This is a genomic window from Pseudoalteromonas sp. PSi26 (genome assembly GCF_054960575.1).
Genome location: NZ_JBHNYT010000006.1, coordinates 115,344 through 173,014 on the forward strand (window position 1 = coordinate 115,344; position 57,671 = coordinate 173,014).

A 57,671-nucleotide genomic window follows, 5' to 3' on the forward strand; every position below is an offset into this window, starting at 1 on the left:
GTCTAGTATTGGACATAGTAAACAACTGTTTATTTTAGACTATGCTTAAATGGCCATGCCAAACCTTATTAAGGAAAAATTATGAAACAAGTTAGTATATTATTTTTACTTACACTCTCGTTAATACTCACAGGTTGTGCGACTACCGGTAGTGCATCTCCTAGTGAAAAACGTTCTTTAGTACAAAGTATGAAAAGTAACACACTTAGTAAACTTTATACTAAAAAGCCAGATGTTAAAACGCAAATAGCAAATTCTGCTGGTTATGCTGTTTTTGATAACGCAAATGTTAACGTTATTCTTGCTAGTTTTGGTGGTGGTTATGGCGTAGTAAAAAATAACCTAACAGGTAAATCTACTTACATGAACATGGGTGAAGCTGGTTTAGGGTTAGGTTTAGGCGTTAAAGATTTTAATGTAGTCATGGTTTTTCATACCCAAGCAGCAGTAAATAGATTTATTGAACACGGTTGGGCTTTTGGCGGAAACGCAGATGCTGCAGCAAAATACGAAGATAAAGGTGGCGCATTGGTCGCCGAAGCCATTGCAGACCAAGTTACTGTATATTCTGTAACCGAAAATGGACTTGCTCTACAAGCTGTTCTAAAAGGGACTAAATTTTGGGTAGATTCTGAGCTAAATTAACCGTTAATAACTCTCCTAAAAGCGGGCTGATTTGTATAATCGCGCTCGCTTTATTATTAACAATGTAATTTAACATAACGTAATTTATGGGTTGTTATTACCGGTATCCTATTAAGCTCTCTGGGTCTTTTCTTGGTTTTAATACTATTTATATAATGATTAAATGAATAGCATTAAAACAAAGTTCCAATATTTAATAATTAAAAAATGTCACTCTAAATTTAAAATTTTTCTACATTTATTAGAAATTATACATTTCAAGTTATAAGATGAACTTACTAGCTCTTCTCGGAGTGCTTTTATATTTTTGACTTTCTTTTTGTCTAGCACAGACTCTATTGTGTCTGGTATAAACTCTGATATTTTTAGAGTTATATCGTTAATTTCTTCAACCTTTTTAAATTCTTCCTTCGTTAGATAAATCATAGCCAGTGTTTTTATTTTGGTATAATCATGTAATCCTTTTGCTGTATCTATTCTTTCAAGTGCGTAACTAGTATCAATTTTACCATCATATAAAAAAATAAGAGTGGTCACTTCTATAATCTGTTCATCAACATATTTACTTAAAGAAGAAATAATTTCTTCTTGTTTATCTAATACTTTGTTTAAAGCTTCTTTCTTATAGTTAGCTTCGTTATTATTTTTATTTATTTTAAAGTTTATAAACCCTGTAATCAATACAGCTAATATCGCAATCCCTCCTGTGATAGCGGAACTGAATAGAGGAAGAAATTCTTTACTAATTAGAGTTTCGATTTTAATTTCCTTTTAATTTATATATTATTTGTCTTTTTATCAAATGCTTCAGCCAACTTTTCAGTTTCACTAAAAACGGTATTCCAATATTTAATCCGTGTATCTGCATCGAGATCAGTAAAGTCGTTTCTGTCTGGGATTTTTCCGTAAGGTAAGCCGGCTACAAATTCTTTTGATGGGGTTATCATCACAACGTTGTCGTAATTTTGTGGTGCTACTTTGCGTTTTAAGTTTTTATCAAACCACCCTGCTTTTGGGTCGCTGTTAAAATGCGGATACAAAATTAAGCCAGGGTTATTAATTTTTAAATCAAAGTGGTAGTCAATTATTCCGCCATCGCGATACATGCCTTGTGGCGAGCCTGCAATATTTTTTATACCTTGCATAACAAGCGGTATAGAGCCCGATGCAAGTAAGGCATCTTTTAAATTTGTTTGGTTAAGTGCTATGTTTTGCGTTTTAAAATTATAACCGTCGGTTATTGATAAATTACTGTTTGGTGCAGCAAAAATAAATCGCTCGTACTGCGAGCCTAATAATTTTCGGTTAATTCTGTTAAGCATGTAACTTTTTGATAAACCTAAAAGCTGAATTAATTTATTTTCGCTAGCAATAAAGCCATTCGATTTAGCCACTATAAAGTGCGCTTTAAAAACGGGGTTATTTATTATTTCGGTAACGCCATTATCGCCAAACACATCTTCAAGTAATGCGCGGGCTTTAATTGTAATTTCGGCTGGTGTTGGTTTATTGCTTGAATAACGCGTTTGCGAATACGATTTTGCTAAACGCTCAATGGCGGCAACCGGATCGTTTTGTGCAAAACATGCAGAGCGAAATGCGCCAGCTGATGAGCCAATTAAATTAAGCGGTTGGGTTCGGTTTTTAAAAAATTCACCAAAAATATATTTGTCTAATCCAAATAAGGTAAACCATTTAGGCCCGCCACTTGCGCCTAAAAATGAAGTAAATAGTTCAGGCTTAAAACCTTGTTCGTTTATTATTTTTGCTGCGTTCTTCCCTGCGACAATGTCGATCATGTCTGTATTTTTACCTTTTATATATCTATTTTAAACTCTTTGACGCGCTACAAATTTGAATAGTTATGCAAAATTAAAAAGCGGTTTTATGCTACCTTAAAACCGCTATTTATAGTTAAAGTTGCTAAATCAATCCCAAATGCCGTCTTCGCATTTTCCCTGTACTTTTACGTCTTTTACTTTAAATTCGGGCTCTATGCCTTTGTCTCTTTGTGCGTGGTAATCGTGTGTTACCGACAAAATAGTTGGCGTTAACAGTATGATAGCGATTACGTTAACCACTGTCATTAATCCTAAGGCAATATCGGCTAAATCCCATACTTCTTTTAATGAGGCCGATGCGCCCCAAAGCATCATTGATAAATAAAGTAACGTGTAAATACCGCGCCCTACTTTGTTATCGAGCTTAAATAAATGTAAGTTACTTTCAGCGTAGGCATAGTTAGCTACCACCGAGGTAAATGCAAATAACGTGATAGCTGCTGCTACAAAGTACACACCACCTTGTGCTAAATGCGCGGTCATGGCGCTTTGCGTTAAACGTATACCTTCCATTTCTCCGCTTATGTCTATATCAGCTAATAAAATAACGACGGCGGTACAACTACAAAGTACAATGGTGTCGAAAAATACGCCAAGCATTTGTATGTAGCCTTGTGTTACTGGGTGATTAGGAATGGGGCTTGCGCTTGCAGCAGCATGCGGCACACTACCCGCACCTGCTTCGTTAGAATATAGACCGCGTTGAATACCATTTTTAATGGCTGCGCCCATTGCACCTGCGCCCGCTTCTTGCAATCCAAAAGCTGACAAAAACACATCTTTTAGCATGGCAGGTACTTCCGGTAAGTTCATAATTGTAATAATAATGGCAGCTGCTACAAACAATATTCCCATTAATGGCACTACACGCTCAGCAAAACGGGCAATGGCTTTAAAGCCGCCTAAAATAATAGACCCTGCAAGGACTGTAATAACAATACCGGAGTAAAACGTGGGTACTTCAAATGCGTAGTTTAGTGCATCGGTAATTGTATTTGTTTGCATTGCGCTAAAGGTAAAGCCATAACCTAAAAATAAACACGCGGCAAATACTATAGCAAACGCACGGTTGCCCAACCCTTGTTGAATGTAATACGCAGGGCCACCTCTAAATTCACCGTTACTATCGCGAATTTTGTATACTTGCCCTAATATACTTTCGGCAAATCCGGTTGCCATGCCAAGTATGGCAATAACCCACATCCAAAATATGGCACCACTGCCGCCAAGCGATATAGCGACTGCAACACCGGCTAAATTACCCGTTCCAACCCGTGCACAAAGCCCGGTACACAATGCCTGAAATGATGAAATGTCGTTTTTATTACATTTACTGCTGCCTTTTAACAGGCTAAACATATGTTTAAATTTAACTATTTGAATTGCTTTTAAACGCACAGAAAACCATACGCCGGTGAAAAGTAAAATATAGATGAGTACCTGACCTTCTCCCCACAAAAGGTTATTTACACTTTTTACTACCGTATCGAACATTGCGAATTCCTTATTATATTTTTATAGTTATGCGCTTTAACATAGGCATTTTAAAATGTACTGGCAACGCTTACTCTTTCATATGCAATAAAGGCAACCATGTTGCCTTTAAATTTCGCCTTATTTGCTTTGTAAATGCACCCCTGCAATCATACACCTTACAGAGCCACCAGCAGATTCAATGGTAGGTATAGGCAAAGCCACTAGTTTAGCCGTTTTTTGTATTGCAATTATTTGCTCGGCTGTAAGCGCATTGTAAGCGGTTTGTGACAGCGCTAAAATTCGGCCATTTTTACCTTTTAATTCAATGGCGTTACCGCAAAATTTATTTATTTGCTCAACTGACAGTTCGATTACTTTGTGATGGCTTTGTAAAAAATGCCCTACCAGCTCACTCCGTTGGTCTTCAGGCACCATATTTAAGCCAATCATTACAAACTTGCTGGCTACGCACATTAATACATTAGTGTGATACACCGCTATACCTTGCTCATCAGCTGCGTTAAACACAACTGGCTTATACGAGAGTAGATTACATACGGTATTAACTACCGACCTTGTTGTGCGTTTAGATTCTACCGCGTAGGCAAGTTTATATTGGTGATCGAGCACCAGTGATCCAGTGCCTTCTAAAAATGCATTTTCTTTCGCTAAATGTGCATAATCAGTCACTACCGACACTTTATAGTGATCCGTTAAAAAATCAATTATATCTTTACGATATTCTAATCTTCTGTTTTCAACAAACATTGGGTAAATAATTAATTGCCCATTTTCATGCGTAGAAAACCAGTTATTTGGAAAGACAGAATCGGGCGTATGTGTTTGCTCGTCTTCAAATAAATGAACGGTTACACCTTCATTTTGTAATAACTCAACCGCGTGGGTAACTTCTTTAAAGGCTTGCTCGCTTTCATTTTTTACTTCACATTCACTTTGAAATGCATTGTCGAGCATGGTTTGTGGATTAGACGTAAAGTGATGCGGACGCACCATCACAACTGCGCTCGGTGCTTGTTGTGTTAGTCTCATGCTGCGCTCTCTTTATCTATACGCGGTACTTCAAGAACTGAAAATAAGTTACGCGGATCACCCTGCTGAGTGATCAGGTCGAGTATTTCGTATTCTCCTGACTTAATAAGCTGCTCGCGAATATACACTAACGCGCTAAAGTCTTCGCTTGCAAAGCCTACACCGTCAAAAATAGTAAGCTCTTTTTCGCTTGTACGACCAAGGTGCTGTTTATTAATGACTTTATGAAACTCGGTTACAGCAAAACACCTGCTCATTTGTTGAATTTCGCCCTCTACTCTGGTTTGTGGTTCGTACTCTACAAATACATTAGCGCGTTCGAGTAAAGCAGAATCAAGCTCGGTTTTGCCTGGGCAGTCGCCACCAATCGCATTAATATGAACGCCTTGTGGGATCATATCGTTTGTTAAAATGGTTGCGTTGGTTTTATCGGCCGTGCATGTGGTAATTATGTGCGCGCCCTTTATTGCTTCCTCTGCACTTTCACAGATAGTCACTGTTAAGCCTTTATTGCTTAAGTTATTAAATGCTTTTTGAGAAGCTGCTTCGTCTATATCGTATAAACGAATGTGCGTAATACCTAATACCGCTTTAAATGCTAAAGCCTGAAACTCTGACTGAGCACCATTGCCAATCAGCGTTAAGGTCGTTGAGTTTTTTGGTGCTAAATAAGTAGCCACCAGCGCTGATGTTGCAGCAGTGCGTAGTGCAGTTAATAGGCACATTTCGCTAATCAATACCGGGTAGCCGCTATCAACATCTGACAAAATACCAAATGCCGCAACCGTTTGAAGTTCCTGAAATGTGTTTTTTGGATGGCCATTGACATATTTGCAGCTAAACATTTTTCCATCGCTTACCGGCATAAGCTCTATTACACCATCGGGAGAATGAGCTGCATAACGCGGCGATTTATCAAACTCATGCCACCGAGCAAAATCGTGTTTTAACGTGTTAGTTAGGCTAACTAATACGTTTTCTATTCCTAATGTGTTTATTAGCTTGGCCATAGCTTGAACACTTACAAATGGAACACCTTGTTTTGGCTCTGCTATAAAATGACTCATGACTACCTCTGTAATAATATGAACTAATTAAAATAAGTTTATCGACTACAGATGCCATTTAATATGCCAATCCTTTATACAAATAATGGTATTTTTTAGCAATTTGCTATGCATAAATGTAAAGTTTTAGTATTTTGTATGAAATCAATTAGAGGTAAGCGAATGATCCCATACATTTACGACTCCTTAGATAACGCCTTAATAGCCGAATTAAGAAAAGATGGCCGTGCTTCTATTTCAGCCCTAGCCGATGTTTTAAAGGTGTCACGCGGGACAGTACAAAACCGCTTGGACCGGTTAGTTTCATCGGGCGCTATATTAGGATTTACGGTGCGTGTACACGAACACATAGAAACCGAAGCCGTAAGAGCAATAATGATGGTGGAAGTGGTGGGTAAATCTACATCGCAGGTAATTAAAACTCTGCGGGGTATACCAGAGCTAACAAAGTTACATACAACCAACGGCGCTTGGGATTTAGTAGCAGAAATACAGGCGGCAAATTTAGGTGAGTTTGATGGCGTACTCAGGCAAGTACGCGAAATAGAAGGCATTTTAAATAGCGAAACCAGTATATTATTATCATCTACTTAGGTTTATTAACGCCATGTTTTACTGAGAGTATTTTAGGCAATACTCGGTTTATGTATTAGGTAATGGAGCATAGAATGAATAGGCTTTCTATTCGGTATTATTCGCAAGATATAAGGCGCCACCAGCATAGTTACCATCAACTCGTGTTACCCCTACACGGTGAAATACACATAACATTAAATAATGACTTTAAAACAACGGTCAGTACAGGCAATTGTATAGTTATAGAGAAAAACGTAGTACATGCCTTTACGGCCGATGAAGCTGCGCGTTTTATTGTGGCAGATTTAGACGCGCTTCCTGATAACCTTATTAACCTTTTATGCCCTAAAATCTCAATAGATAGCCGTTTATTAAGTTACTTGCAGTTTATAGAGCAGCAACTGCTCGTTGTTAGTGATGAAAAGCTTACTAATTCAACTTTTGATTTATTTTACTTATTACTTTGTGAGCAAAGCAGCCACAGTAATATTGATAAGCGAATTGATAATGTAATAACCACTGTTAAGCAAAATTTAGCCTACCCCTACACGTTAAAAGAGCTGGCTGATATAGCCTGTTTAAGCGTTACGCAATTTAAAACTGTTTTCAAAAAAAGCACCAACATGAGTGTGCTGCAATATATAACTATGTTACGGATGCTGCATGCGCGCGCCCTTTTAACCCATTCAGACTTACCGATTGCTTTAGTAGGCGAGCGCATTGGTTATAACGATGCCTCAGCTTTTAGCCGCCGGTTTAATTTATACTTTGGACAGCCACCTAAAGCATTTGCAAAGCAGTAATTTAGATAACCTACACACGAGATAATAAATAAAGCTCAAGCAGAGAGTAGGTTAAATAGCGTCAGAGCAAACAATAATACCGTCTTTTTAGCATATTTTTATAAACCTATATTGATACACTCAGTACATAGTATTTACGGAGTGTAATTAATGGCAACACACATAGGTTTTTTAGCAATATTTTCGTGGGGGCTTTTAGCTTTACTGGGTAATTTAACCAAAGCGCTCCCTGCTTTTCAGTTACTTTTTATGTGCTTTGCACTTTCTTTTATTATTTTATTAGTAAAACGTTTTGCTACAAAACAGCCATTATTGACCCCTCCAAAGCTTTCTAAAAAACAAATTGTAATAGGTGTTACGGGCTTATTTGGTTTTCACTTTTGTTATTTTATGGCTTTAAAATACGGTCCTTTAATTGAGGTAAGTTTAATAGTGTATCTTTGGCCATTATTGCTAGGTGTATTTGTGGCTACCCCTGGGTCTAAATTTAAAGCCATATTGGGCGGATTACTGGGATTTTTAGGCACGCTTAGTTTAATTACCGATGGCAGTGGATTATCTATCAATAGTGAGTATTACTTAGGGTATTTTTTTGCAGGTTGCTGCGCAGTATTGTGGTCGAGTTATTCTTATTTAATGTCGCAATTTAATAGCCATGTAGATGACATAGGCTGGCTTTCACTTATTGTGGCTGTGCTTGCCCTTTGTGCACATTTTTATTTTGAAACAACCGTTACTAGTTTGTCTGTTTCACAATGGCTAGGCGCTATTTTATTAGGATTAGGCCCAGTGGGAGGTGCATTTTATTTATGGGATCATGGTTTAAAATTTGGTAACCGCTCTCTATTAGCCTCGTTAAGTTTTTTAACGCCGGTGCTTTCTACTTTTATTTTAATACTCGCCTCGCAGGCTCCCTTTAGTTGGTCAGTATTTATTGCTTTAGCGCTTATTTTATTAGGCGCGGCAATTAGCAATAAAAAACCATCGATAAATCTAAAAAAAGCATCGCTTTAATTTTGCCAAGGCACTTTATTAACGCTTAAACTTAAGTTTAAGCGTTAATCACAGCTACATGGCGTAGCTGTGTGCGTAATCTACAATACGTGCATTTTGGCTTTTTAAGTATTCTCGGCCCGCTTTTACACCAAGCTTATGATCTTTACGAAGATCGTCGTTTGTACTGCCTAATAATTTGCTGTGCAGTGTTTCGTCTGCAAAAATTTGTATAATTTCTACATCACTTGGCGGGTTTGCCATAAAGTTTAGCTCGTCTAAGTAAGCTTGTTCGTGCTGAATTAGGTAGTCGAGCGTTTTTGGGCAGTAACCTGCTGCCGTAGCAAGCGATCTAAGCTTTTGAACCCACGCAGATTGCGCTTGAAAATCAGCATCTACCGTTCTAATAACCACAATTTTACGTGCCCCACGGTTATACGCTTCGCGGACTGGTAATGGTGCAGCTAGTCCACCGTCAAGAAAAAAGTCTTCTTGAGATTCGGTCATTGTATTTGTTTCGTTAGCGGCTTGTGCATTTAGCCAAGGTGTTAATTTAACACCTTGTTTGTACAAAAAGGGTAATGCGCTTGACGCTTTTAATAGCTCGCGCCATTGATGCTCTTCACCCGTTGGTGATAAGTAATACGCTTTTCTGTCACGTGCGTTTGTAGCAGTAATAAGTAACTCACGTTCACCTAATGATGTTTTAGCTGTTTTAAAGTCAATTGCTCTATTTACTTCTTTGGTTTTATCAAAGTACCAGTCTAAATCAACAATGTGTTTTCCCATTAAGCCACGACCTAGTTGAAAAAAACGTTTATTACGAGACAGCCCTCTAATCAGGCGTTTAGCGTAACCTTTTTGACGAGCTAAATAGCTTGTTAAGTTTTGTGAACCTGCCGACGTGCCAATAAATAAATCAAATGGGTCGTAGTTTTGTTCTAACCACGCATCAAGTACACCTGCGGTGAAAATCCCTCGCTGTCCGCCACCTTCAGCAATTAACGCAACCTTAGGCTGAGCTATTTTAGTTACTGAAGAAGCTGTTGCGCTGTTTAGAGAGTTCACGGGGTACCTGCCTTTAATTTAATAATGTTTGTTTCAATAAATACATTTTATAGAATTAAAGTGATGCCTTAAAATTGATTGTTTAAATCAGTTTGATTGATAAAATAGAACGAAAAACTATCCATTAGTACACTTAACTAATAATGATTAATGCGTTTTTCTGATTTTAAATGTTTAGGCATCACATCAATTAATTTAAATTGTAAATTACTGATTGATGCCACTACTTTAGCAAGCCTTAGGTGTACGCTTGCTTAACTAAAATAAAAATGAGTATTGACGAGTGTATTAAATAGCTAAGTAACCTATTTTACTTAGCAATAAAGAATTAAGCCGTTTGTTTATTAGCTTGGCGCTCTAACTTGTAGTTTTCCGAGTTTAAGCCTTTTTTCCAGTAACCTGATGCCACTATGTTGCCCCTTGGTATAGAAAGCCTGTTAGTTAATGCTGCTTTAAGCTCACGCACTAGCCCAGCCTCAAGTGCCATAAATACAATAGGGGGGTGTTCATAATGCTGTAGTGTGGTTAATGCATTAGCCATCTCAACCTCTGGCGGCGTTGTAGTTATTAACCAAGTGGCCTGACGCGTTGAATCTAAGCTGATTATATCCGCTTTAGACGGGGCATGAATAAACGCGTCAATTTTAGCGTTTACAGATCAGGGTGCCGTGCTTTTTGGAAAATTACTAGCCGCCAAAAAGCATGTAAACGATCAAATGTAAAAAACATTAAACCCAAATAAAATCAATGACTTTTTAAACACGGCTCAGCAAATGATCAAAAATATGCAATGATCTTTACTTCATTACTTGGCATAAGTTAACCAAAACACATATACTGTACACTTATACAGTATATGTGTTTTGGTTATTTATTTATGTTTGTTATTCCTATTTATATAGAAGCGGGTATTTGCGGGTTTGAATCTCCTGCAGCACAATACACTGAGCTTGGCGTTTCCCTTGATGAGCTATTAATAAAGCACCCTGATGCCACTTTTATTGGTATTGCGTCGGGTAGCTCTATGCAAGAAGTAGGGATTTTTGAGGGTGATTTACTCGTAGTAGACCGAGCAGAACACGCTAAAGATGGCGATGTAATTGTGGCTAATTTAAATGGCTTATTTGTGTGTAAGCTACTTGATAAAACAAACGCTCGATTACTATCGGCTTCGCCTTTATATCAACCTGTTAATATTACGCCTAGCGATGAGTTTCAGCTTGAAGGCGTAGTCAGTTTGTCTATTCGTATGCATCGCCAAAGCCCTGAGTTACTTTCATGTATGCCTTAGTCGATGCCGTGGCGTTTTATGCCAGCGCCGAAAAAGTATTTGATCCCGCCATTCGCTCAAAACCTGTGGTTGTGCTCACTAATAACGACGGCTGCGTATGTGCGGTATGCCCTATTGCACGACGTTTAAATATTCCTAAATTTGGCCCTTACTTTAAAGTTAAGCAGTTATTAGAACAAAACAATGTGGTTGTACGCTCTAGTAACTATGAACTATACGCTAATTTAAGCGACCGAATGATGAGTGTGATTGGCCGCTTTTGTGACACCCAGCATATTTACAGTATTGATGAATCGTTTTTGCACTTTAGCGGCTACGAAAACGTTGTAAAAGATTGGCATACTTACGGACATCTTATTAGACGAACCGTATGGCGAGAAACAAAACTCCCCGTTGGCGTGGGGTTTGGGCCAACGCCTACACTTGCAAAAGCGGCAAATCATGCAGCTAAAAAATTAACAGGCTTTGACGGTGTTGCTGTCATAAATGACGAAGCAAGCCGGCGAGCTATTTTACAGCGCATGGACTGCCAAGATGTATGGGGAATTGGCAAGCGCTTAGCTAAAAAGCTAAAAATAATGAACATAAACACCGCATGGCAACTTGCCCAACAAAACCCAAAAACTATGCGCCGCGCTTTTAGTGTGGTGGTAGAGCGCACAGTAAGCGAGCTTAATAGCTTAGTATGTTTAAACTGGGATGATGTACGCCAAGATAAACGCGAAATTTACTCAACTCGCAGCTTTGGAGAGCGTATTTATGAACCAACCGCTCTCAAAACCGCTTTAATTAACCATGTCACTATTGTGGGCAAAAAACTAAGATCGCAAAAGTCGCTTGCAAAGCAATTATATATTTTTGCATCGAGTTCATCCCATGAAGACGTATTTTATAAAAAGTCTTATATGTATCAGTTTAGCATGCCAACAAACGATACCTGCGTTATGGCCAATGCGGTGTCTGAGGTGTTTGAAAAAATTTACCAACCTGGCGTGCGGTTTTATAAGTGTGGTGTAGGTGCACTAGAACTCACCGCTGAGCAATTTCAGCAAAGTGACTTATTTGCACCACAACAAGATAACCCAAAGTTAATGGGCTGTTTAGATGCTATTAATACCCGATACGGCAAGGGTATGTTGGGCTTAGCAAGTAGTAAATTAAACGATCGCTGGCATATGAGCAGAGATTTTTTATCGCCTCAGTACACAACCCGCTGGCGGGATATACCAAAAATAAAATGCGATTAGCTAATAGTTGAAATATTACTGGATAGCTTTTATAAACTTGCACTCAACACTTGCTGAACTTAGTGTGTAAATAAGCATGTCATTAGGTAAAAAACGAATGCTTTGTCGAATTGTTTTTTCGTTTATAGGATCATCACAACGGCTCATTCGTAAGCCATTATCAAGCCCATCACTTTTATATTTTAACGAACTAGTAATAAAGCAAAAGTTTGGCTTTTTTATAGTTTGAGTTCCGTTATGTAATGAGCCAAACACAATTTGTTCACCCAGCTTAAACCCCTCGCTTGGGTTACTAGCATTAATTAAACTCAAGTTACTGTTTACGCATAACCCTGAATTAGCAGAAACCACCTTATACGTACCAAGTTTTGATTTTAAAAGGGGTATAAAGCGTGCCTTATTGCTTGGCTCAGCGGCTACGTGGACGCTGACAAAAACAAAAATGAATAAAGTCAATTTGATGTGTTTCATTAAGTAAACGTATCCTTATGCGTTAATTATTTTTTTAGTTCGTATACTAAATGGCTTAACTTTATTACATAGCTAAATATAACAGAGATTTACTATTAGAAGACAAGGCTATATAAAAAGAAAAACTAAATTAATGCATGTAGTTATTAATCACATTTTGAGATACGTTATCGAACAATAAAACGATTTAAAATAATGCGCTAAATTAAGCGCATTACTATAAGATTTACTGCCAATACTTTGCGAATAATTGCGGATAGGCTTGTTTTAAAAATTTTGCTTTGTCTTTAAAGCGTTTGCCTGCGGGTTGATCGCCTGATGGCACGAAGGGTAATTCATCCTCGTTGCGCTCTTCATATAATAAGCCGGCGATGAGGTCGTATTCGTCAATATATGGGTAAGGCTGTTCATTTAAGTGATAAACAGGTGTACATAATGCAATGGAGTCGGCATTAACGAGCGCGTTATCAAACACAGTTTTACCGCGTGAAATAAGCCAACATCTAAACTCACTAAAACCATATTCGTCATTGCAGCCTGCCATAACAAATGCAGCGCCAAATAAATCCCAGGTAAAACATTTACGCATATTTATGCCAAAAAACTTATCAAATGCAATAAGTTGCTGATCGTCTAAATTGCTTAGATTTGCTTTAAGGTGGTCGCTTACACTTTGCGGATCAAGGCCTAAGTCGGGTGTAGTTACTAATTCCCAAAAAGCCTGCTCTGATAACGCTGCCATTATAAAATCTCTTTTACTCGGCCTACTTGGCCATCTTCTAATCTCACTTTAATACCATGCGGATGGTTTGGTGATTTAGTTAATAAACGCTCTACCACGCCTTCCGTTAATGTACCGCTTCGTTGATCTTCTTTTAAAACAATATTAACTACAGTACCTGGTGATATTTGCGAACGAGAAGGAACAGCCATTATTTAAACCCTAAATATAATTTTTTTAATTATAACGCCCAACTGCAGGCAAACCAACAAAACCCATTTTAATTAGCAAAAAACACGATATGTGTCGGTTTTATCGGCAATTTAATACCCGCTAGTTGAGTAATAATTATAGATTTAAGGCGTTCAATTTCAGAGTCAGCGTTATTAAGCGCTATGGTGTCTTCAAAATAGCAGTTAACGTTTAAGGTGTTGGCTTCGTTATTTAAATCAACAGTGTGAGTAAGGTATGCAAAATCGGTCACTGAGTCTTTAATAGACTCACAGGCTTTAGTCAGCGCAGCGCGTATTTGTTTGTCTCGTTGTTTTTGTGTTTTAGTCATGAGGAGGATTATTTATTTTTTTCTGCTTGTTGTTTTTTAAATTCTTCGTAATTTGAGTCTTGCTCTTTAAGGCACTCATAATATTCTTTATCGGCTTTGTAATTACATTCGTTAAGGCGGGCTGATTGTAATTGTTCAAAGCGTGCGTCAGAACTACACCCGGCTAAAATAGGTAATCCGATTATAAAAACAGCCGCGGTTTTTAGTTTATTGATAACCATTAAATTTCCTTACACAATTGCGTTTAAAAAGACGTTAAATTATGCCGATTATATTGTATATTAGCGCCATAAAAATCTTTGTATTTATAGGACCACTTATTATGATGTCGCAGTTACAAGCATTGTTTCAGCGTATAGACAAAAGCAAGATATTTCAATCATTTGTTATAGCTGTCATTATTGTTTCTGCCCTAACTGTAGGCGCTCATACCTATAGTCTTCATCCTACGGTTGAGCTTGCTCTTAACTGGATGGATATTGGCATAACCGCATTCTTTTTAATTGAACTGATTATTCGCTTTGTTGCAAGCAAAGGCATAAAAGACTTCTTTTCAAAGGGCTGGAATATATTCGACACCATTATTGTATTGGGTAGTTTATACCCCGCTGCGGGCTCTACGATGCTAATAGCGCGTTTACTACGTATATTTAGAGTGCTCAGGTTAGTGTCGATGATTCCTGAACTTAGACTACTCGTTAACTCCTTGCTCAAAGCAATCCCACAAATGGGCTACATTGCACTGCTTATGTTTGTTATTTTTTACATCTACGCAGCGATGGGCAGCATGATGTTTGCCGACATTAATCCTGTGCTTTGGCAAGATGTGTCTATTTCAATGCTAACACTATTTAGAATAGCGACCTTTGAAGATTGGACCGACATAATGTACGAAACAATGGCGGTGTACGAGCTAAGCTGGATTTACTACCTGACCTTTATATTTTTAACCGCCTTTGTATTTTTAAACATGATGGTTGGCGCAATTTTAGAAGTAATGGGTGAAGAACACCGAAATGCACGAGAAGAGCAAGCTGATAACGACTCGCTTCCTGCAACACAAGGACAAGTTAACGAGTTACAAGCGCAAATAGCAGAGTTAAAAACATTGCTGAGTAAAAAGTAACAGTTTAAGCCTCACAAAATATGTTTGTGGGGCTTAAAACTCAATTAGCCTGTTACTCATCTGATGTACTTTCTACTGTTTCAAACGATATCACGTCGTCCACTTCCATTTTAAACGCTTCTAAAAACGCATTTTTTAATACCGACACCACTGCCTGAAACGTAGATATATCGGTGTTGTTTAATGTGCCATCGATCGGTATGCGCGCAGCAACTAGCTCAGATTCATCATTTTCAAATAATTCGCTGAGTATATCTATGCTGCCTTCAAAAATAGCAGTGAACAATCCGTCATCGTCTTTTTCTATATCTTCACGCCACGAAAAAACACTCAAGTCATAAACACCGGCCTTCGCATAGCCGTTTAAAACATTGTCTTTTGCAGCAAGCTCCATTGCACCATCTATGCCACCAGCTTCAATGTCAAACGGGGTATACACTTTAAAAACCGTTTCTAGGTGTTTAACCGAAAAACGTTGAACCTCTACATTAAAGTCAAAGTTTGCTTTTTCACTAAATGGGTCTAATTGACCTTTAAGAGACAATGCAGCTTCGCCCATTAAATCCCCTTCTACGTTTAACGAAGTCACTAACGTTTTTGTGAGGTTTTTAGCATTAGTTATGTTTTTAATATTTGCATTAATATTAGAGATATAGGTAGGTTTATCACCCTCGCTGGTGGCATTAACTAACGAAACTTTACCGTTATGAATACTTAAAGTGTCAATTGAAAAAGGGACTAGATTATTAGCAAGCCCTATCCAGGTTGTTTCGTTTTTAACTTGTTTATTTTGCTCCGTTTTATTAGGGGCTTTGTCGTAAACCACAATTTCAGGATGGGCAAATTGCATATTTGTCACTAAATTCCCTTTCAGTAGTGCTGACCATGAAAGTGAAAAATTGAGGGTTGCAACGCTAAGTAGCGGTTTAGGCGCTAAATTATCCTCTTTGGTATAAATTTTTATGCCGTCAATAGCATACGCACCACGGTATAAATATAAATCAACGTCACCTACGTGCCCTGTGATTCCCTGCGTGTGTTTAATTTGTTGATTAACATAATATTGAATAGCATGGGGCGCACCAATACGGAATATTAATAAAAGCACAATGATTAAAACAAAACCAGTAAACCATTTAGCTTGAGTAACCTTTGAAGTTAACGCCATAAAACCATCCTTATTTGTGTAATTATGAGCATGACAGTGTGTAAAAACTACACAAAAATAAGCACAACTGCGCTGTTAAGTACTTAAATTACTGGGTGCACGCAAAATACTATTTTAGCTTTTGCAATGGCTATGCCACACAGACGGTTCTTTAAAGGCCACAAAAAAGTGTGAAAGGAAGGAATAAAAACTAAAAAGGGTTAGCACTATGCTAACCCTATAAAATGGACAAATTAAAAAACTGAAATTACTCAGCGTCTACAATAATGCGAAGCATACGACGAAGTGGCTCTGCTGCACCCCATAAAAGCTGATCGCCCACTGTGAAAGCGCTAATATATTTAGGTCCCATAGTAAGCTTACGAATACGTCCTACAGGGATACTTAGCGTGCCAGTTACTTTAACCGGCGTTAAATCGGTGGATGTAATATCACGCTCATTTGGAATAACCTTAACCCATTCGTTGTGCGAAGCTAATATTTCTTCTATTTTTTCGACGCTTATGTCTTCGCGTAATTTAATAGTCATTGCTTGGCTATGACAACGCATTGCGCCAATGCGAACACATAAACCATCAATAGGTACAGGCTGGTGGGTAGAGCCTAAAATTTTATTAGCTTCAACTTGTGCTTTCCATTCTTCCTTTGATTGTCCGCTTGGCATAGGCACGTCAATCCATGGGATCAAGCTACCTGCTAATGGCACGCCAAATTGATCTTGTGGTAAATCGCTTGAAGCCATTTTTTCACTGACTATTTTATCAATTTCTAAAATAGCTGAACTTGGGTTATCGAGTTGCTGAGCAACACTTGAATGAATAGCACCCATTTGTGAAATCAGCTCTTTCATATTGCGTGCACCCGCACCCGAGGCTGCTTGGTAAGTCATAGGGCTTACCCATTCAATAAGATCTTTCTCAAACAAACCACCTAAAGCAAGGAGCATTAACGACACAGTACAGTTACCGCCAACAAAGGTTTTAACGCCTTGCTCTAAACCTTGAGTAATGACATCTTTATTTACAGGGTCAAGAACAATAATGCTGTCATCACTCATACGAAGTGCAGAAGCTGCATCAATCCAGTAACCATCCCACCCCGATTCACGAAGCTTTGGGTAAACCGCTTTGGTGTAATCGCCCCCTTGACACGTAACAATAATATCCATTTTTGAAAGTTCAGATACATCGCTTGCATCAAGTAGCGGTTTTGCATCACCCGCTAAATCAGGACCAAGTTGTCCGGCTTGTGAGGTAGTAAAAAAAGTGGTGTCTATATTGGCAAAATCATTTTGCTTTTCCATACGCTCTAATAACACAGAGCCAACCATGCCACGCCAACCGACTAAACCTACTTTTTTCATTGTTTTATCCACTGTTTTGTTCATAAAAGATGCCTTAATACATTAAAAATTAAATTCATTGCGTGAGATTCAATTTTCAAGTTAACAAACTAACACTGCTAGACGGCTAAAACTAGTTAATAAAACAGAACTTAAAAATTTTTCATGCGAAATTAAGGTATAAAAAAAGCCCTGTATTTAATACAGGGCTTATAGCGCGAATGTACAAGGCTTAACGCAAGCTAAAATTAAAATTCATAACTATAGCTTAAGCTAAACTCGGTGCCTGTTTCTTGGCCCCAAAGGGTTAACCCTTCTTGCTCTATTTGTTTTTCTTGGCCTAGAATATTCTTCACTTTAAAATTAACTTTAGAGTTAAAGTTAGGAAAGTAAGAATAAACTAAATCAAGTGAGTGAAATGACTTTTCTTCAGCATCTTCATTCCCACGCGTACCTGGTACGATAATTCGCGGCCCAAACACATTGTAAATAACCGATGTTGAATGAAAACCGTCATCTGAATCGTAACCCATTTGTAAGTTAGCAACCCATTCAGAGTGGCCTACTAAACGGCGTTGGTTGTTAGTAACAATGTTTGAAACGGTATCGGCTTCGAGTGCTTCTTTAAGTTGCGTTTCAAATAATGAATCGACATTATCTGAGTCATTTATACCTAAATTAACGCTCGAATCAGATAGCGTTACGTTACCCGACAAAAATGCAGACGACCAATCTTTATTGATAAAACCAAAGTCAGTTAAAAAATCTACCTCAATACCAGATAGCTTACCCGACTGTGCATTAGCCGTAAGTAATTGCGGAGACGCACCACCTACACCTGCAAGTTCAACCATTTCAATTGGGTTTTCTATGTCCTTATAAAACAATGCAACTGACAGGTTATTACCTGTTGGCATGTACCACTCAAACCTAAAATCAACATTCGTTAATTCAGAGCTTTGTAAGCTTGGTGAACCACGAACCAAAAATTCAGTCAGCGGGTCAACAAAAAACGAGGTACTTACATCACGTAAGTCTGGGCGAATGGTGGTTTCGCTCACGTTTAAGCGAAACTGCATTTCTTCATCCATGATGTACGTAACAGCAAGTGATGGAAAAAAAGTATCTTCGTTAATGACTACGTCTTGAATTTCTTCAAGCGTGTTTTCGAATAAGTTTGAATGTGCCTGATAACCAATTGATACTTGTTTGAAATCTTCCCAGCGAACACCGCCAGTAATACGCCATGTATTTTCAAAAAAGTAGTCAGCCATAAAGTAATAGGCATCTAACTTATGCGCTGCACTGTATTTATCACCGTCAGTTGTGCCATCATCAAAAATACCTGAACCCGTAGCACTTGTGTAAAACGCGTCGTTTGATGTGTTTGCATCAGCAAAAATATCGCTAATGTTATTACCAAACGTAAACTCATCGCTTATACCGCGGTGCGTTATGCCAAATTTAACATTGCTTGCATCACGTTTTTTCTCTGAAAAGTCACCGCCAATTTTAAGTTCGAGCTCGTAGCCGTCCCCGTAAAAAGGTAACCCCATGTTCCAACCAAATGTTTCTACGTCATCGTGAAGTACTTGGTATTCACGCGTAATATTAGTTGCTGCAACATCTTGAAGCTGCTCTGACTCAAATACACCGTCGTTATAGTTTTGTTGAAAAACAACATCTAAACCGCCTGGTGCGTTACGATTAGCTCTACTTAAGCCACCATACCAATCAAAAAATAAATTATTTAGCTCTGGAAAGTTATGCGTGCCTTTAAGCTGAGAAGAAAACATTTCACGTTCTTCGTAACTAATATCAACACGGCGAAGCTCGGTTACACCCTCTTCGGTTTCATTGGCATCGTAATAGTTACGATTACGAACCCGATCACTCATATCGTGTAATGCAATGTTAGTCAGCTCAAATCGATGGTTTGAGTTAAACTCATAGCCAAGGTTTAACGTTCCGCTCCAGCGAACATTTTGTTCAGTCGATGTACCATCGTAATATTGTGCAAAACATTTGTTCTCACAACCCAAACTACCTAGGCTTGAACCACTTTGTTCTTGAACAACTTCCCATTCGTTGTCATAAGAAACAGCCGCAAGCACACCAAAGGTACCTATTTCGCTTTCTAGTCTGTCGCCCACGGCAACAGAAAAGCTCATAGCGGGGTCAACATCTTCCTTGCTAATGCCTACATTCCAATCAAGCGATTGAATAAGGTTTTTACGCTCTTCAAGCGTAGAATTAATATTGCCTTCAAGGCCTGCAGCGCTGGTAAGTGCTGTAGTAAATACGTTAGATAGCGCACGTGTGCCATCATCACGGCCCATCCAATCATCATCACCGCCTTCGTAAAAGTAGCCAGAATCACTATTTGACGTGTTATACGATGAGCCTACTTGTACTTTAAATAAAAAGTCAGACGGAATAGACTTGGTACGAATGTTTACATTACCGCCACCAAAATGCGCAGGCATATCTGGTGAAAATGATTTTTGTACACTTAAGCTTTCGATTATTTCAGATGGAAATAAATCGAGTGGCACAACCGAGCGAGTAGGATCGGGGCTTGGTACATACATGCTATTTAATTGTGTACTTGAGTAACGCTCACCTAAACCACGCACATATATAAATTTACCGTCAACTAAGGTTAAGCCTGTAACACGGCGAAGAGCCGATGCAGCATCACCATCGCCGGTGCGTGAAATTTGATCGGCACCCATAATATCAGCAACAAACGCTTGATTTTGGCGTTCTTGCAATACTGCACCTGCGCTCCCTTTGAGTCGTTGCCCTACTGCAACCACTTCTTCTATTTCTTGCTCTTGAATGTCGGCTTCTGCAGCAGCAGTATTTACCGACCAACCAAATAGTGCAGCCAAAACGGCGCAATTTAATGTTGATAAGGCAAGTTTAGAGGGTTTATAAGAATTCATTTTTATACTCCGAAACAAAACAAGACATTAGCCGGGCTTTCGCCCGGCCTAAAGCGTTTAAGGTTAAAGACCTACTTTTACCCAACCCGCTGTCCAGTCTGTTTGTGCATCCATTGCACCAATGTAATCTACTGTATCAAAGTAACTATCTAAGCTAGACGAATCAAAGCCTGCACCGAGTAGTAATGATTCACTTGAAGGCATGTAACCGTTACTCGCTAGTGCAAGGCTTGCAGCTGTTTGCACTGAGTTACCAGCTTGACCTAAGAACCAAGACTCAACATTGCCATCACCAATTGCTTGAGTACCAAAGTTGTTAGCTGTTTCACACGCAACCACTGAGTGAGTGATAGTAAGTGAACCGTCTTCGGCACGTGGTGCTGAGTCAGAACCTACACGTAAACAGTTTGCGTAATCTGCGCCACCGGTTACTACTACGTTTTTAAGTATGCCGGCAGTACCTGCACGTAAGCGAATACCGTTTACGCCTGCGTCACCGATAATGGTTACATTAGAGATAGTAGGCATAGTAAGTGGTGATGCATCTGAATCAAATTCAGAGTTATCAGCTTCAATCGCGTTATCGCCCTCAGAGCCTGATTGTTTGATAAGTACGTATTGCGCTTTACCCGTCCAACCAAATGACCAATCTAGAGAATCGTCACCAATATTAGTAAGCACTAAGTGGCTGATGTTTGCTGTGCCACCGAAAAACTCTACGCCATCGTCTAGGTTTTCATGAACGTGGATGTAATCTAGCTCTGTTTGGCTACCTACACCAGCAAGTGAAATACCGTTAAGTTCATCACCATTACCTAAAGTTTTGCCCGCTTGTTTTACAGCAACATACTTTAACGTGCCTGAGTTATCTTCTGGGTCATTACCACCAAATTGACCAGCATCACCTTCAGCAGATACACCACAGTTTGCAAGTTCATCAGCTGTTGCTTCACCTTCTTGGTCGCCACATGAGTTGGCCGGTGCATTACCTAATAATACTAAGCCGCCCCATTGACCAATCGTTGTTTCGCCACCCGTTACATCTTGAATAGATGTCATGGTGATTGGCTGAGTTGCTGTGCCTACGGCCTCAATTTTTGAACCACGACGAACAACTAAAAAGTCATCACCCGATTCACCAATTAATGTTGTACCAAACTGAACATACAATGTTGTGTTATCTGCGCGGTCATTACCAACAGCTGTACGCCCTTTTAAGATCCAATGTGCATCATTTGTTAGTGTTACATCAGTTGTGAATACAACATCTGAATTTAACTGATAAACAGGCTTGTCGGTAATAGTTGGGAAACTTGCAGACACATCTGTTGCTAGTCCTTGCTCTAATGCGTTTTGGATATCAGTTGGGAAGCTAGGTTTAATAGCAACGGTCCATCCTTCCATCCAGTTATTATCACCGTCAAACGCACCAATGTAATCGGTTTTAGTGAAGAACGAATCAAGGTCAGAGGTATCAACACCAGCACCAAGTAGAGGTGAACTCGACTTAGGTGTATATCCATCAGTTGCTAAGCTTAAGTTTGCAGTTGTGAGTGTTTGGTTACCTGTTTGGCCTTCAAACCACGATTGAACGTTACCACCAGCAATTGCTTCGCTACCGAAGTTATTATCTTCACTACAGGCTACTACTGAGTTTTCAATAGAAAGCTCACCCGATTCTGCATTTGCTACCGAGTCCGAACCTACACGTAAACAGTTTGAATACCCATCTGGGCCAGTAATAACAACATTACGAAGCACACCCGCTGTACCTGCACGTAAACGAACACCGTTAGTACCATCTGCACCTACAATTGTTACGTTAGAAATAAGTGGCTTAGTCAATGGCGTTGCATTTGAATCAAATTCAGAGTTATCAGCTTCAATGGCATTATCGCCCTCAACAGCACTTTGTTGAATGTAGATATTTTGTGCACGACCTGTCCAACCAAACGACCAGTCAAATGCGTCGTCGCCGATATCAGTCAGTACAATGTTACGTACGTTTACTGTACCACCAAAAAACTCTACACCGTCGTCTAGGTTTTGATGAACCTGGATATATTCAACCTTAGTTTGTGAACCTACACCAGCAAACGAAATACCGTTTAGTTCATCGCCATTACCCAGTGTTTTACCCGCATGTTTTACAACAATGTAACGAAGAACACCTGAGTTATCATCGCTGATATCACCACCAAACTGACCTGCATCACCTTCTGCCGATACACCACAGTTAGCCAGTTCTTCTGGTGTAGTCTCACCTTGTTGGTCGCCACAAGAGTTAGCAGGAGCATTACCAAGTAATACTAAACCACCCCATTGGCCAATATTTGTTTCGCCTCCCGTTACATCTTGAATAGATGTCATAGTGATAGGTGCTGTTGCATTACCATTAGCGTTAATTTGTGAACCGCGGCGAACAACTAAGAAATCGTCACCAGTTTCACCGATAAGCGTAGTGCCCGCTTGAACATAAAGTGTAGTTGCATCAGCGCGATCGTTACCGACCGCAGTACGGCCATTTAGAATCCAATGTGCATCGTTTGTTAGCGTTACATCGGCTGTAAATGTAGTATCTTGTGTTAAACGGTAAACAGGCTTATCGGTAATTTGTGGAAATTCACTTGATACATTAGTCGCTAAACCCTGCTCCAATGCATTTGAAATATCTGTTGGGAAGCCACCATTAATACCTACAGTCCATCCTTCCATCCAATTGGTTGTGCCATTAAATGCACCAATTTGTCCATTGGCAATAAGCGGTGAACCTGGAAGTGGAGTGTAACCATTATCGTCAAGCATTAAGTCTGCTGGAGTCAGTGTTTGGTTGCCGTCTTGCGCCTCAAACCACGATTTAACATCGCCGCCATTAATCGCTTCGCTGCCAAAGTTGTTAGCCGTTGTTTGACATGCAACAATTGAATTAGTGATAGTTAATGTACCGTCTTCTGCGCGAGGTACAGAGTCAGAGCCTACACGTAAACAATTTTCGTAAGTAGCTGGGCCCGTTACAAATACATTGCTTAATGCGCCCGCAGTACCTGCACGTAAACGAATACCGTTGTTACCTTCAGCACCTACAATTGTTACGTTTGAAACGGTTGGCATTGTAAGTGGTGTTGCACTTGAATCAAACTCAGAGTTATCAGCTTCAATTGCGTTATCACCCACGTTTGCAGCTTGCTGAATGTATACGTTTGTTGCAGAGCCTGTCCAACCGAACGACCAATCAAGTGAATCATCACCAATACTGGTTAATACAACATTACTTACATTAACTGTACCACCGAAAAACTCGATACCGTCATCAAGGTTTTCGTGAACTTGAATGTAATCAACAGTTGTTGCAGAACCCACACCAGCAAACGAAATACCGTTTAGCTCATCACCGTTACCTAATGTTTTACCCGCTTGCTTAACGATTAAATACTTTAATGTACCTGAGTTATCATCTGCAACATCGCCACCAAACTGGCCTGCGTCACCTTCAGCAGATACACCACAGTTAGCTAGCTCGTCGGCTGTTGCTTCACCTTGTTGGTCGCCACATGAGTTAGCAGGTGCATTACCTAGTAATACTAAACCACCCCATTGACCAATGGCTGTTTCACCACCCGTTACATCTTGAATAGAGGTCATAGTAATTGGCTGGCTTACTGTACCAACAGACTCAAGCTGTGAACCACGACGAACAACTAAAAAGTCATCGCCAGATTCACCAATAATTGTTGTGCCTTGTTGAATGTAAAGCTTTGCGTTATCTGCACGGTCATTACCTACTGCTGTACGACCATTTACAATCCAATGCGCGTCGTTTGTAAGTGTTGCATCAGTAGTGAACGTTGTATCTGCTGTTAGGCGATACACTGGCTTATCAGTAATTTCCGGAAATTCGCTTGATACGTCTGTGGCTAAGCCTTGAACAAATGCGTTATCAATAGTGGCAGGGAAACCAGTTGTGCCGTTTTGTGAATCATCACGAGATGACGTTTCACCGCCTGTGTCTGAGCCGCCTTCAACAACGTTTGTTATTGTATCGCCTTCGTTAATTGTTGTGTCGCCTTCAGATACTACTAAGTCACCACCACAACCCGCTAAAGATACTGCAGTTGCAATCAAACTAACTTTGAATAAGTCAGATAATTTCATTGTTCACTCCGTTAAAGTATTTAATTATTTTGTTAACGCTTTATAAAAACTCAAGTCACTTTAAAGCACTTAATAATGCGTTAAGGTCACTTGAGTTATCAGCAGGGCTTACCTTACGGGAGCTATATGACACTGGAGTTACACTTTAATAAACATAACATGACAAAACTATATTATTAAAATTCAATAACTTAATTTTCGCAGCAATAAAAAAGCCGACTCAATTATTATTGAGTCGGCTTGCGTAGTGCGATTATGAAATTGATATTACAAGCACCAACGAAGTAGTGACTTGTTGGTTTAAAATTTAAAGCAGAGCGGTTCTTAACGTTTCAGCATGTACTTTTTCACGTTTGACATACTTAATCCACTGCTTAGCCAAACGATGTGATTTTTTGTGTTTTTCAGCTTGTTCAAACGCTAAAATAGACGCATCGAAATTTTGCAAATTGTACTGCGCCATACCCAGTGCAACAAAGGCATTTGACTCAAAATCAAGTCCACCTTTATCTAGCGCTTTACGCGCTGAATCGGCAGCATCTTCATAGTGCTCTGTATTAACATACACCTCAGCTAAACGCTGATCGTATTGCCCATGATCTGATAAATCGGCGGCTTTAACAAAATACTCTATCGATTTTTCATCTTCTTTTGCTTGGATCATCGCCTCGGCTACAAACGCATAGTTTTTAGCTGTTTTTTCGGCAATGCCGTTATCTATTGCTTTACTCATAACTTCTGCCGCTTTAAAAGCAAGTCCATTGTATAAGTATACTTGAGCAAGTTGGCGTAAGTCGGCCCTTGATGTTAAAAACCCTTGCTGATAAGCGGCTTCAATAACAGCTAATTGCTTTTTCTCTTGCCCGGTTTCACCATACATACCCGAAAGCTGTACCCAGTACTCTGGTTTATCATAAAGCTTAACCATGCGTTCAAGCACTTCAACCACTTTGTTAGTTTGATTTAGCGAATAAAACATAGCGCGCTGTAATACAAGCCAGTTTTCTTTTGGGGTTTTACCTTCGTCATCACTTAATGAAATAACTTTAGTGATGTAGTCTAGGCCTTGCTTATAGTCTTTTAACTGGTAATACGTTTGTGCACGAAGTAAATAATATCCTTCAGGTATTGGCTGAGTGTTAATCTCATCCCAGTTATCTAAAAAGGCAATGACTTTATCATAATCGCTGTTTGCCATTGCAAGCTGCGCTAAACTAAAAGTGGTGCTTAAACGCAATGTTTCAGGGATCCCTTCTTCTGCAACAACGCGTTCAAATGAAGCTATCGCTTTTGGTAAGTCATTTTGGTTGTAGTAAATGAACCCGTAAAAATTATGCATCATGGCTATTTCGTACGAGTTCATACTTGAAGAACGTTCATTAATACTATCGAGCGCTTCAAGTCCGGCTTTTACATCGCCATCGTCTGCCAATTTTTGTGCGCGAGCCAGTTGGCTGTATACTTTTTCACGAAGTGCAGGTACGCGTTTTGTTTTTTGCTCCTGCGCCGCTTGAGCACTTGCGATTGATACGCCAGGTAACAACGTTAGTGCACTGGGTGTAACAATACTCAACCCTATCGCAGTGGTACAAAGTAGTGTTACTTTTAAAAGTTTAGTTTTGGTTAATAATTTCATAATCGCCTCACGGTCTTTTCTAGTTAGCTACTATCCGCCAATTTGAAAAGATATTTTGTTCTGAACACCCGCTACTTCAACAGCTTCACCGTTGACAACACGCGGTTTATATTTAAATTTAAGAGCAGCGTCCATTGCAGCCCTATCAAATAAAGACTCAGGCTCTGCTTTTAATACTTGCGGATCGCGAACGGTACCTTGCTTTGTCACAGTAAACTCAACAATCACATACCCTTCAATACCGCGTGATAGCGCACGACGCGGATAAACCGGTGCAACTTTTACAATGGGTAAATATTCGCCATCGCTCGTTTCCAATGCTAATCCACCCGCCAGGTTCACTTCGGCATCAACATTAGCACCAAAGTCAAAGTTGTTAGCGTTGGCATTAGCATCACTACTTTGCATTTGTGGCGATTCCATTGGTGGTGGCGGCTCTTTTGGCGTAGGTGGCTTTTGTGGTTTACGCTCTTTCTTTTGAACGCTTTCTTCTTTCTTCAAGCGAACAAAATCAAGTACATTGCCTTTAGCTGGTTCGCTCATTGCCCCTTCACCGCCGGTTATAAGCGCTTGCATGCCCAAAAACAGCATAAACGTGACTACACCGGCAACAATTAATGCTACTAAATAACGCATTACTTACCCTTACGCTTCTTGAGCCGCAATTGAAACATCAAACACACCGGCAGCGCGTGCGGCATCCATTACTTTAATTAACGTATCGGTAGTCGCTTTTTTATCAGCTTGAATAACAACGCTACCCTGTGGGTTTTCAGCTTTTAAGCGTTCAATATTCGCCTGCACTGCGCGAACATCTATTTGGCGTTTGTTAATCCAAATTTCACCCTTATCTGAAATAGCAACTAAGATATTGGCTCTTTCTTTTTTAACCGCAGTTGCCGCTTCTGGGCGGTTAACGTCAATGCCTGCTTCTTTTACAAACGATGCCGTTACAATAAAGAAGATAAGCATAATAAATACAACATCTAACATAGGTGTCATGTTTATTTCTTCTGCTTCATCTTCTTGCATTAAGTTACCTAAAGGGGCTCTCATTTTTTATTCTCCTGCTATGAGCGGGTGTATATTTAGCCGCTCATAAAATTTATTTAGTGATCTAGCAACATGCTGTCTTCAAGTAGTTCTACTTCGCGTTTGGCTTTACGTTGTAAGTAGGTTGAGGCAAATACCCCAGATAACGCCCCGACCATGCCCGCCATTGTTGGAATTGTCGCTTTAGATACGCCTGATGCCATTGAACGTGCACTCCCAGTGCCTGTTATAGCCATCACATCAAACACTTCTATCATGCCCGTTACTGTGCCAAGTAAGCCCAGCAGCGGACATAAAGCCACCATGACATTGATAAGCGGAAGGTTTGCATTCAAGCGCATACTTGCTCTCGAAATCATAGCCTGGCGTATTTGTTCAGCGTTCCAGCTATTGCGTTCGTGACGCGTTGACCATGTGCCTTTAATGCTATTTTTGTATCCGCGAAACCCGTTGAAAAAGTATATAAATCGCTCGAGTATCAATAACCACATCGCGAAGATTAACACTCCAATGACCAAGAGTACTTGGCCACCGGTGTCGAGAAAATCACGGATAGCATTGATTGAGTCAATCAATAGCACCATGGTTTATTCTCCTTTCTCGCTTCGCTCAGCAATGATACCTGCGCTTTGCTCTTGTAAAATAAGCAGTAAGCCTTTTGAACGCGTGTTTAGTAATGTGTATATAAACACTGTTGGGATTGCCACAACTAAGCCAAGTACGGTCGTAACTAGCGCTTGAGAAATACCACCAGCCATTAGTTTAGGGTCGCCAGTACCAAATAATGTGATTGCTTGGAACGTGTTGATCATACCGGTCACCGTACCTAGTAAGCCAAGTAATGGGGCAACAACGGAGATGATTTTTATAAGCGTTAAGTTACGTGTGATTTTTGGCATTTCACGTAAAATTGCTTCACTTAATTTAAGCTCTAACGTGTCGTAAGCAACATTCGGATAGTCGTCTTTTACTTTCATTACACGACCTAATGGGTTGTCGTCGCGAGCAACTGAATCTTTTAATTGGCGACGAATTTTTCCACCAACAAGTAACAATGAAATAAAGCGCTCAATTGCAATTAATAAAGCAAGCAAACCAACACCTAAAATGACATAACCAACCGCACCACCTTGATGAACTTGCTCTGATGTATCAGGTGCTTGAACAAGTAAGCCTAAAATAGAACCACCAGTTGGGTCTAATGCAAACTGTACAACACCACTTTTAGCATTTTGTAAGTCAGCAGCTGTAGCGGTATAACGAGACACTGGTTGGCGAGTAAGCGCGCTCAGCGTGTTTGTTCCTGGGTTATATTCTAAGTATTGACCCTGTGAAATTAAGTTAAAAGCACCAACACGAACAACTTCTTGCTCTGCTTTATTTCCACCTTCAACAATAACTGAAGTATTAAAGCGACTGACTTTACCTTGCTCAGTCATTTCACGTTGCAGCTCGTACCACACCTTTTCAATATCTTCTATTGAGGCAAGCTTAGACGTCGAACCCATTTTTTGAGCTAACTCGTCCATAAAATCACTACGGCCCGGTAATTCTGCTGATACAACCGAAGTAGCGAACTTATTGCTAGAGTCCCCAGCGACTTGCTGTAATACCCCAAATAACTCTTTAAGTGATCCCATTCGCTTAGATAAGGTATCGGTTAAGTTAGCGAGTTTAACTTCGTTTTCTTCAAATTGTGTTTCAAGGCGCTCTGATTCAACAAGCATTTGGTTACGCTTTGCAGTTGTATCATTTAACATTTGAACTTGCTGATTTTGGCGAGAGGTAAACTCCTGCTCTCGTTGTTTATTCTGCGCACTTTGAACGGTCTTGCCGTTTTCTAATGTTTTTAATAATGAATCAAGATCCATTGTTTCTGCAGCAGTGCTAACGCCTGCAAAACCGAGGCTTGTAACAAACAATGCCATTTTTGTCATTTGAGTAAACAATTTCATTTTTAACCTCTTATTCTGCTGCATGTACTGGCAGAGTTAGCATATCTGGGGCAAGTTGTTTACGCGCTATGCGTAAACCTTTATTTATTTGACTTATTGTTGAGTCAGGTAGAGCTTCAAACGATTTGGTCTCTGTGTTGTAGCTACCAGCGTGTTTACCATCACGCGTTAGGTAAATCAGCTCTAATCGGCCAATGCGTAAAAAATCAACTTCACGCTCTTTACCGTTTACATCTAACAATGCGGTGTAAGCTTCAATAGTACGCCCGTAATCGACCTCTACTTGGTAAGCTTCTAGCACACGACGAAATTTTTCACTTGAGGTGATATCAGCGCGATCCATCATGGCTTTAAGTGATACTAAACGCTTAGCACGCTCGTCTTGCAAAAAGGGAATGTCTAACGATACAAACTGCTCAAGACCTGTGATCATTCGCATCATAAGCGGGGTAATTTGGCGCTCAATAATAGAAACCTGATCCATTGATAGGTTAAGCGATTCCATTTCTTCAATTTGATTATTAAGCTGTTTAGTTAACTGCGCGTTGTAAACAGCTAAACCGTCAATCTCTTTATTGAGCGTTTTAAATTGCTGTAAACGACCTTGCATTGAGTCTGCAATCTTGTCTATTTTTGTTTGTGATTGCGCAGCTGATTTATTAATTTCGCTGCTTTTATCAATAACCTTATCTAAATCGTTAGCGTGTACTGCTGCACTTGCGGCCACAATACCAGCTAAGATTAATGGTTTAACGCCTTTCATCGCATACACCTTTACTCGTTAATTAGCGGATTTGCTAGGTTGTATTTCAAACCAATAAACAGAGATTTATTGGCTTGAATAATTCAATGGAAGGAAGTTTATAGATAAAAGATGACAAGGATGTTGCGCAAAAAAGTCGCTTTTATGACAGCTGTCATAATTTGGCATAAAAGAGGTTTTGTAAATTAAAAATAAATAAACTAGCAAGCTGTTGAAGAGCGATTAATCAATAATGCTAGTAATTTTGTCATAGGTACTTTGCCAATCTGTGTAATCAACCGCAATGGGGTAGTAGCTGTTGTTATGAATTAACACTAAAGAAGGAAAACCGTTAATAGGCAACGTTTTTATAAAATTAAGCTCGTCACTCAATTCATTGTTTAATGATAAACTGACTAACTCATTTGCAAACCCCTCTTCATCTAGACCAATGCCTTGAGCCAGCGCTACTAAGGTGGCTTCATCAGAAGGGTTTTGCGCATTTAAATAGTAAGCATGCTGGATTGCTTCTATCATTTGCGCTTCTTTATTGGTTTTACGCGCGATCAGAGCTGCTCTACAAGCCGGGTAAGTAGAACGTCGAGGTTCGCAATTACGCCAAAAGTCATAATTAAACTGGGTACCTAACTGCTTTTGTATTTTATGCCACGTATCTTCAAGCATTTCTTTCATCACTTTTGGCATAGGCTGCTGACTATCGGCTGCTAAGCCGCCCACTTTATAGTCAACAATAATTTTATGCTCAAGTTGTTCTTTCAATTTTAGCCACGTAGGCGCATAGCCCCAACACCAACTACACATTGGATCGTGTATATAAATTAACTTACTTTGAAACATAACGATTCCTACGTAGAAGCTGAAACAACTTTATTTCGACCCGTTTCCTTTGCTTTATAAAGACATCGATCGGCTTGCTTTAAAGCATCATTGTAGTCTGATAACTTATTAACTTGTGCTACACCTATGCTACAGGTAAGTGCTACGTTTTTACTTTCAACATTCAAAAGTGTTGTATTAGCAACACTCTCTCTAAATTTATTAGCAACGTGCTCTGCAGTTTGAATAGTCACCTTTGGAAGAATAACAACAAATTCTTCACCACCATAACGCGCTTTTATTGAATCGCTACTGAAGTGTGACTCCAGCATTTTAGTAAATTCTATTAGGACAGTATCACCACTATCATGACCATAGTTATCATTGATAGACTTAAAATGATCGAGGTCTAATAATAAAATACTAAATGGTAAATACTCATCTGGGCAGTCACTTACTAAGTTAAAAAAGTGAGATGTGACAAATCGTCTGTTTGCAGCGCCAGTTAGTTGATCGGTATACGCGTCCTTTTTTTGTGCCAAAGTTATTTCAGCAATAGACGCATGACTTTTTTGCCTAAAAAACTCGCCTATAAATGAAAAAACAAACACTAAACCAAAAGATGCCATAAAACGCGATTTTTCTACATCGCCATAATCTACCTGGCCGATATTAGGGCCATACAGTAGCCCTAAACAACAGACAAATAAAAACCCACTAAGCCATAACCCCAATTTAACACCGAGAGTAGCAAAGGTGACAACTGGGTAAAACATGAGCCAATACAGCGCCGTGTTCTCTTTACCACCTGTGTAAATAAGCGCAATACACATAACTAATATGATAGACATGGTTGTTAAAGACACAACCTCTAATTTACCTGTTTTAAAAAAGTAAACGGTACAGGCAATAATCGTCATATTAGCAACGAGCAAAGCGACACTGAGAATAGGTGAATACACATCATAATTAGCTAAAAGTAAAAAACCTATCACTACAATTGCGAAGGCTATCATTGCAAATAGCGAAAATGCTTGACGCTGTCTGTCAGAATTGTAAACGCTATCTATGTTAATTAAATTGCGCCAGCTCGACTTATTTAAGGTTTCCTTTTCCATATTTATACTTTGAACTTTTTAACCATTTGTTCTAAATCACCGAATTGTTGCCTCAGTTTTGTGCATTCGTTTAACGTATTATTTAGGTTGGTTTTACCTTGAATAGACAGTTCGCTGATAGTTTGTATATCGGCATCTAATGATTTAACAACTTGATTTTGCTCTTCTGTAGCGCCCGCAACGGCATGGTTAGCTGCACTTATCTGTTTAATATCTTCTATTACTTGCTGCATTAATTCACCAACAGCATCCGCTTCTGACACGCTTTTTTCGCTGCCTTGCAAGCTTGTTTTCATTAACTCAACCGCCAAACTCGACCCTTTTTGCAGCTCTATCACTGTTTCTTCTATTTCTTGAGTCGACTCTTTGGTGCGATGTGCTAACTGGCGAACCTCATCAGCCACAACGGCAAAGCCCCGACCTGCATCACCAGCTCGTGCAGCTTCAATAGCCGCATTGAGAGCAAGTAAGTTGGTTTGTTCACTCACGCCTTTAATTACTTCAAGAACATTACCAATGCTTTCTGTATGTGCATTTAAGCTATTAATAGTTTGTTGAGCCTGCATTATATTGGCAGACAGTTCGTGAATCCCAGCAACATTATTGCTTAATATTTCTTGATTTTGTGTCGAGTGTTGATTTGCATCTTTTGCAAGTGTTGATGCATCAGACGCACTATTGAATATGTCTGTTGTCATTCCAGTGAATTGATTAATTGCCGCGGCAACGCTATCTGTTCGCATACTTTGATCGTCATACATTGCAAGTGATGAATGCGTTTGCGTTAGAAGGCTTGCTATAACACCATCAAGAAGGACAGTCGTATCTTTAACTTGCTCCATTGAAGATTGAATTTTTTCGATAAACACATTAAATGAATGACTTAACTCACCAAACTCATCGTCATTTTCTATTTCTAAACGACGTGTTAAATCGCCCTCTCCCTGAGAAATATCTTTAATAGCATCATTTAACCGATTCATTGGGCGCATTAAGTAATGAAGCAAAAATTGCATTAAAAATACAATGACTATCGTACCTACAATTAAATATATAAATGCTGTTTTACCAAAACTGGATACACTCTCAAATGCTTTTTGTTGATCTATAACAACCCCTAAATACCAATTTACATTTTCGATTCCACGGATTTTATTAAACGAAACCAATTTAGTTTCGCCTGCAATTTGATATTCAACAAACTCGCTACTAAGGGGTGGCTTAGTGCCAAAAAGCGCTGAAATATTTTTTAAATTAAAGCTGCTTTGCGGGTGGCTTAATATTTGACCGTTGTCATCAAGCAAAAAGCCGTAGCCTAACCCTAAAAAGTCAATGTCGTTAATAATGTCTGTGACCGTTTGCATGTCTATATCAGCGCCTGCAACACCAACAAAGCGATCATTTTGGTTTATAGGCACAACGGCAGATATAGTTAGCTCATTGGTTGTTACGTCTATATAAGGAGTTGTAAAAGCGGTGTTGGTTTTATTTTCGACTAGCTTGTACCAAGGACGTGATGTTGCATCAAAATCAGGAGGTAAAACTACTGTTTGGTCGTTTAAAATAAAATTCCCGTTTGATTGGCCTATATAAGTATTTTTAAAGTCACCTGCTAATTCAGCCGTATTTAATTGAGATAGCGTCAATGTGTTTGAATCAGATGGTTTGTGCGTTTGGGCAAACGCACTGACGATTGATAGTTTGGCATTTAGCCAGCTTGCAATGTTTTGCGACACTGACTCTGAGTTTTGTTGAAGCACCAAAGCAAGTTGCGTTTGTGTTTGGTTTTTTAAAGTGGTGTAGTTATTTACGGTAAATAAGCCTAACACCAAAACAAGTACTACTGACGCTGCTATTGTAACTTTTGTTGTGAACTTAAGTGCCCCAAACATAAATGCCCTTTTTTTTAATTTTAGCAGTTTAGTTTTAGCAAATATTGGGAGGATTGTCTTAGCTATTTTCGGTTTTTCCGAAAATAGCAGCTAAAAACAATAAAAAAGGACTAGGCAAACTTGGTTGTAAATTTTAAGTAATTAATTTTACGTAATTATTTTTAGATATGAGTTTCTTTTTTTGGAATGTTCCAATAAAAAGGGTGATTAATAATGACTGAATACGTATTCAGCCATTATTATACAGTCAGCTCTTTACCATTTTTTAGCTAAACGAACAGCATTTAAACCATACCAAGCTATAAATATATAACATACCATAGGCACGAAAAAGCTATCTTGAATGTTCACGGTATCGGCAACATACCCTTGTAATAATGGAACCAAAGCACCACCTACAATCGCTAAACATAGCCATCCAGAGCCTTTACTTGTTAACGGGCCTAATTTTTCAATTGCAACAGAAAAAATGGTCGGAAACATAATTGAATTAAATAAACCAATTGCCAATACTGAAAACAAAGCAACATCACCTTGTGTAAAAATAGTGATTAATAACAACGCAATAACACTGATAGCATTAAAGGCAATTGCTTTAGAAGGCGCAATTTTTTGTAATAAAGCAGAGCCAATAAAACGCCCTACCATAGCGCCACCCCAGTAATAACTAATTAGTGCAGCGGCTGCATGCTCTTCAAGCCCGGCGATATGTGCTTCACCAAAATAGTTAACTAAAAAACTACCGATAGCAACTTCGCCACCTACATAACAGAAAATAGCAATAACCCCCATAGTTAAATGCGGTGCTTGAATTAATGAGCGCGTTTCTGGTGCTGAGTGACAGTCTTCTTTATGGGCTTCTATTTCTGGTAACTTTATAAATGCAAACACAATAGCAATTAATAAAAGTGCTGCAGCCAACATTATGTAGGGTACTTTTACTGATTCTGCCGATGCAGCAGACGCAGCCAATGTACCAGCAGTACCGAAAAAGAGAATGCCTCCTACATATGGTCCTACTGTAGTACCCAGGGCATTAAGCGCTTGTGCTAAGTTTAATCGTGAAGAGGCGGTTTTATCAGGGCCAAGAGCAGCAACGTATGGATTAGCTGACACCTGTAACACCGTTATACCTGCAGCAAGCACAAACAATGCACCTAAAAACAACCAATATTCATGGACCACTACGGCAGGGTAAAAAAGCATACAACCAATAGAGGCAACAATAAGCCCCGTTAATATTCCTTTTTTATAGCCTAGTTGTTTAACTAAAATACCAGCAGGGATAGATACAATGAAATAGGCACCAAAAAAGCAAAACTGCACCAGCATTGCTTCAAAATATGTGAGATCAAATACACCTTTTAATCTAGGAATAAGCACGTCATTTAAAACGGTTATAAATCCCCATAAAAAGAATAAGGTAGTCATGGCAGTCAAAGGAAACAGATAATTATTTTTTTGCTGTTCATTCACGCCATAAGGTTGATTAGTGTTCAGTGTGCTCATTTTTATTTTCACTCCATTAACAAATTAAACTGATTCTACATTGTTAATAAGTTTTTTTACCACACCAAACTAAGAACGTTCCAATTCAATTCAAACTTGTGCTCGGTCATTCAGCTGAAATTGTATCGATTAATCGCTTAGTTTCGCCGCTATTGTTAAAGTGATACAAAGCTTGGTTTATGTCTTCAAGTACTTCAAGCCAGTTAGGTGTTTGCTTACTAATGGCAAAATACAATGGGTTATAACGAAGTGGCTTGCCATCTTGCTCTATAAAATTAAGCAACTTTGATTTAGCATTGTCATTCAATGTTGAGTATTTGACCGAATGCGCCAATACAACTGGATCGCCAATAATAAGATCCACACGTTCTGCAGCGAGTAGCTGTACTAGTTGTAGGTCATCTACTGCACCTATAATACTAAATTCATTGTTATCCATCATTGCATCAAACTCAGAGGTATTTTGATACCCTCTAACAACGCCAATTTTTGCACCTTTTAACGAATTTAAGTTGCCTGTAAAAATACCTGGTGAGTTTTTACGTTTTAAAAAAGCAATATTCCCACCTTCAAAGGTGTTTGAAATACCTAATAACTCTCGTCTGGTTTTGTTTTCAACAAAGTCAGAAGGGGCTGTGTCTTCTATAAAATATTCCGGCATTAAAATATCGGCTTTCCCTATTTCGACATTTCGTACAGCTCTCGCCCAAGGTAAAACTCGATATAAACGTCATAACCTCGGCTATTAAGTAAAGCAACAGCAAAATGATAAACCCAACCTTTATTGCAAAGGCTATCGCTTATGTAAGGTGGCCAGTTCAAAGTAGCAATATGCAAAGTACGCTTGTTGTTAGGTGATTTATATAATACTCCTGACTTATAACGCTGACCCTCAACAGTGGTAAGTGTGCTTTTGTTGAGATAACTCACTGATGTGCTTGCAGTAGTAAAACAACTAACTAACGCTAATAAAATAATAACAATATGCATGTTAAAATTATCAAAAATTTATTTAGTTAAGTGTAGTTCACATACTAGCAGTGAAATAAAATTTAATTAAAAGGACTCTAAGTAAGAGTTAAAAAGGGAATGTATACAAAGTTTAAACGCCAATTAATAAGGTTTATTGGCGTTTAAAGGAAGGTATTAAGCTGGTTTTACCCATTTCATTTTGTTGTTGGTATCGCGCGAGGTTATTATGGTGTCATCACTACTTTTAACGCCACCTAATTTAGCAAGCCTATCATAAAGCACTACATTACAGGTTGCTGCAAGGTTCATACAGCCTATGGTCGGTATATACACGACTTCGTCGCACCACTTTAGTACGTCTTTTGAAACTGAGCCATCTTCAGGGCCAAATATATAAAATGCATTTTCTGGGTGCTCAAACTCGGGTAAAGGAGTCGCCCCCTCAATGAGCTCAATAACAACGACAGTAGCTCCTTGCGGTTTACATTGTTCCAAACAATCCGTAGGAGTTAATGGAATACGCTCAACCACATTTTTAGTGTCGGTATGAAACTTTTGTGCGTTAAGATAACGATTACCCGTAAAGTAAACCTGATTTGCATCGTAACACCCTGCAGCTCGCAAAACGCCGCCAACGTTGGTGGGGCTTTTTGGGTTTATTAAGCCAATACTTGCTTGTAACTTACTCATTAATCGCAATCCTTTGTTGGCCATTCTGCAATATATAAATCAAAGTCATCTAATTTTACATCACAGTCTTTCACTGTTTTGTCTTTCACTGAAATACCGAGTTCGTGCATGTGACTTTTATCGCCGTTGTTTACTAGCGGATGCCACGATGCAAGGCCACGTCCTTCATGTAAACGTCGATAACTGCAGCTTTGCGGCATAAAAAATATATCTTTAAGGTTTTCTTTAGTGAGTTTTACACAAGAGGGTACCAAAGTTTGTCGGTTTTGATATTCACTACACCCACAGGTATTGTTATCAAGATACTGGCACACAATATTAGTGAAAATGAGCTGCTCACCTTCACGTAGCTGATCGGTTGGGGCAAAATCATCTTCGTCTTCACTATCTATAAATGTATTTAAACAACACTTACCACAGCCATCACAAATAGCTTCCCATTCACTTTGGCTCATTTCGCTCAGGCTTTTTTTAAGCCAAAATTGTGTATTTGCTAACTGTTGATCAAACATAGTGTACTCACGCCCCTTTTAGAGCGCGCATTCTACCGTAATGCATTAAATGGCGCAAAGCCAATACCTTAAAACGATACTCGCTTTGCGCGTAGTTTATTGCTGCGACTGGACCCAACGTTTAATTTTTTTCTCTAAAATAGGCATGGGTAATGCTCCATCTATTAATATTTGCGTATGAAACGCTTTAATATCAAATTGAGAACCTAGCTCTTTTTTACAATAATCGCGAAGCTCTTTAATTTTAAACTCCCCTAATTTGTACGAGAGAGCTTGCCCGGGCCACGCAATATAACGCTCAACCTCTGCAACGACATCACTTTTAGCCATTGAAGAGTTGGCAAGCATATATTGTATACCTTGCTCTCGTGTCCATCCTTTAGCATGAAAACCGGTGTCGAGTACTAAGCGCATAGCTCGTAATTGCTCGTCGGCTAAACGCCCGTACCACATATACGGGTCGGTAAATAAACCAAGCTCTTTTCCTAAGCTTTCAGCGTAAAGCGCCCACCCTTCAGCAAAAACCGTATACCCTCCAAATTTACGAAAATCAGGTAAGCCGTCAATTTCTTGTTGAAGAGCAATTTGAAAGTGATGACCCGGCGCCGCTTCATGAATCGAGAGTGTTTCAAGCAAAAACTTAGGCTGTGCTTTTAAATTAAATGTATTGATATAAAAAATACCTGGACGAGAACCGTCTGGGGCTGGAGCAGCATAAGAAGCACCTGCCGCAGATTGCGCACGGTACGCTTCAACTGGTTTAACAACGTAAGGGGCTTTAGGCGCAACATCAAATAACAGCGGTACTTTAGCATCTATTTTTTTCTTAACGTTTTCGTACGCTTCAACAAGCTCTTCAGCGGTATTAAAGTAAAACTCATCAGAATCACGTAAATGAGTAAAAAATGCAGGTAAATCGTCATCAAAGCCGACTGTTTGTTTTACCTGTTTCATTTCACTTAAAATACGAGATACTTCACTTAAACCTATATTATGAATCTCATCGGCAGACAGGCTAAGTGTTGTGTTTTTCTTTATTTGATATTCGTACCAAGCCTTACCATTGGTAAAATCGCTGTAGCCTACTGAAGCACGACTATTAGGAATATAGTCATTAATTAAAAATGTGTGCATGCTTTGATAAGCGGGGACTAATTGCGTCATGATCAAATCACGATATTGGGCTGTTATTTCTTGTTTTTGCTCTGCTGTAAACGAGTCTGGTAAATTGTTGATAGGCCCCCAAAACAGTGAGTTTTCAGCCTTATTGACAATATGCGCACTAAATTGTGGCGCTAATTTTTTTGCAAGTGGCGCAGGTAAAACAATATTTTGTTTTATACCTTCAGCCATAGAAAGCTCAACACTTTTAAGCCACTTAACAAAACCACCACTGCGTTTTATGAAATTAGCGTAATCGTTCATTGTTTTGAAGGGTTGTGCACTTTGGCCAGAGCCAAAGCCCGCAAAAATATTATGCGCACCCGACATTTGATTTATTGGCAAAAGATAACTAGGAAACTGCATTCCTTCTAAATTAAGTGCTAAGTCGCGCTTTAAAATTTCATAACTTAATAGCGCTTGCCCTGTTAACTGCTCAGAATCAATGTAGCCAAGGCTTTGTTGATACTTTTTATAAAAAGCCGCTTTTTTATCACGGTTTAAAACTGAGATCTCAGGCGTGAATACATCATTAAATTCATTTTTTCCGCTGTATGTAGCACGAATTGGTGCAAACGTGAGTGACTCTTCATAATATTGGTTAACTAGCACGTCTAATTGCTGCTCGGCAGATAGCTCAGACACCACAGCATTTATAGATGAAGAATCCGGTTTACTATTACTTTGTTGAGGCGCAGTATTGCTACACCCCGTTAAAGCACCCATCACTGATGTAGCCACAAGTACTAATTTTAATAATTTCATGTTAATCCTTTTAAAAAATACAAGCCGATTATGAGCTTTAAATTAAGCTAAATAAAGTAGTAACTTAGTCGTTATTTTATTGCACTTTTACTTAAGCTTGGTAAAGTCAAAACAACTTTAATGTCATATAAAAGAATTAAAAAATGAAAAAGCACCTGTTATCAGCCTCAGTCGCCATGTTATGTTTGAGTAGTTTACCCACCCAAGCAGTTACCTACATTTCTGCAAAGGCCATGTTAGATGTAGAAAATGGCACACTTATTAAATCCCCTCTTATCACTGTTGATAACGGCGTGATCACCTCGATAGAACGCAACAAAAAGCCGCAAGTTGGCAAAGGTGATGAACATATAAATCTACCGCAGTTAACATTAGTGCCTGGCTTAATGGATATGCATGTGCATTTAACAAGTGATCCTACTGTTTCACGTAGTGAGCGGTTAGGTCAGTCAATCCCACGCATGGCCGTTAAATCGGCCTATTTTGCTAAAAAAACGCTCGAAGCCGGGTTTACCACTGTGAGAAATGTAGGCGCAGATGGTTATAGTGTTATTGCGGTGCGTGACGGTATTAATGCAGGTGATATTATAGGCCCAAGAATTTGGGCTGCAGGTCCATCTCTTGGTATAACAGGGGGGCATTGTGACAATAACCGCTTACCGCCTGAGTTAAAATATACCTCAACCGGCGTAGCCGATGGGCCATGGGCCGTTAGAACAAAAGTGCGTGAAAATATAAAGTATGGAGCCAATGCTATAAAGTTTTGCGCGACAGGCGGTGTATTTTCAAAGGGCACAAAAGTAGGTGTACAACAATACTCACTTGAAGAAATGAAAGCCATTGTTGAAGAAGCACATATGCGCGACCTTCCTGTTGCTGCTCATGCACATGGTACAAGTGGGATTAAAACAGCCATTATTGCCGGTGTTGACAGCGTAGAACATGCAAGCTTTTTAGACGATGAAGCCATTGCCTTGGCTAAAAAACATGGCACTTGGCTTTCAATGGACATATACAACACAGAATATACATTAAGCTTTGGCGAACAAAATGGTGTAGACGAAGAAAACTTAAATAAAGAACGTCAAGTTTCAAAAAAACAAAGAGATAGCTTTAGCCGAGCTGTAAAAGCTGGTGTGAACATGGTATTTGGAACCGACGCTGCCATCTACCCACATGGTGATAATGCAAAGCAGTTTTCACGTATGGTTGAATTTGGCATGACTGAACTGCAAGCCATTCAATCAGCTACCATTAACAGCGCTAAACTTTTAAAAATGCATAATAAACTAGGGCAAATAAAAACGGGATATGCCGCCGATATTATTGCAGTAGAGGGTAACCCATTAAAAAACATTTCAACATTAGAGCAAATACCGTTTGTGATGAAAGCAGGTATTGTTTATAAAGCTGAAAAATAAAAAATTTTAATCCAAGTAAAGGCTGACTTGATAGTGTTAGCCTTTACCTTTAACGTTAAAAAATTAAAGGTCTTAGCTAAACAATATGTTAAAGGTAACACTTAAATAGCATTACTTTAGCTGAGCTCTATTGTCATTTTTAACTAATTACCCTTCATTTGAGAGGTTGTTTTAGCCAAGGCATGTTGCAATCTATTTGTTATGATCACCACGTAACTCCCACCTCTTTTATATTTGGTTAATTTACATCCTCTAAATCTACTCACTTGTCTAAAAAACATGCAAACAGTTGTTTAAATCTAATATTAATTGAACTTTTAGTTTATTTTGCAAATAATAATCATTACCATTATCGCACTTTATTAAATGCGAATGATTATCATAGTGAAAAGTTTCAATTACTCATTACTCACCCTCGCTTGTTTAAATGCGCAAGCCGTTTTAGCACAAACCACTGCAGAACAAGATATCGAACATATAAGTGTTTATCAGAAACAAAACCAAGTTGTTATGAGCTCTGGGCTTGCTACTAAGTCAGATATGTCGTTAATGGAAACCCCAGCACCTGTCGTTATTATTGACCGTGAACTGATTGAATCCCAAGGTGTAGACAACTTACAAGAACTTGTACGTAATGTAAGTGGATTAACCCAAGCAGGTAATAACTACGGGATTGGCGATAACTTAGTTATTCGAGGTCTAGATGCTAATTATACTTACGATGGGATGTATGGCGGAGCTGGCCTTGGTAACACCTTTAATCCAACGCGCTCATTAACCAATGTTGAGTCGGTCGAAGTATTAAAGGGGCCAGCAACAGGCTTGTATGGTATTGGCAGCGCTGGTGGTGTAATTAACTTAATTGAAAAAAAACCTGAATTTGAAGAAAAGCATAAAGTAGCCATAGAGCTTGGTCAGTGGGATAGCTACTCTTTTGCCGTTGATAGCACCAATGCAATTACCGATGACTTAGCATACCGCGTGATGGCTAAAACAGCATCAAGTGATGGTTTTCGTGATTTAAAAGAAGACCGAGACGAAATATATACATCACTTAAATACATTTTGAGTGATCAACAAGACGTTATGGTATCTGCTGCATACATTAAAGACTCAATAGCGGTGGACTCTATTGGTCACCCTATTCGAATTTATAATGCAGACTCTGCTAATGGTTTAACAGCCTCACAAGTAACAGGATCTGATTTAGTTAACGATCCTACGGGTAGTGGTTTACAGCTTAGTGAATCTCAGCGCAATGAACTGGCAAACTCGTTGTCAGATAACGACGGATTAACACCTTATCAATTTGGAACTAACGGAATTATTTCGCCAATGGCTGATGATAACAAAGGTGAAGAGTTGCGCTTGAAGCTTACTCATAATTACTTTATTACTGACGACTTATTTTTAAATCAACAGTTACAATATCGTAATTACACATCAAGTTTCGCACGTCAAACGGGGGCTTATAACTATGTTTATTGGAATCGTCGTGGTGTTATTAATCAAGATCCACGTTCACCGCTAGTCGTTGACGATGTGCTTTACCCTTTTGCTGCTCGTCGCCAAGAATACCGCCAAGTTGAGGCTGATGAAAAGTCATGGCAGTACTTTTTAGATTTGCGTTACGATTTTATGTTGGGTGATATTGATAACGAACTTTTGGCTAATGCTAATTATGAAGATCGCCATATTCGTTTTAAACAATATTCTATATGGGATAAAGATTACGTTATTACAGATACAAACAACGAAGTAACATATCAAGGTTCCCTACCCTATATATTTGATATACGAGATCCCAATTGGCCAGCAGGTAATTTTTACGATTACGATCCTCTTAAAACCAGTGACTACAATAAAAAAGTAAAGGCCTGGGGTTTGGGCCTCCAACATGTTGCCTATATTAATGAGCAATTAACAACACGCGTAGGTGTTGCTTATAACCGCATTAAACAAAGTTATGAACATTTTGGTGTAGATGAGCGTTATAGCGCAAGCCGAGCAGAACCAACACCAGAGGCTGACACTTCAGACAGTGGTTTAACGTATAATTTAGGCGCAACATATCAACCCACTGAAAACTTTTCTATATTTGTTAATCACGCTAAAGGCCGCACTGCATATAGTGTATTAGGGTCTATTGCTGGTAACGAAGCGGATAGAGAAGACTCAGAATCAATGAGCAACGACTTAGGATTTAGATATAAAGCGTTTGACGACCAACTACTTGCCTCTTTCGTTGTTTTTGAAAGTGCGCGAACCAACCTAGAGTACAGCAATCCACTTTATGAAGCGGGCGTTTCGGAACCAGATGTAGTTAAAAGCTTTTATGATGGGGAAGAAAAGACAAAAGGGGTTGAGCTTGATTTAAATGCGCATTTAAATGAGCGATGGAAAGTAAATATAAATGGTGTTTATCAAGATGCAAGAAACCAACTAAACCCTAATATAAACAATCACGCTACACGTAAAAAAGGGGTTCCGTATTTAACTGCCAGTACGTGGGTAACTTATTACGCAAATGTTTTTAGTTTGCCTGAAACGCTAAATATAAGTGTAGGTGTAACTTATGTTGATGATAGGAGTACTAGCTCATCAAGTTTTGGTATTCCTGATGGCTATGTACCAAGTTACACGGTTCATGAGGCGGCTGTTTCATACACAACAAACAAGTGGCATATACAACTTAACTTAAACAATATATTCAATAAGCAATATTATTCTAAAGCAATGTTTTTAGGTGGCATGCCGGGTGAAGAGCGTAACGCTAAGCTAAGCTTTAGCTATACACTGTAGTTTGCTCACGTATGAGCGCTTGCATTTGTGAGCGCTTTTTAATCATACGGATAGATTAGCCAAGGGCATTGGACATTGGTTAAGTTTAAGGTTTTACCTTAAGCTGTATTTTAATGAGTCTAATTCCTTGCTATCACTAACCAACATGCTAGCATTTAGTTTCTGAAATTACTGAAAGTTAATGATATGACTTTATCTGAGAAAAACTTTACCTTTGTAATGCATTGCGGCGAAATGGGAAGCCGCTGGGGTTTTAACCGTACTATTGGTCAAATGTGTGGATTACTTATTATCACTAAAAACCCAATGACCGCGAATGAAATTGCCGATTCACTGAGTATTTCACGAGGCAATGTGAGTATGGGCATTAAAGAGCTTCAGTCTTGGCAATTAATTAAAGTTCAGCACATTCCTGGTGACCGTAAAGAGTATTATGCACCCGCAGGCGATATTTGGGATATGGCAAATCGTGTATTTGAAGAGCGTAAAAAACGTGAAATCGATCCAACACTTAGCCTATTGCGCGACAACTTATTAGACGAAGCAAGTAATGAAGAAGAAATCTATGCACAAAAACAAATGGGTGAAATTCACAACTTACTTGAAACAGTGACTAAATGGTCTTCTGAGTTACAACGTTTAACTCCTGAGCAACTCAATAAACTAATGAAACTCGGTTCAGGCATTGGCAAGGTAATAGACCTAAAAGATAAGATTTTTAAAAAAGAATAAAGCCGCACTGTGCGGCTTTATGATTAATTAAATATTATATTTTTGGATAGCCAATTCGATCAGATAAATAACCGACACTCGTTGCAAAATAATACGAGCGGTTCCAATGCATTAACACTTTATAGTTATCGTAGGCTAAAAACATACGGCCGTTAATATCATCAGGCATCACTAACGCAGCACGCACGTTTACATTAGGTAAAGCACTTCCGTCGACTTTTCTCAACCCTAGTGCCTGCCAATCAGCAAGTGAACGCTCTGAATCATCCCAATATTCAAGCCATTGCTTACGCGTTTTAGTACCACGTACTAGGATATATTTGTTATCGAATCCTTCGGGAAGTTTAACTTGACGGCCCCAAGTTAATGAATCGTTCCAGCCCTCTTGCTTTAAATAATTAGCAATAGAAGCAAACGCATCTTCTTTAGTCGTCCAAATATCTTTGCGACCATCGTTGTTATAGTCAACGGCGTAAGCATTAAAAGACGTAGGCATAAATTGAGTTTGCCCCATAGCGCCAGCCCAAGAGCCTTTAAATTTATCTAAGGTAATATGGCCCGATTTTAAAATGTCTAAAGCTGCCCATAATTGGCGTTTATACAGAGCTTCACGGCGGCCATCAAAAGCAAGCGTCACTAATGATGAAATAACATTGTGCCCCCCTTGAATAGTGCCAAAGTTACTTTCAAGCCCCCACAAAGCCACTATAAAACGCGCTTGTACGCCAAATTCTTTAGCTACTTGCTCAAGAATGTCTTTATTCTCTGCATACAGTTTACGAGCACGGTCAATTTTCCATTGTGGAACACGTTTTGGTAAATAGGTTTCAAGTGTTTCTTTAACTTCAGGCTGGTTTTTGTCAGCCGATACTACTTTTTCTTTATAGGTCGCGGTTGCAAACGCACTATCAATTAACGTTGTTTCGTAGCCTTTTGCGATTGCTTCTTTTTTTAAGTTTGTTAAGTAATCTTTAAATTCGGTTTGTGTTTTTGCAACCACTGACGAACTTAAACATAAACCACATAATACAACTGCCAGTTTTTTAATCACGATCGGCTCCATTTTGTTTTCTTAGTTCAGTAAGCAAATTATCTTCCGGTGGTGGAAGCTGTAAATAGTAACCTTGATCGGTTAATGCACCCTTAACAGTCTCTAAATCAGCACTACCTAGGTGTTCACGTTTAGCCAAATTAATAATCATCACATAGTGAGGTTTGCCAAACATAGCCATTAAAGGTTCTGGAACTTTGCTAAAATCATCTCTTTTTTCAACAAATAAGAAGGTATCCGCTTTTTTCTTACTTTTATACACCGCAGTTAACATTATGACCCTATAAATTCTTGCACAACAATGCCGCACACTATACCATGAGAGTAATAATAAGTTAGAAAATTTAGATTAGAAATTTCGATAAACGCCTTATTCAGCCTGTGTTTATCTAATTACAATTTCTTATCATACAATTCAATTGAGCGTGTATGTCGGACCAAATTTTTGAGTTAAAAGGGAATCTTTTTACGTTATCAGTTTTACATCTTTATAGTGCTGATATTAACCTTTTAGCAGAGCAACTCTACGTAAAAATAGCCCAAGCCCCCCGTTTTTTTGAGGGAGCACCTATTGTTGTTAATTTAGAAGAAGTAAAAAGCAGTTCTTTGGACTTTGTTCATTTAAAGTCACTTATAGAGCGAATGAGCTTTAACGCAGTGGGTGTATGCAATGGCTCTGAAGAGCAACATACAAGTGCAAAAAAAGCGGGCTTCTCAGTTTTAAATTACTCGCAAGACGTAAAAGCAGAGCCCGTCGAAAAACAACCAAACACATCAATTGTTGAAAAAAACATTATACTTCCTGCACAAATAATTAACGGCACGGTGCGCTCAGGTCAACAGGTTTATGCAAAAGACCGCGACCTTATTGTACTAGGCGCTGTTAGTCATGGTGCAGAAGTAATAGCAGATGGCAACGTACATATTTATGGAACCCTTCGCGGTCGCGCAATTGCGGGCGCAAAAGGATTAGAAAACGCACATATATTTTGCCAAAAGCTAGAAGCGGAACTTGTTTCCATAAATGGCAACTACTGGATCAGTGACTCTCTACAAGGTGAGTTTTGGGGCAGTGCTGTGCAAATACAACAAAAAAATGAATCATTAGAAATTTCAGCTTTGGTTAAAGGATAAATCTCATGGCAAAAGTAATTGTCGTTACCTCGGGTAAAGGTGGTGTTGGTAAAACAACATCAAGCGCCGCAATAGGCACAGGCTTAGCATTAAAAGGCTACAAAACGGTTATTATCGATTTTGACATCGGTTTACGTAACCTTGATTTAATTATGGGGTGCGAGCGCCGCGTTGTTTATGACTTTGTAAACGTCATAAACGGTGAAGCAAACCTAAACCAAGCACTTATCAAAGACAAACGTGTTGAGAAGTTATTTTTGCTTCCAGCATCGCAAACTCGTGATAAAGACGCACTAACTCGCGATGGTGTAGAACGCGTTTTAAACGAGCTTAAAGAAGATTTTGATTATATTGTATGTGACTCGCCAGCAGGTATTGAAGCAGGTGCGATGATGGCAATGTACTTTGCTGATGAAGCGATTGTAACCACCAATCCAGAAGTCTCATCTGTACGAGATTCTGACCGTATATTAGGTATTTTGCATAGCAAATCTAAACGCGCTGAAGAAGGCCTAGAAAACATCAAAGAGCACTTGCTATTAACACGCTACAACCCTGAGCGTGTAGCTAAAGGTGAAATGCTTTCTGTAGAAGACGTACAAGACATATTAGCAATCGATTTGCTCGGTGTTATTCCTGAGTCACAAGCAGTATTAAGTGCATCAAATTCAGGTCAACCGGTAATATTGGATGGCGAATCAGATGCTGGCCAAGCATATGCTGATGCCATAAACCGCTTACTTGGTGAAACCGTCGATTTTCGCTTCTTAGATGTAGAGAAAAAAGGCATTTTTAAACGGATTTTTGGAGGCTAATGTGTCGTTACTTGACTATTTCCGCTCAGAAAAGAAAAACAGTGCGTCTCTTGCAAAAGAGCGATTGCAAATCATTGTCGCACACGAACGTTCGCAGCGTGGAACACCTGAATACCTACCACAATTAAAACAAGATATTTTGGATGTAATTCGAAAATATGTAAACGTTAATAATGATGCAGTGCAGGTACAATTTGATCAAAATGAAGACGATTTAGCTGTATTAGAGCTAAACGTTACTTTACCTGACGAAGAAAAAAAATAAATGAAGAATGGGCGCACTAAGCGCCCTCTTTATAAATAATAGCAACTGAGAGGTTAACCTTTTAGGTATCCCACTCCTTTAGCGCGTCTTTAATAAAGTTATAACGCCAAGAACTCAGTAAGTCTGGCTTTATATGCGTCTTTTTTTGCTCTTTTGTTAGCTTCCAATTCCAGCTAATCAACTGATTTACTTGCTTTTTAGATGCCATAACATCTTCAGGAATCGCGTTAGCTTTAGCAACTTTGGTTATTTTTTGCTTAATATCTTTTGCTGTTTGTTTGTAATTAGCAAAATCAATTAACCGTTTTAATGCTTGCGGGTGCTCGTCAACAGCAATTGCCTTCGCTTTTTCTATACACTTTAAAATCTCAACCCCTGAGCGATTAACTTCAATCGACTCGACCCCCGGTATTTGACGTAATGCATTTAAACTAGAAGGCCCACGCTTAGCAATTTCAGTCATGTTATGTTCTTTCAACACAAAATTGAGAGCAAGGTTTTTACGTATTGCTTTATTACGGCGCCATATAGCTAGCTCTTTTAATACAGCTAATTCATGTGGCTTTAATTGCCACGCATTTTTTATATCTTTATAGAGCAATTCATCTGGTGTTTGAAACGCTCGCTTATTAGCAATTAATTCACTCTCATCCAAAACAATTTCAAAAAAGCCAGCTTTTTTAATACGATCTATGATCAATTCAAAACACGGTAACAAATGAAATGTATCAGCGGCGGCGTAATCTAGCTGCTTAGTGGTTAAAGGGCGCTGTAGCCAATTAGTACGTGATTCGCTTTTATCTATTTCAATACCAAGTAATGTTTTAACCATAAGGGCAAAGCCCATACAATTACCTTCACCCAATAATTGCAAAGCAAATTGAGTATCAAATAAAGGAGCAGGAACAAACCCAGCATATTTTTGAAATACTTCAATATCTTCAGAAGGTGAATGCAATACTTTTAAAACTGCTGGATCTTTTAATACCTGCCAAAAATCAAATAACGATAATTCAGCTAAGGGATCAATAAGTGCTAGGTGCTCACCGTCAAAAACCTGAATGAGTGCAACTTCTGGATACAAAGTACGACGACGCATAAACTCGGTATCAATAGCTAAAATAGGCTTATTTTGGATCTGCTCAACAAAAGTATTGAGCTGAACTTGTGTTTGAATTAATTGGTATTGCACTTAGTCTCCTACAATAAAAAAGCCGGCTAATGCCGGCTTTTTTATAGTTTTCTAATCTTTCAAGGCTCGTCTGAGTATTTTACCTACGTTAGTTTTAGGTAACTCATCCCTAAACTCAACGAGTTTTGGAACCTTGTAATTAGTTAAATTATCACGACAGTGGTTTATTATATCTTTTTCAGTTAAAGAAGGGTCTTTTTTAACAACAAAAACTTTAACTTGTTCACCACTTACATCGTGAGGAATGCCAACCGCTGCTACTTCAAGCACTCCGTCGTGCATTGCAACAACTTCTTCGATCTCATTTGGGAAAACGTTAAAGCCAGATACTATAATCATGTCTTTTTTGCGGTCTACAATGTAAAAGAAACCTTCATCATCATATGTTGCAATATCGCCTGTAGCAAACCAACCGTCTTTTAAACATTCAGCAGTTGCATCTGGGCGTTTGTAGTAACCAAGCATAACCTGAGGGCCTTTAACACATAATTCGCCAGGCTCACCTTTCGCTGCTTCTTCACCATTCTCAAGCATTAGCTTAATGTCAGTATTTGGTGCAGGTAAACCAATAGAACCGTTATAAGACTGTAAGTCGTACGGACTAATTGTTACAAGCGGTGCACATTCAGTAAGGCCGTAGCCTTCCATCAGTTTTGAGCCCGTCACTTTTTGCCACTTTTCAGCAACAGGACGTTGTACAGCCATACCACCACCTAACGACATTTTTAGGTGGCTAAAATCAAGTTCATCAAAACCTGGTGTGTTTAGTAAACCATTAAATAATGTGTTAACACCCGTGATTGCTGTAAATTTAGTTTGGCTTAATTCTTTTACAAAACCCGGCATATCACGCGGATTAGTAATCAATAAGTTTAAACCACCATATTTCATGAACGTTAAGCAGTTAGCCGTAAGTGCAAAGATATGGTAAAGCGGAAGTGCAGTAACAACCACTTCTGTTCCACGGTTTAGTACCTTATCTAAACAACCAGACACCTGCTCAAGGTTACCCACCATATTACCATGGCTCAACATAGCACCTTTAGATACACCGGTCGTACCGCCTGTGTATTGTAAAAATGCTAGGTCAGATAAATTTAATTCAGGGCGTGTGTAAGCATTTTCGTCAGCGTTTAACAAATCTGAAAATTTAATCGTGTTTGGTAAGTTGTATTTAGGCACCATTTTTTTAACGTGCTTAACAACAAAGTTAACAATGTGCTTTTTAAGGCCACCCACCATGTCACCAACTTGTGTAACCACGATGTGTTTAACGTCTGTTTTACCTAAAGCCTTTTCAAGAGTATCTGCAAAGTTTGCAAGAATGAAAATGGCGCTTGTGTCTGAATCTTTTAACTGATGTTCGAGCTCACGTACAGTGTATAAAGGGTTAACGTTAACTACCACACACCCTGCGCGTAAAATACCTAAAATAGAAATAGGTGTTTGTAATAAGTTAGGCATCATTACGGCAACTTTGTCGCCTTTTTTGAGTCCCAAATCATTTTGAATATACGAGGCAACTTTTTTAGTTGCTGTGTCTATTTCTTCATACGACAACGTTTTACCCATGTTTGTAAATGCAGGTAAATCTTTGTAATCAGAAAAACTTTTTTCGAACACTTCGAGTAACGAGTTGTAATGCTCAGGATCGATTGTTTCAGGCATACCCTCTGGGTAGCGCTTAAGCCAGATTTTTTCCACTCTTAGCCCCTGTTTATAATTCTATTTTTATTAACCTTAATCTAAGTAAGGCGCTTTAACAATTGAGCAAATACTCTAATGCGGGAATAATCCCACATTTAACGTCAATATACAATTAACGTGCACCACTTTGCACCATAAATGCTTGAATGTGTTCATAACATTCTTTGCTACTTTGCATATGGCAATGGTGCCCACCCTCCACATTAATTACACTCAAGTCATTGTAATAATTAATATACTTTTCTAAATTTTGTTTTACAAACACGTAACCTTGGTTACCTAAAATTAATTGGCATGGTGCAATTAATTCTTTTATTGCACCAATACATTGCACTTCATCAAACCTAAAACCTGAATGATTTTTGAGCTTAGGATCGGTTGTTAGTACAAAACCCTTAGAGACTGCTTTAATATTTCGTTCCATCAATAGCGAAATTAGTTCAACATCTAATTCGGTTGTTTTAGATCGAGCCTCGTAAATATCTTTTTTACAGGGATATATTCTTGTTTTTTTATTATGCGTTCTTGCACGATTAAGCACAGCATTTTTTAGTTGCTCCGTAACTTCCTCGCTGGGCGTTGTTACGCAGCCAATACCCTCAATAAAATTCACCGATTTAACCATTTGACTAAAGCAACTGGCGAAAAGACCCGCGACCATAGCTCCCATAGAATGCCCGACTAAATGAACTTTGTCAGCACCAATGGCTTCAATAAATTGATAAACATCATCGATGTAATCAACAAAATAGTAATGTGCGTCATCACTGCGCCACGATGTTAAACCATGTCCAGAAAAATCAATACAGTACCAAGTTTGCTCTGGCTTTTGGCCATCAAGCATGGGCTTAAAACTATTACAATTATCTAACCAACCGTGAAGTGCTATTACTATCTCTTCACCAGAGCCTATTTTTAAACCATGAATATCTAAATTACGTGTTTTAATATTAAATGGCCGCACATAAACCCCTTTTTATTTTTGTAAATTTATAACATACAAGTTGTCAGACCACTAAATTGTTTCACTAAATGTTTGTTATTTTAGTCGCTGAGGCTACAACTGCAACCTAGAAGAATAAATAAAAACCGTCATTTATTCATAATGTTATTTTTAATTTAGCTCGACTATTATGTGTGTATTTTTTGTTATTTGGTGTTTCCTAATAGATATTTTAACGGCTTTACAATAATTTTTACGCACAATAATCAGCTTATATATAGCTAAATCATCATTTGTCGCAATCTATTAATTTATTTATCATAGTTAAGGTATACAATAATTTAGCTATTAATAAAGTACACTCAAAAGGTACATAAAACATGAAAAAACAATTAAGTGTGTTGGCTCTAATGTGCACTGCATCTGGTGCAATGGCCGAAACTGCACCTAAAAATGTAATTTATATGATTGGTGATGGCATGGGGCCTGCTTATACTACTGCTTATCGTTATTTTAAAGATGACCCCACTACAAAGTCTGTTGAGCAAACCGTTTTTGATACCATGCTGACAGGAATGGCGCGTACTTACCCTGACGATCACACAGTTGTAACCGATAGCGCCGCAAGTGCTACAGCGTTGAGCAGCGGGCATAAAAGTTATAATGGTGCAATTGCCGTAGATACTGATAAAAAACCACTTAAAACAATGCTTGAAATCGCTAAACAGCGAGGCATGACTACAGCCCTGTTAGCTACATCACAAATAAACCACGCTACACCAGCAAGCTTTGCCGCTCATAATCAATCACGTAATAATTACGACGAAATTGCTAACGATTATATTGATAATAAAATTGCAGGCAAACTACCCGTTGACCTAATGCTAGGTGGTGGTACTAAATACTTTATTCGAGACGACAGAAATTTAGTTGACGAATTTAAAGCAGCGGGTTACCAGTATGGTGACGACATTCAAAACCTTGATCAAATTACGCAACTTCCAGCTATTGGTTTATATGCTGCTAAAGGTTTACCTTTTGCATTAGACGAAAACCCAACAAGGTTAACTAAGCTTACTTCTAAAGCACTTGACCTTCTAGACAATCAAAATAAAGATGGTTTTTTTGTAATGATTGAAGGTAGCCAAATTGATTGGTGTGGGCACGCAAACGATATAGCCTGTGCCATGGCCGAAATGGATGACTTTGCATCTGCTATCGAAAAAGCTAAAGCGTATGTTGATAAAAATAAAGATACTTTATTAGTTATAACTGCTGATCACTCTACAGGTGGCTTAACATTGGGTGCGCACGGCCAATATAAGTGGGAAGCTGATGTTGTGCATGGCATAAAAGCAACAGCAGGTAAAATTACTCAACAGTTACTTGACTCTGATGATCTAAAATCGGTGTGGAATAAATATACAAATATCGAATTTACCCCTGAAAATAAAATAAAGCTTGAACAAGCTAAATCTATGGGTGACAAAACACTCAACTTAGCCGTTAAAAGTATTATTAGTGACACAAGCTTTACTGGATGGACTACGGGTGGCCATACTGCAGTAGACGTACAAGTTTTTGCTTATGGTAAAGGGAGTGAGCAATTTGTTGGCTCTCAAAATAATACAGATATAGCTGATAAGTTAATACACTTTATAGAACAGTAAAATACGTATAAAGCAAAAAAAACCGAACAATGTTCGGTTTTTTATTAAAGGTTGAATACTTTTAAGCGTAAATATCTACCCCAATTAAATTTTGTACTTCAGCTCTGCGTTCTAAATTTGCAAACTCAGTATAGGTAGAAATGGCTTTGCTATTTTTTGCACTAGGCTGGTCGTAAATTGTTTGGCTGAAGTTATCAGCCTTTGCGCTAGTTTTGAACAATCGATTAGCAAGCTCAACGCCCTCGGCACTGGTTTTTACATAATCAGTATTTGTTTTTTGAGCAGCAGCTTGATCTGCCAAACCTTGTGGTCTTGCAGTTACTCCCTTAGCAGGGATTACTCTACCAGGAATATCACCTGTAAAAAAACCTGATCCAATAGGCAGCGTCATCACGCTTCTCCAACCTTAAACATGACTAAAATTATGATTTAAAAACAATCAATTTGCAAATTAACGCGGTACTGTTTTATTCACGCCCTGGTAACTTTTTCCATGTTACAGTATCACGAACGTACTTTGGTTGGGCATCACTTGCTTGAACGACCTGGCCTGCAATAAATGCGGCATCAACAAAGGCAAGCATAAAACGTGCATCTGGTAATGTTATGTCTGTATTAATAGTGATGTTTTCAAAGTTTGCTAATGCATCAGGGTACGTTTTAAAACCTGTGCCTACTGCAACTGATGCTTCGTTACTCGTTATATACTCATTAGTTAAAAGTTCAGGTTTAATAACACACTCGTTATTAACTAATTCCATTAAACCATTATTTTCTTGATATTGTGCAAAGTAAATTTCACCCATACGCGCATCTATACTTGGAAAAACAAGTGAGCTGTTGTTTTGCTCGTATGCTTGTTGCGCCATAACAGCCAATGTAGAAACACCTACCAATGGTAAATTAGTTGAGTACGCTAACCCTTGAGCTATAGCAACACTAATTCTTACGCCTGTAAAACTACCGGGCCCTTGGCCAAAACCAATAACATCCAGATCTTTTAATTTACAATTTGCTTTGGCCAATAACTCATCAATCAAAGGTAGAATTTTTTGACTATGCTGCTGAGGGCACTCTTCAAAATGATGAAATGTCTCTCCCTTATAATGTAAAACAAGTGATAGTGCTTCTGTTGAAGCATCAAGGGCAAGAATATTACTTTTGATCATTTTATTACTCTAATTAATTTGTTGTAAAAATGTATTAGCGACTTCTAAGCTTCGCGTACGACGCATTGCAGGTAAGCTTTTTAAGAACACTTGACCATATTGGCGTGTTACTAATCTATTATCACATATAACAAGCACGCCTTTATCTTTGCTATCGCGAATTAATCGCCCTACACCTTGCTTTAAGGCAATAACTGCTTGTGGTAATTGGATATGTGCAAATGGGTCTTTTCCCTGCATTTGGCAATCCTGCATTTTAGCTTGCAACAAGGGGTCGTCTGGCGATGCAAAAGGCAATTTATCTATAATAACACAGCTTAATGTACTACCTCTCACATCTACCCCTTCCCAAAATGATGCCGTACCGAGTAGAACTGCATTACCATGGCGGGTAAATTTTTCTAAAATAATCCGCTTAGACATTTGCCCTTGCATATAAACGGGGTAGTCTATTTGCGTTGTGAGCCCCTCTGCAACTAAATGCATCATACGGTAACTTGTAAAAAGCACAAAACAGCGCCCTTGCGCTGATTTTATAAGCTCAAGGGTTAATTTTACAATAGCATGAGGCATATTATCAGCATGCGATTCTGGCAAGTATCTTGGCAAACACAATAATGCTTGGTTTGGGTAATCAAACGGGCTGTCAACCATCATGCTTTGTGCTGGTTTTAGCCCTAAGCTTGCATTAAAGTGGTCAAGCTTATTATCAACCGAAAGCGTTGCAGAGGTAAACACAAATGCAGCACCGGTGTCTTGCATCATTTGTGAAAATTTTGCCGATACATTTAACGGCGTAATATTTATAGTTAAAAAGCGCCGTGTTGTCTCATACCAGTAACTAAAACCAGTTTGTGCTGTATCAAAAACCCGCTCTAATTGACCTTTAAATGCTAAAGCCCGTTCAAACGGGTGTTCTATTTTATCGCTTCTGTCTAAGCATAGTTTTAGTACTTGATAAACAAAGTCCAAATCGCTAATGACACGATGCAGTGCTGCACATATTTGCTTATCGCTAAGCTTTTCTCGCCAATCACCTCTACTGCCATCGACACCAAACTGCAAGCGTAAATCAGCTACACTGGTCTCTAATTTATTTAAGCTTTTACCAAGTTGTAACATATCAGGAATTTCAGCTCGGTATATCGCGCGTAAATCGTTAATTAAATCCACCAGCTTTTTAGTACTTACACTTTCACCAAAATAGTCGCTGGCAATTTCGCTTAGTTGGTGAGCTTCATCAAAAATATAAGCGTCGGCTGTGGGCATCAATTCAGCAAAGCCACTTTCTTTAACAGCCATATCTGCAAAAAATAAGTGATGATTAATAACAACAACGTCAGCTTCAGCAGCAGTTAAACGCGCTTTTCGTATGTAACACTCTTGAAAGTCTGGACACTCTTTACCTAAACAATTATCTGCAGTGGAGTTCACATAAGGTAAAACTTTGGCGTCATCTTCTATACCAATACAATCAGCTAAATCGCCTGATTGTGTTTCACTTGCAAATTTAGCAACCATGGCAAGTTGATGCATAACATCGGGATCGTCTGTAGGCACATGCGCAACATGTTGATTTAGCCTATAAGTACATAAGTAATTAGCGCGACCTTTTAGTAAAGCCGTTTTTTTTGTAGCACTGAGTGCCTTTACTAATTGAGGTAAATCACGATGATACAGTTGCTCTTGCAATGCTTTTGAGCCAGTAGAAATAATTGTTCTACCCTTAGATTTAAGCGCGGGAGCCAAGTAAGCGAACGTTTTGCCCGTACCTGTGCCGGCCTCAACAACGAGTTGGGAACTGTTTTTTAACGCTTGGGCAACTGCAACGGCCATATCAATTTGCGGTTGACGTGGTGTGTAGCCATCAAAAGATAACGCTAAGGGGCCGGTTGCACTAAACAATTGTTTGATAACAGCAATCACATTTTAAAAACAATAGCGCGATTTTACGTAAGGCTGTAACCAAGGGCAAGCAAATCCCCCTCCTAACAAAATATAAAAAATTAAAATTAAGTACTAAAGACTGCAAAAGGAGCAATACATATAAAATATTTACTTACCAATATTTGAAAAATCGAGAGCTAAATGCGGGTAATAGTGATCACAACTTTTGTTAATAAGTGCCGTTGGCATTGCCGCAAATTGCCCATGATCTTTTAAATACTCCATATGCTTTTCGCCGTCAGCAGTAAATTGATGAAATAAAGAGTGGTTAACCCCATCAAATTCTAATGGCTTTATACTAACGAGGTCACATAGCTCTTTATTAAAGGCAGGTGTCGATTTCACCCACTTTCCCTCAATGAACTGTTCTACATAAGCGTGCATTGTAAACACATCATTTTTTAGTAACTTGTCTAACTTAGGTGTACTTAAATGATTACGAACATCTGCCAAACCCAAGCGGGCAGGAATATTAATAGCTCGGCTTAATGCAATTTGTAATGATGCCTTTGGAATACAGTATGCTGCTTTATTGTCTAAGCAATAGTCACTACTAAGTGACATTGCCCCATCTAAAAGTGTAAAAGGATCATATTTAATTCCATCTCTTACAAGATAATAAATTGAAACGGCCTTAGTACGTTCGTCATGGCCTTTAACATTTTTCAACCAGTTATTTATTTCACTGTGCTTTTGATTAAAATAAGCATCATTTTGTATATACTGCTGCAAACTTTTCCCCTTTGTGACTCTTATTTTTATAAATTAATATATTTAAAGTAAATTCACTATAAAATAAAATACTTTAAAACAATAACTTATAAAATAAGCATTATTTAAAGTAGGTTTTAATGTTACTAATACAAAAAGTAAAATAATATGTCTGCACGGGTATTTTTAACAGTCCGATTGGGCCAAGTGAACTATGAAAAATATAGCAATTATTGCCTACGAGGGATGCTGGGCCGTCAGCGTATTATTAGCTAAAGACTTTTTTACCATTGTTTCGTTACTCGACGCGCATTATTCATTACCTCAAGGTTATAACGTAGAAATAATTACGACAGACGGTGCACCTATAACAAGCTCAAGTAACACACTGGTTGTTGCCGATAATTCGCTTTCTGACAAACCGTATGATTTAGTGATTATTCCACCAATTGAGGGCTCTAAATTAAAGAGTATGCCCTCAAGCAGTAAATTAATAATTGAATGGTTAATACCTATAATCAATAGTAGTACGTCTATTCTCAGCTTAAGCACCGGTTCTTATTTTTTAGCCGCCACAGGCGAGTTAAATAAAACAGCCATTGCAACTCATTGGAGTTTGGTTAAACCATTGAGCAAACTATTTCCCGACTGCCAGTTTATTAATCATAAATCGTATTTAAAAATGGGAAATATCTATACAACGGGCTCTTTTGAGGCGGGAAT

53 protein-coding genes and 2 pseudogenes (1 of these 55 only partly in view) are annotated in these 57,671 nt (G+C 38.8%); 16 read left to right on the forward strand and 39 right to left on the reverse strand.

Going from position 1 to position 57,671, the window contains the following annotated elements; translation table 11 throughout:
• Positions 1–81 precede the first annotated feature (81 nt).
• Complete coding sequence (locus tag ACFI34_RS08280; RefSeq protein ID WP_006794784.1) at positions 82–645, forward strand: lipid-binding SYLF domain-containing protein; 564 nt, start codon at positions 82–84, stop codon at positions 643–645.
• A gap of 210 nt (positions 646–855) precedes the next feature.
• Here ACFI34_RS08280 and ACFI34_RS08285 read toward each other — a convergent pair whose 3' ends face one another.
• The 5 genes from ACFI34_RS08285 to ACFI34_RS08305 form a co-directional block, all read right to left on the reverse strand.
• The gene (locus ACFI34_RS08285; protein ID WP_462673138.1) at positions 856–1,326 is read right to left on the reverse strand and encodes a hypothetical protein; all 471 of its coding nucleotides are present in this window, start codon (positions 1,324–1,326) and stop codon (positions 856–858) included.
• 95 nt (positions 1,327–1,421) lie between these two features.
• Complete coding sequence (locus ACFI34_RS08290) at positions 1,422–2,444, reverse strand: patatin-like phospholipase family protein (protein ID WP_462673139.1); 1,023 nt, start codon at positions 2,442–2,444, stop codon at positions 1,422–1,424.
• Positions 2,445–2,573: 129 nt separating this feature from the next.
• On the reverse strand, positions 2,574–3,980 hold the full coding sequence (locus tag ACFI34_RS08295; protein WP_462673140.1) for an alanine/glycine:cation symporter family protein: 1,407 nt from the start codon (positions 3,978–3,980) through the stop codon (positions 2,574–2,576).
• A 120-nt stretch (positions 3,981–4,100) separates the two neighbouring features.
• Positions 4,101–5,012 (reverse strand): citrulline utilization hydrolase CtlX, encoded by a 912-nt coding sequence (ctlX, locus tag ACFI34_RS08300; RefSeq protein WP_462673141.1) that lies wholly within the window; start codon positions 5,010–5,012, stop codon positions 4,101–4,103.
• A complete protein-coding gene (locus tag ACFI34_RS08305) occupies positions 5,009–6,079 on the reverse strand; it encodes an ornithine cyclodeaminase (protein ID WP_462673142.1) in 1,071 nt (356 codons plus the stop codon). Before ACFI34_RS08305 ends, ctlX begins: the two co-directional genes overlap by 4 nt.
• Before the next feature lie 162 nt (positions 6,080–6,241).
• On the opposite strand from ACFI34_RS08305, the gene ACFI34_RS08310 reads away from it, so the two are divergent.
• The 3 genes from ACFI34_RS08310 to ACFI34_RS08320 all read left to right on the forward strand — a co-directional run bounded on the left by ACFI34_RS08310 (position 6,242) and on the right by ACFI34_RS08320 (position 8,472).
• Complete coding sequence (locus ACFI34_RS08310) at positions 6,242–6,673, forward strand: Lrp/AsnC family transcriptional regulator (protein ID WP_010556171.1); 432 nt, start codon at positions 6,242–6,244, stop codon at positions 6,671–6,673.
• A gap of 74 nt (positions 6,674–6,747) precedes the next feature.
• A complete protein-coding gene (locus tag ACFI34_RS08315; RefSeq protein WP_462673143.1) occupies positions 6,748–7,458 on the forward strand; it encodes a helix-turn-helix domain-containing protein in 711 nt (236 codons plus the stop codon).
• A 150-nt stretch (positions 7,459–7,608) separates the two neighbouring features.
• A complete protein-coding gene (locus ACFI34_RS08320) occupies positions 7,609–8,472 on the forward strand; it encodes a DMT family transporter (RefSeq protein ID WP_305398683.1) in 864 nt (287 codons plus the stop codon).
• 54 nt (positions 8,473–8,526) lie between these two features.
• On the opposite strand, the gene ACFI34_RS08325 is transcribed toward ACFI34_RS08320, so the two are convergent.
• Both ACFI34_RS08325 and ACFI34_RS08330 read right to left on the reverse strand, forming a co-directional pair.
• Positions 8,527–9,519 (reverse strand): patatin-like phospholipase family protein, encoded by a 993-nt coding sequence (locus tag ACFI34_RS08325; protein ID WP_462673144.1) that lies wholly within the window; start codon positions 9,517–9,519, stop codon positions 8,527–8,529.
• 328 nt (positions 9,520–9,847) lie between these two features.
• The gene (locus ACFI34_RS08330; protein ID WP_462673237.1) at positions 9,848–10,162 is read right to left on the reverse strand and encodes an SIP domain-containing protein; all 315 of its coding nucleotides are present in this window, start codon (positions 10,160–10,162) and stop codon (positions 9,848–9,850) included.
• On the opposite strand from ACFI34_RS08330, the pseudogene ACFI34_RS08335 reads away from it, so the two are divergent.
• The 3 genes and pseudogenes from ACFI34_RS08335 to ACFI34_RS08345 form a co-directional block, all read left to right on the forward strand.
• Positions 10,161–10,313: pseudogene (locus tag ACFI34_RS08335) on the forward strand (MarR family winged helix-turn-helix transcriptional regulator); the annotation flags it as partial. The gene ACFI34_RS08330 and the pseudogene ACFI34_RS08335 overlap by 2 nt on opposite strands.
• An 83-nt stretch (positions 10,314–10,396) precedes the next feature.
• Positions 10,397–10,810, forward strand: a complete 414-nt coding sequence (umuD, locus tag ACFI34_RS08340) for a translesion error-prone DNA polymerase V autoproteolytic subunit (RefSeq protein ID WP_010556176.1) — start codon at positions 10,397–10,399, stop codon at positions 10,808–10,810.
• Positions 10,798–12,057, forward strand: coding sequence for a Y-family DNA polymerase (locus tag ACFI34_RS08345; RefSeq protein ID WP_462673145.1), 1,260 nt, complete (start codon positions 10,798–10,800; stop codon positions 12,055–12,057). The genes umuD and ACFI34_RS08345 overlap by 13 nt, the downstream gene beginning before the upstream one ends.
• A 15-nt stretch (positions 12,058–12,072) precedes the next feature.
• Here the strand turns inward: ACFI34_RS08345 and ACFI34_RS08350 are convergent, their stop codons facing one another.
• The 5 genes from ACFI34_RS08350 to ACFI34_RS08370 all read right to left on the reverse strand — a co-directional run bounded on the left by ACFI34_RS08350 (position 12,073) and on the right by ACFI34_RS08370 (position 14,032).
• The gene (locus ACFI34_RS08350; RefSeq protein ID WP_462673146.1) at positions 12,073–12,528 is read right to left on the reverse strand and encodes a hypothetical protein; all 456 of its coding nucleotides are present in this window, start codon (positions 12,526–12,528) and stop codon (positions 12,073–12,075) included.
• 226 nt (positions 12,529–12,754) lie between these two features.
• Positions 12,755–13,270, reverse strand: coding sequence for a DUF4240 domain-containing protein (locus ACFI34_RS08355; RefSeq protein WP_006793493.1), 516 nt, complete (start codon positions 13,268–13,270; stop codon positions 12,755–12,757).
• Positions 13,270–13,461, reverse strand: a complete 192-nt coding sequence (locus ACFI34_RS08360; protein ID WP_006793492.1) for a YwbE family protein — start codon at positions 13,459–13,461, stop codon at positions 13,270–13,272. Before ACFI34_RS08360 ends, ACFI34_RS08355 begins: the two co-directional genes overlap by 1 nt.
• 68 nt (positions 13,462–13,529) lie before the next feature.
• Positions 13,530–13,811, reverse strand: a complete 282-nt coding sequence (locus ACFI34_RS08365) for a hypothetical protein (RefSeq protein ID WP_462673147.1) — start codon at positions 13,809–13,811, stop codon at positions 13,530–13,532.
• 8 nt (positions 13,812–13,819) lie between these two features.
• Positions 13,820–14,032, reverse strand: coding sequence for a hypothetical protein (locus tag ACFI34_RS08370; RefSeq protein ID WP_462673148.1), 213 nt, complete (start codon positions 14,030–14,032; stop codon positions 13,820–13,822).
• Between the two features lie 101 nt (positions 14,033–14,133).
• Between ACFI34_RS08370 and ACFI34_RS08375 the strand changes: the two genes are divergently transcribed.
• A complete protein-coding gene (locus tag ACFI34_RS08375) occupies positions 14,134–14,937 on the forward strand; it encodes an ion transporter (protein WP_006793489.1) in 804 nt (267 codons plus the stop codon).
• Positions 14,938–14,989: 52 nt separating this feature from the next.
• On the opposite strand, the gene ACFI34_RS08380 is transcribed toward ACFI34_RS08375, so the two are convergent.
• The 18 genes and pseudogenes from ACFI34_RS08380 to ACFI34_RS08465 all read right to left on the reverse strand — a co-directional run bounded on the left by ACFI34_RS08380 (position 14,990) and on the right by ACFI34_RS08465 (position 39,389).
• The gene (locus ACFI34_RS08380; RefSeq protein WP_462673149.1) at positions 14,990–16,105 is read right to left on the reverse strand and encodes a DUF748 domain-containing protein; all 1,116 of its coding nucleotides are present in this window, start codon (positions 16,103–16,105) and stop codon (positions 14,990–14,992) included.
• A 247-nt stretch (positions 16,106–16,352) separates the two neighbouring features.
• A complete protein-coding gene (gene asd / locus ACFI34_RS08385; RefSeq protein WP_462673150.1) occupies positions 16,353–17,492 on the reverse strand; it encodes an aspartate-semialdehyde dehydrogenase in 1,140 nt (379 codons plus the stop codon).
• Positions 17,493–17,695: 203 nt separating this feature from the next.
• Positions 17,696–20,395: a TonB-dependent receptor domain-containing protein gene (locus ACFI34_RS08390; protein WP_462673151.1), complete on the reverse strand. Its 2,700-nt coding sequence runs from the start codon at positions 20,393–20,395 to the stop codon at positions 17,696–17,698.
• A 63-nt stretch (positions 20,396–20,458) separates the two neighbouring features.
• Positions 20,459–24,547 (reverse strand): hypothetical protein, encoded by a 4,089-nt coding sequence (locus ACFI34_RS08395; RefSeq protein ID WP_462673152.1) that lies wholly within the window; start codon positions 24,545–24,547, stop codon positions 20,459–20,461.
• Positions 24,548–24,854: 307 nt separating this feature from the next.
• The gene (locus ACFI34_RS08400; RefSeq protein WP_462673153.1) at positions 24,855–26,183 is read right to left on the reverse strand and encodes a tetratricopeptide repeat protein; all 1,329 of its coding nucleotides are present in this window, start codon (positions 26,181–26,183) and stop codon (positions 24,855–24,857) included.
• A gap of 30 nt (positions 26,184–26,213) precedes the next feature.
• Positions 26,214–26,819, reverse strand: a complete 606-nt coding sequence (locus tag ACFI34_RS08405) for an energy transducer TonB (protein WP_006793482.1) — start codon at positions 26,817–26,819, stop codon at positions 26,214–26,216.
• 9 nt (positions 26,820–26,828) lie between these two features.
• A complete protein-coding gene (locus ACFI34_RS08410) occupies positions 26,829–27,239 on the reverse strand; it encodes an ExbD/TolR family protein (protein ID WP_006793481.1) in 411 nt (136 codons plus the stop codon).
• A 53-nt stretch (positions 27,240–27,292) separates the two neighbouring features.
• Positions 27,293–27,820, reverse strand: coding sequence for a MotA/TolQ/ExbB proton channel family protein (locus ACFI34_RS08415; protein ID WP_462673154.1), 528 nt, complete (start codon positions 27,818–27,820; stop codon positions 27,293–27,295).
• A 3-nt stretch (positions 27,821–27,823) separates the two neighbouring features.
• A complete protein-coding gene (locus tag ACFI34_RS08420) occupies positions 27,824–29,191 on the reverse strand; it encodes a MotA/TolQ/ExbB proton channel family protein (protein ID WP_462673155.1) in 1,368 nt (455 codons plus the stop codon).
• 10 nt (positions 29,192–29,201) lie between these two features.
• Positions 29,202–29,954 carry a DUF3450 domain-containing protein gene (locus ACFI34_RS08425; RefSeq protein ID WP_462673156.1) on the reverse strand — a complete coding sequence of 251 codons (753 nt, stop codon included), beginning with the start codon at positions 29,952–29,954 and terminating at the stop codon, positions 29,202–29,204.
• 222 nt (positions 29,955–30,176) lie between these two features.
• Positions 30,177–30,791: a DsbA family protein gene (locus ACFI34_RS08430; RefSeq protein ID WP_462673157.1), complete on the reverse strand. Its 615-nt coding sequence runs from the start codon at positions 30,789–30,791 to the stop codon at positions 30,177–30,179.
• Positions 30,792–30,799: 8 nt separating this feature from the next.
• The gene (locus ACFI34_RS08435; RefSeq protein ID WP_462673158.1) at positions 30,800–31,888 is read right to left on the reverse strand and encodes a GGDEF domain-containing protein; all 1,089 of its coding nucleotides are present in this window, start codon (positions 31,886–31,888) and stop codon (positions 30,800–30,802) included.
• A gap of 2 nt (positions 31,889–31,890) precedes the next feature.
• A complete protein-coding gene (locus ACFI34_RS08440) occupies positions 31,891–33,780 on the reverse strand; it encodes a methyl-accepting chemotaxis protein (protein WP_462673159.1) in 1,890 nt (629 codons plus the stop codon).
• Between the two features lie 255 nt (positions 33,781–34,035).
• Positions 34,036–35,289, reverse strand: coding sequence for a sugar MFS transporter (locus ACFI34_RS08445; RefSeq protein WP_462673160.1), 1,254 nt, complete (start codon positions 35,287–35,289; stop codon positions 34,036–34,038).
• Between the two features lie 106 nt (positions 35,290–35,395).
• A pseudogene (locus ACFI34_RS08450) lies at positions 35,396–36,279 on the reverse strand (substrate-binding periplasmic protein).
• A gap of 156 nt (positions 36,280–36,435) precedes the next feature.
• Positions 36,436–36,951, reverse strand: a complete 516-nt coding sequence (locus ACFI34_RS08455) for an RNA methyltransferase (RefSeq protein WP_462673161.1) — start codon at positions 36,949–36,951, stop codon at positions 36,436–36,438.
• Positions 36,951–37,463: a YcgN family cysteine cluster protein gene (locus ACFI34_RS08460; RefSeq protein WP_462673162.1), complete on the reverse strand. Its 513-nt coding sequence runs from the start codon at positions 37,461–37,463 to the stop codon at positions 36,951–36,953. Before ACFI34_RS08460 ends, ACFI34_RS08455 begins: the two co-directional genes overlap by 1 nt.
• Positions 37,464–37,559: 96 nt before the next feature.
• A complete protein-coding gene (locus ACFI34_RS08465; protein ID WP_462673163.1) occupies positions 37,560–39,389 on the reverse strand; it encodes a DUF885 domain-containing protein in 1,830 nt (609 codons plus the stop codon).
• 143 nt (positions 39,390–39,532) lie between these two features.
• On the opposite strand from ACFI34_RS08465, the gene ACFI34_RS08470 reads away from it, so the two are divergent.
• The 3 genes from ACFI34_RS08470 to ACFI34_RS08480 all read left to right on the forward strand — a co-directional run bounded on the left by ACFI34_RS08470 (position 39,533) and on the right by ACFI34_RS08480 (position 44,344).
• Entirely contained in the window at positions 39,533–40,810 is a 1,278-nt protein-coding gene (locus ACFI34_RS08470; RefSeq protein WP_462673164.1) for a Xaa-Pro dipeptidase, read from the forward strand.
• A gap of 384 nt (positions 40,811–41,194) precedes the next feature.
• Positions 41,195–43,612 (forward strand): TonB-dependent receptor, encoded by a 2,418-nt coding sequence (locus tag ACFI34_RS08475; RefSeq protein ID WP_462673165.1) that lies wholly within the window; start codon positions 41,195–41,197, stop codon positions 43,610–43,612.
• Positions 43,613–43,798: 186 nt separating this feature from the next.
• Positions 43,799–44,344 carry a GbsR/MarR family transcriptional regulator gene (locus ACFI34_RS08480; protein ID WP_058405304.1) on the forward strand — a complete coding sequence of 182 codons (546 nt, stop codon included), beginning with the start codon at positions 43,799–43,801 and terminating at the stop codon, positions 44,342–44,344.
• 34 nt (positions 44,345–44,378) lie between these two features.
• Here the strand turns inward: ACFI34_RS08480 and ACFI34_RS08485 are convergent, their stop codons facing one another.
• Both ACFI34_RS08485 and ACFI34_RS08490 read right to left on the reverse strand, forming a co-directional pair.
• Positions 44,379–45,395 (reverse strand): lytic murein transglycosylase, encoded by a 1,017-nt coding sequence (locus tag ACFI34_RS08485; protein ID WP_462673166.1) that lies wholly within the window; start codon positions 45,393–45,395, stop codon positions 44,379–44,381.
• Complete coding sequence (locus ACFI34_RS08490; RefSeq protein WP_462673167.1) at positions 45,388–45,669, reverse strand: YcgL domain-containing protein; 282 nt, start codon at positions 45,667–45,669, stop codon at positions 45,388–45,390. Before ACFI34_RS08490 ends, ACFI34_RS08485 begins: the two co-directional genes overlap by 8 nt.
• Positions 45,670–45,824: 155 nt before the next feature.
• On the opposite strand from ACFI34_RS08490, the gene minC reads away from it, so the two are divergent.
• Genes minC through minE form a run of 3 tightly spaced genes read left to right on the forward strand, consistent with a single transcriptional unit; the run spans position 45,825 to position 47,609 of the window.
• Positions 45,825–46,529: a septum site-determining protein MinC gene (minC, locus tag ACFI34_RS08495; RefSeq protein ID WP_058552296.1), complete on the forward strand. Its 705-nt coding sequence runs from the start codon at positions 45,825–45,827 to the stop codon at positions 46,527–46,529.
• A gap of 5 nt (positions 46,530–46,534) precedes the next feature.
• On the forward strand, positions 46,535–47,344 hold the full coding sequence (gene minD, locus ACFI34_RS08500) for a septum site-determining protein MinD (RefSeq protein ID WP_006793462.1): 810 nt from the start codon (positions 46,535–46,537) through the stop codon (positions 47,342–47,344).
• A 1-nt stretch (position 47,345) separates the two neighbouring features.
• A complete protein-coding gene (minE, locus tag ACFI34_RS08505) occupies positions 47,346–47,609 on the forward strand; it encodes a cell division topological specificity factor MinE (protein ID WP_462673168.1) in 264 nt (87 codons plus the stop codon).
• A gap of 61 nt (positions 47,610–47,670) precedes the next feature.
• On the opposite strand, the gene rnd is transcribed toward minE, so the two are convergent.
• From rnd to ACFI34_RS08520, 3 genes are all read right to left on the reverse strand, one after another.
• Positions 47,671–48,801: a ribonuclease D gene (gene rnd, locus ACFI34_RS08510; RefSeq protein ID WP_462673169.1), complete on the reverse strand. Its 1,131-nt coding sequence runs from the start codon at positions 48,799–48,801 to the stop codon at positions 47,671–47,673.
• 51 nt (positions 48,802–48,852) lie between these two features.
• Positions 48,853–50,505, reverse strand: a complete 1,653-nt coding sequence (gene fadD, locus ACFI34_RS08515; protein ID WP_462673170.1) for a long-chain-fatty-acid--CoA ligase FadD — start codon at positions 50,503–50,505, stop codon at positions 48,853–48,855.
• A 115-nt stretch (positions 50,506–50,620) separates the two neighbouring features.
• Positions 50,621–51,472, reverse strand: coding sequence for an alpha/beta hydrolase (locus ACFI34_RS08520; protein WP_462673171.1), 852 nt, complete (start codon positions 51,470–51,472; stop codon positions 50,621–50,623).
• 359 nt (positions 51,473–51,831) lie between these two features.
• On the opposite strand from ACFI34_RS08520, the gene ACFI34_RS08525 reads away from it, so the two are divergent.
• Positions 51,832–53,121 carry an alkaline phosphatase gene (locus tag ACFI34_RS08525; protein ID WP_462673172.1) on the forward strand — a complete coding sequence of 430 codons (1,290 nt, stop codon included), beginning with the start codon at positions 51,832–51,834 and terminating at the stop codon, positions 53,119–53,121.
• A gap of 61 nt (positions 53,122–53,182) precedes the next feature.
• Here the strand turns inward: ACFI34_RS08525 and ACFI34_RS08530 are convergent, their stop codons facing one another.
• The 4 genes from ACFI34_RS08530 to ACFI34_RS08545 form a co-directional block, all read right to left on the reverse strand.
• Positions 53,183–53,512: a hypothetical protein gene (locus tag ACFI34_RS08530; protein WP_462673173.1), complete on the reverse strand. Its 330-nt coding sequence runs from the start codon at positions 53,510–53,512 to the stop codon at positions 53,183–53,185.
• Positions 53,513–53,588: 76 nt separating this feature from the next.
• Positions 53,589–54,290: a tRNA (adenosine(37)-N6)-threonylcarbamoyltransferase complex dimerization subunit type 1 TsaB gene (tsaB, locus tag ACFI34_RS08535; protein ID WP_462673174.1), complete on the reverse strand. Its 702-nt coding sequence runs from the start codon at positions 54,288–54,290 to the stop codon at positions 53,589–53,591.
• A gap of 9 nt (positions 54,291–54,299) precedes the next feature.
• Positions 54,300–56,216 (reverse strand): ATP-dependent DNA helicase, encoded by a 1,917-nt coding sequence (locus ACFI34_RS08540; RefSeq protein WP_462673175.1) that lies wholly within the window; start codon positions 56,214–56,216, stop codon positions 54,300–54,302.
• A 129-nt stretch (positions 56,217–56,345) separates the two neighbouring features.
• Positions 56,346–56,969: a transglutaminase-like domain-containing protein gene (locus ACFI34_RS08545; protein ID WP_462673176.1), complete on the reverse strand. Its 624-nt coding sequence runs from the start codon at positions 56,967–56,969 to the stop codon at positions 56,346–56,348.
• 193 nt (positions 56,970–57,162) lie between these two features.
• Here ACFI34_RS08545 and ACFI34_RS08550 point away from each other — a divergent pair, with 193 nt between their 5' ends.
• Positions 57,163–57,671, forward strand: the 5' portion of a protein-coding gene (locus tag ACFI34_RS08550) for a GlxA family transcriptional regulator (protein ID WP_462673177.1). Its footprint extends 442 nt past the window's final position; 509 of the gene's 951 nt are visible here — the first part of the coding sequence; it begins with the start codon at positions 57,163–57,165; its stop codon lies beyond the right edge, outside the window.

Bases quoted from the DNA above. Each gene is read 5' to 3' on its own strand.
- ACFI34_RS08280 (WP_006794784.1), top strand. From the start codon at position 82: ATGAAACAAGTTAGTATATTATTTTTACTTACACTCTCGTTAATACTC.
- ACFI34_RS08290 (WP_462673139.1), bottom strand. From the start codon at position 2,444: ATGATCGACATTGTCGCAGGGAAGAACGCAGCAAAAATAATAAACGAA.
- ACFI34_RS08295 (WP_462673140.1), bottom strand. From the start codon at position 3,980: ATGTTCGATACGGTAGTAAAAAGTGTAAATAACCTTTTGTGGGGAGAA.
- ctlX (WP_462673141.1), bottom strand. From the start codon at position 5,012: ATGAGACTAACACAACAAGCACCGAGCGCAGTTGTGATGGTGCGTCCG.
- ACFI34_RS08305 (WP_462673142.1), bottom strand. From the start codon at position 6,079: ATGAGTCATTTTATAGCAGAGCCAAAACAAGGTGTTCCATTTGTAAGT.
- ACFI34_RS08310 (WP_010556171.1), top strand. From the start codon at position 6,242: ATGATCCCATACATTTACGACTCCTTAGATAACGCCTTAATAGCCGAA.
- ACFI34_RS08315 (WP_462673143.1), top strand. From the start codon at position 6,748: ATGAATAGGCTTTCTATTCGGTATTATTCGCAAGATATAAGGCGCCAC.
- ACFI34_RS08320 (WP_305398683.1), top strand. From the start codon at position 7,609: ATGGCAACACACATAGGTTTTTTAGCAATATTTTCGTGGGGGCTTTTA.
- umuD (WP_010556176.1), top strand. From the start codon at position 10,397: ATGTTTGTTATTCCTATTTATATAGAAGCGGGTATTTGCGGGTTTGAA.
- ACFI34_RS08345 (WP_462673145.1), top strand. From the start codon at position 10,798: ATGTATGCCTTAGTCGATGCCGTGGCGTTTTATGCCAGCGCCGAAAAA.
- ACFI34_RS08350 (WP_462673146.1), bottom strand. From the start codon at position 12,528: ATGAAACACATCAAATTGACTTTATTCATTTTTGTTTTTGTCAGCGTC.
- ACFI34_RS08355 (WP_006793493.1), bottom strand. From the start codon at position 13,270: ATGGCAGCGTTATCAGAGCAGGCTTTTTGGGAATTAGTAACTACACCC.
- ACFI34_RS08360 (WP_006793492.1), bottom strand. From the start codon at position 13,461: ATGGCTGTTCCTTCTCGTTCGCAAATATCACCAGGTACTGTAGTTAAT.
- ACFI34_RS08365 (WP_462673147.1), bottom strand. From the start codon at position 13,811: ATGACTAAAACACAAAAACAACGAGACAAACAAATACGCGCTGCGCTG.
- ACFI34_RS08370 (WP_462673148.1), bottom strand. From the start codon at position 14,032: ATGGTTATCAATAAACTAAAAACCGCGGCTGTTTTTATAATCGGATTA.
- ACFI34_RS08375 (WP_006793489.1), top strand. From the start codon at position 14,134: ATGATGTCGCAGTTACAAGCATTGTTTCAGCGTATAGACAAAAGCAAG.
- ACFI34_RS08380 (WP_462673149.1), bottom strand. From the start codon at position 16,105: ATGGCGTTAACTTCAAAGGTTACTCAAGCTAAATGGTTTACTGGTTTT.
- asd (WP_462673150.1), bottom strand. From the start codon at position 17,492: ATGAACAAAACAGTGGATAAAACAATGAAAAAAGTAGGTTTAGTCGGT.
- ACFI34_RS08390 (WP_462673151.1), bottom strand. From the start codon at position 20,395: ATGAATTCTTATAAACCCTCTAAACTTGCCTTATCAACATTAAATTGC.
- ACFI34_RS08395 (WP_462673152.1), bottom strand. From the start codon at position 24,547: ATGAAATTATCTGACTTATTCAAAGTTAGTTTGATTGCAACTGCAGTA.
- ACFI34_RS08400 (WP_462673153.1), bottom strand. From the start codon at position 26,183: ATGAAATTATTAACCAAAACTAAACTTTTAAAAGTAACACTACTTTGT.
- ACFI34_RS08405 (WP_006793482.1), bottom strand. From the start codon at position 26,819: ATGCGTTATTTAGTAGCATTAATTGTTGCCGGTGTAGTCACGTTTATG.
- ACFI34_RS08410 (WP_006793481.1), bottom strand. From the start codon at position 27,239: ATGAGAGCCCCTTTAGGTAACTTAATGCAAGAAGATGAAGCAGAAGAA.
- ACFI34_RS08415 (WP_462673154.1), bottom strand. From the start codon at position 27,820: ATGGTGCTATTGATTGACTCAATCAATGCTATCCGTGATTTTCTCGAC.
- ACFI34_RS08420 (WP_462673155.1), bottom strand. From the start codon at position 29,191: ATGAAATTGTTTACTCAAATGACAAAAATGGCATTGTTTGTTACAAGC.
- ACFI34_RS08425 (WP_462673156.1), bottom strand. From the start codon at position 29,954: ATGAAAGGCGTTAAACCATTAATCTTAGCTGGTATTGTGGCCGCAAGT.
- ACFI34_RS08430 (WP_462673157.1), bottom strand. From the start codon at position 30,791: ATGTTTCAAAGTAAGTTAATTTATATACACGATCCAATGTGTAGTTGG.
- ACFI34_RS08435 (WP_462673158.1), bottom strand. From the start codon at position 31,888: ATGGAAAAGGAAACCTTAAATAAGTCGAGCTGGCGCAATTTAATTAAC.
- ACFI34_RS08440 (WP_462673159.1), bottom strand. From the start codon at position 33,780: ATGTTTGGGGCACTTAAGTTCACAACAAAAGTTACAATAGCAGCGTCA.
- ACFI34_RS08445 (WP_462673160.1), bottom strand. From the start codon at position 35,289: ATGAGCACACTGAACACTAATCAACCTTATGGCGTGAATGAACAGCAA.
- ACFI34_RS08455 (WP_462673161.1), bottom strand. From the start codon at position 36,951: ATGAGTAAGTTACAAGCAAGTATTGGCTTAATAAACCCAAAAAGCCCC.
- ACFI34_RS08460 (WP_462673162.1), bottom strand. From the start codon at position 37,463: ATGTTTGATCAACAGTTAGCAAATACACAATTTTGGCTTAAAAAAAGC.
- ACFI34_RS08465 (WP_462673163.1), bottom strand. From the start codon at position 39,389: ATGAAATTATTAAAATTAGTACTTGTGGCTACATCAGTGATGGGTGCT.
- ACFI34_RS08470 (WP_462673164.1), top strand. From the start codon at position 39,533: ATGAAAAAGCACCTGTTATCAGCCTCAGTCGCCATGTTATGTTTGAGT.
- ACFI34_RS08480 (WP_058405304.1), top strand. From the start codon at position 43,799: ATGACTTTATCTGAGAAAAACTTTACCTTTGTAATGCATTGCGGCGAA.
- ACFI34_RS08490 (WP_462673167.1), bottom strand. From the start codon at position 45,669: ATGTTAACTGCGGTGTATAAAAGTAAGAAAAAAGCGGATACCTTCTTA.
- minC (WP_058552296.1), top strand. From the start codon at position 45,825: ATGTCGGACCAAATTTTTGAGTTAAAAGGGAATCTTTTTACGTTATCA.
- minD (WP_006793462.1), top strand. From the start codon at position 46,535: ATGGCAAAAGTAATTGTCGTTACCTCGGGTAAAGGTGGTGTTGGTAAA.
- ACFI34_RS08525 (WP_462673172.1), top strand. From the start codon at position 51,832: ATGAAAAAACAATTAAGTGTGTTGGCTCTAATGTGCACTGCATCTGGT.
- ACFI34_RS08530 (WP_462673173.1), bottom strand. From the start codon at position 53,512: ATGACGCTGCCTATTGGATCAGGTTTTTTTACAGGTGATATTCCTGGT.
- tsaB (WP_462673174.1), bottom strand. From the start codon at position 54,290: ATGATCAAAAGTAATATTCTTGCCCTTGATGCTTCAACAGAAGCACTA.